Source organism: Qipengyuania intermedia (assembly GCF_019711615.1).
In the GTDB taxonomy this organism is placed as follows: domain Bacteria; phylum Pseudomonadota; class Alphaproteobacteria; order Sphingomonadales; family Sphingomonadaceae; genus Qipengyuania; species Qipengyuania intermedia.
On the sequence record NZ_JAIGNS010000001.1, the window covers coordinates 341,826 to 396,267 of the forward strand.

59 protein-coding genes and 1 tRNA gene (2 of these 60 only partly in view) are annotated in these 54,442 nt (G+C 63.4%); 36 read left to right on the forward strand and 24 right to left on the reverse strand.

Annotation, left to right across the window (positions count from 1 at the left end; all coding sequences use genetic code 11):
• Together K3179_RS01650 and K3179_RS01655 are read right to left on the reverse strand one after the other, a co-directional pair.
• On the reverse strand, positions 1-670 hold the 5' portion of the coding sequence (locus K3179_RS01650; protein WP_221562189.1) for an NAD(P) transhydrogenase subunit alpha. It extends 455 nt beyond the left edge of the window; the window shows 670 of its 1,125 coding nt (coding positions 1-670); the start codon lies at positions 668-670; the stop codon falls past the left edge of the window.
• An 11-nt stretch (positions 671-681) separates the two neighbouring features.
• Positions 682-807, reverse strand: a complete 126-nt coding sequence (locus K3179_RS01655; protein ID WP_221562190.1) for an aa3-type cytochrome c oxidase subunit IV — start codon at positions 805-807, stop codon at positions 682-684.
• A 184-nt stretch (positions 808-991) separates the two neighbouring features.
• On the opposite strand from K3179_RS01655, the gene K3179_RS01660 reads away from it, so the two are divergent.
• The 3 genes from K3179_RS01660 (at position 992) to K3179_RS01670 (ending at position 3,992) form a co-directional block, all read left to right on the forward strand.
• The gene (locus tag K3179_RS01660) at positions 992-2,407 is read left to right on the forward strand and encodes a sigma-54-dependent transcriptional regulator (protein WP_221562191.1); all 1,416 of its coding nucleotides are present in this window, start codon (positions 992-994) and stop codon (positions 2,405-2,407) included.
• 47 nt (positions 2,408-2,454) lie between these two features.
• Positions 2,455-3,024, forward strand: coding sequence for a hypothetical protein (locus tag K3179_RS01665; RefSeq protein ID WP_221562192.1), 570 nt, complete (start codon positions 2,455-2,457; stop codon positions 3,022-3,024).
• A 185-nt stretch (positions 3,025-3,209) separates the two neighbouring features.
• Positions 3,210-3,992 carry an SDR family oxidoreductase gene (locus K3179_RS01670; RefSeq protein WP_221562193.1) on the forward strand — a complete coding sequence of 261 codons (783 nt, stop codon included), beginning with the start codon at positions 3,210-3,212 and terminating at the stop codon, positions 3,990-3,992.
• On the opposite strand, the gene folP is transcribed toward K3179_RS01670, so the two are convergent.
• The 3 genes from folP to K3179_RS01685 all read right to left on the reverse strand — a co-directional run bounded on the left by folP (position 3,989) and on the right by K3179_RS01685 (position 7,125).
• Positions 3,989-5,104, reverse strand: a complete 1,116-nt coding sequence (folP, locus tag K3179_RS01675; RefSeq protein WP_221562194.1) for a dihydropteroate synthase — start codon at positions 5,102-5,104, stop codon at positions 3,989-3,991. The genes K3179_RS01670 and folP overlap by 4 nt on opposite strands.
• Positions 5,105-5,243: 139 nt before the next feature.
• Entirely contained in the window at positions 5,244-6,218 is a 975-nt protein-coding gene (locus K3179_RS01680; protein ID WP_221562195.1) for an HWE histidine kinase domain-containing protein, read from the reverse strand.
• Positions 6,219-6,345: 127 nt separating this feature from the next.
• Positions 6,346-7,125 carry an outer membrane beta-barrel protein gene (locus K3179_RS01685; protein ID WP_221562196.1) on the reverse strand — a complete coding sequence of 260 codons (780 nt, stop codon included), beginning with the start codon at positions 7,123-7,125 and terminating at the stop codon, positions 6,346-6,348.
• Between the two features lie 343 nt (positions 7,126-7,468).
• Between K3179_RS01685 and K3179_RS01690 the strand changes: the two genes are divergently transcribed.
• A complete protein-coding gene (locus tag K3179_RS01690; protein ID WP_247712764.1) occupies positions 7,469-8,140 on the forward strand; it encodes a ferredoxin reductase domain-containing protein in 672 nt (223 codons plus the stop codon).
• Positions 8,141-8,170: 30 nt separating this feature from the next.
• On the opposite strand, the gene K3179_RS01695 is transcribed toward K3179_RS01690, so the two are convergent.
• From K3179_RS01695 to K3179_RS01705, 3 genes are all read right to left on the reverse strand, one after another.
• Positions 8,171-9,319, reverse strand: coding sequence for a site-specific DNA-methyltransferase (locus tag K3179_RS01695; RefSeq protein WP_221562198.1), 1,149 nt, complete (start codon positions 9,317-9,319; stop codon positions 8,171-8,173).
• A 211-nt stretch (positions 9,320-9,530) separates the two neighbouring features.
• A complete protein-coding gene (locus tag K3179_RS01700; protein WP_221562199.1) occupies positions 9,531-10,451 on the reverse strand; it encodes an oxidoreductase in 921 nt (306 codons plus the stop codon).
• The gene (locus tag K3179_RS01705; RefSeq protein WP_221562984.1) at positions 10,448-11,074 is read right to left on the reverse strand and encodes a ribonuclease HII; all 627 of its coding nucleotides are present in this window, start codon (positions 11,072-11,074) and stop codon (positions 10,448-10,450) included. The genes K3179_RS01700 and K3179_RS01705 overlap by 4 nt, the downstream gene beginning before the upstream one ends.
• Between K3179_RS01705 and K3179_RS01710 the strand changes: the two genes are divergently transcribed.
• From K3179_RS01710 to K3179_RS01735, 6 genes are all read left to right on the forward strand, one after another.
• The gene (locus tag K3179_RS01710; RefSeq protein WP_221562200.1) at positions 11,073-12,257 is read left to right on the forward strand and encodes a PQQ-dependent sugar dehydrogenase; all 1,185 of its coding nucleotides are present in this window, start codon (positions 11,073-11,075) and stop codon (positions 12,255-12,257) included. The two genes, K3179_RS01705 and K3179_RS01710, sit on opposite strands and share 2 nt — an antisense overlap.
• 50 nt (positions 12,258-12,307) lie before the next feature.
• Positions 12,308-12,829 (forward strand): GNAT family N-acetyltransferase, encoded by a 522-nt coding sequence (locus tag K3179_RS01715; RefSeq protein ID WP_221562201.1) that lies wholly within the window; start codon positions 12,308-12,310, stop codon positions 12,827-12,829.
• A 38-nt stretch (positions 12,830-12,867) separates the two neighbouring features.
• Positions 12,868-13,416 (forward strand): DUF1285 domain-containing protein, encoded by a 549-nt coding sequence (locus K3179_RS01720; protein WP_221562202.1) that lies wholly within the window; start codon positions 12,868-12,870, stop codon positions 13,414-13,416.
• A complete protein-coding gene (locus K3179_RS01725; RefSeq protein WP_221562203.1) occupies positions 13,413-14,006 on the forward strand; it encodes a CoA pyrophosphatase in 594 nt (197 codons plus the stop codon). Before K3179_RS01720 ends, K3179_RS01725 begins: the two co-directional genes overlap by 4 nt.
• A gap of 19 nt (positions 14,007-14,025) precedes the next feature.
• Positions 14,026-15,210, forward strand: coding sequence for a CCA tRNA nucleotidyltransferase (locus K3179_RS01730; protein WP_221562204.1), 1,185 nt, complete (start codon positions 14,026-14,028; stop codon positions 15,208-15,210).
• 275 nt (positions 15,211-15,485) lie between these two features.
• Positions 15,486-16,016, forward strand: coding sequence for a hypothetical protein (locus tag K3179_RS01735; protein WP_221562205.1), 531 nt, complete (start codon positions 15,486-15,488; stop codon positions 16,014-16,016).
• Positions 16,017-16,092: 76 nt separating this feature from the next.
• On the opposite strand, the gene parC is transcribed toward K3179_RS01735, so the two are convergent.
• Positions 16,093-18,390: a DNA topoisomerase IV subunit A gene (gene parC / locus K3179_RS01740; RefSeq protein WP_221562206.1), complete on the reverse strand. Its 2,298-nt coding sequence runs from the start codon at positions 18,388-18,390 to the stop codon at positions 16,093-16,095.
• Between the two features lie 98 nt (positions 18,391-18,488).
• Here parC and K3179_RS01745 point away from each other — a divergent pair, with 98 nt between their 5' ends.
• On the forward strand, positions 18,489-19,046 hold the full coding sequence (locus K3179_RS01745) for a DJ-1/PfpI/YhbO family deglycase/protease (protein ID WP_221562207.1): 558 nt from the start codon (positions 18,489-18,491) through the stop codon (positions 19,044-19,046).
• Between the two features lie 101 nt (positions 19,047-19,147).
• Entirely contained in the window at positions 19,148-20,836 is a 1,689-nt protein-coding gene (locus K3179_RS01750) for a mechanosensitive ion channel family protein (RefSeq protein WP_221562208.1), read from the forward strand.
• Here K3179_RS01750 and K3179_RS01755 read toward each other — a convergent pair.
• From K3179_RS01755 to K3179_RS01765, 3 genes are all read right to left on the reverse strand, one after another.
• On the reverse strand, positions 20,833-21,162 hold the full coding sequence (locus K3179_RS01755) for a 2Fe-2S iron-sulfur cluster-binding protein (RefSeq protein WP_221562209.1): 330 nt from the start codon (positions 21,160-21,162) through the stop codon (positions 20,833-20,835). The two genes, K3179_RS01750 and K3179_RS01755, sit on opposite strands and share 4 nt — an antisense overlap.
• Positions 21,159-22,265, reverse strand: a complete 1,107-nt coding sequence (locus tag K3179_RS01760) for a cysteine desulfurase family protein (RefSeq protein ID WP_221562210.1) — start codon at positions 22,263-22,265, stop codon at positions 21,159-21,161. Before K3179_RS01760 ends, K3179_RS01755 begins: the two co-directional genes overlap by 4 nt.
• A gap of 217 nt (positions 22,266-22,482) precedes the next feature.
• Positions 22,483-23,529: a cysteine desulfurase family protein gene (locus K3179_RS01765; protein ID WP_221562985.1), complete on the reverse strand. Its 1,047-nt coding sequence runs from the start codon at positions 23,527-23,529 to the stop codon at positions 22,483-22,485.
• Positions 23,530-23,655: 126 nt separating this feature from the next.
• On the opposite strand from K3179_RS01765, the gene K3179_RS01770 reads away from it, so the two are divergent.
• On the forward strand, positions 23,656-24,312 hold the full coding sequence (locus K3179_RS01770) for an alpha/beta hydrolase (RefSeq protein WP_221562211.1): 657 nt from the start codon (positions 23,656-23,658) through the stop codon (positions 24,310-24,312).
• A 163-nt stretch (positions 24,313-24,475) separates the two neighbouring features.
• Positions 24,476-25,147, forward strand: a complete 672-nt coding sequence (locus K3179_RS01775) for an energy transducer TonB (RefSeq protein ID WP_221562212.1) — start codon at positions 24,476-24,478, stop codon at positions 25,145-25,147.
• A 19-nt stretch (positions 25,148-25,166) separates the two neighbouring features.
• Here the strand turns inward: K3179_RS01775 and K3179_RS01780 are convergent, their stop codons facing one another.
• Entirely contained in the window at positions 25,167-25,376 is a 210-nt protein-coding gene (locus tag K3179_RS01780; protein ID WP_221562213.1) for a hypothetical protein, read from the reverse strand.
• A 119-nt stretch (positions 25,377-25,495) separates the two neighbouring features.
• Between K3179_RS01780 and K3179_RS01785 the strand changes: the two genes are divergently transcribed.
• From K3179_RS01785 to K3179_RS01795, 3 genes are read left to right on the forward strand one after another with little or no spacing between them, the layout of a single operon-like run.
• The gene (locus tag K3179_RS01785; protein WP_221562214.1) at positions 25,496-25,867 is read left to right on the forward strand and encodes a DUF3597 domain-containing protein; all 372 of its coding nucleotides are present in this window, start codon (positions 25,496-25,498) and stop codon (positions 25,865-25,867) included.
• A 38-nt stretch (positions 25,868-25,905) separates the two neighbouring features.
• Positions 25,906-27,759, forward strand: coding sequence for a DUF885 domain-containing protein (locus K3179_RS01790; protein ID WP_221562215.1), 1,854 nt, complete (start codon positions 25,906-25,908; stop codon positions 27,757-27,759).
• A gap of 23 nt (positions 27,760-27,782) precedes the next feature.
• Positions 27,783-29,414: an FAD-dependent oxidoreductase gene (locus K3179_RS01795; RefSeq protein WP_221562216.1), complete on the forward strand. Its 1,632-nt coding sequence runs from the start codon at positions 27,783-27,785 to the stop codon at positions 29,412-29,414.
• Positions 29,415-29,535: 121 nt separating this feature from the next.
• On the opposite strand, the gene K3179_RS01800 is transcribed toward K3179_RS01795, so the two are convergent.
• Complete coding sequence (locus tag K3179_RS01800) at positions 29,536-31,176, reverse strand: phosphoenolpyruvate carboxykinase (RefSeq protein ID WP_221562217.1); 1,641 nt, start codon at positions 31,174-31,176, stop codon at positions 29,536-29,538.
• Positions 31,177-31,308: 132 nt separating this feature from the next.
• On the opposite strand from K3179_RS01800, the gene K3179_RS01805 reads away from it, so the two are divergent.
• The 8 genes from K3179_RS01805 to K3179_RS01840 all read left to right on the forward strand — a co-directional run bounded on the left by K3179_RS01805 (position 31,309) and on the right by K3179_RS01840 (position 38,379).
• Positions 31,309-32,073 (forward strand): response regulator transcription factor, encoded by a 765-nt coding sequence (locus tag K3179_RS01805; RefSeq protein WP_100260752.1) that lies wholly within the window; start codon positions 31,309-31,311, stop codon positions 32,071-32,073.
• Positions 32,066-33,631 carry a sensor histidine kinase gene (locus K3179_RS01810; RefSeq protein WP_221562218.1) on the forward strand — a complete coding sequence of 522 codons (1,566 nt, stop codon included), beginning with the start codon at positions 32,066-32,068 and terminating at the stop codon, positions 33,629-33,631. Before K3179_RS01805 ends, K3179_RS01810 begins: the two co-directional genes overlap by 8 nt.
• A complete protein-coding gene (locus K3179_RS01815; RefSeq protein WP_345721786.1) occupies positions 33,628-34,086 on the forward strand; it encodes an HPr kinase/phosphorylase in 459 nt (152 codons plus the stop codon). The genes K3179_RS01810 and K3179_RS01815 overlap by 4 nt, the downstream gene beginning before the upstream one ends.
• Positions 34,083-34,979, forward strand: coding sequence for an RNase adapter RapZ (gene rapZ, locus K3179_RS01820; protein ID WP_221562219.1), 897 nt, complete (start codon positions 34,083-34,085; stop codon positions 34,977-34,979). The genes K3179_RS01815 and rapZ overlap by 4 nt, the downstream gene beginning before the upstream one ends.
• Positions 34,980-35,048: 69 nt before the next feature.
• Positions 35,049-35,474, forward strand: coding sequence for a PTS sugar transporter subunit IIA (locus K3179_RS01825; protein WP_221562220.1), 426 nt, complete (start codon positions 35,049-35,051; stop codon positions 35,472-35,474).
• Positions 35,471-35,749, forward strand: a complete 279-nt coding sequence (locus K3179_RS01830; protein WP_221562221.1) for an HPr family phosphocarrier protein — start codon at positions 35,471-35,473, stop codon at positions 35,747-35,749. Before K3179_RS01825 ends, K3179_RS01830 begins: the two co-directional genes overlap by 4 nt.
• Position 35,750: 1 nt before the next feature.
• On the forward strand, positions 35,751-36,581 hold the full coding sequence (locus tag K3179_RS01835) for a TrmH family RNA methyltransferase (protein WP_221562222.1): 831 nt from the start codon (positions 35,751-35,753) through the stop codon (positions 36,579-36,581).
• 46 nt (positions 36,582-36,627) lie between these two features.
• Positions 36,628-38,379 (forward strand): amidohydrolase, encoded by a 1,752-nt coding sequence (locus tag K3179_RS01840; RefSeq protein ID WP_221562223.1) that lies wholly within the window; start codon positions 36,628-36,630, stop codon positions 38,377-38,379.
• 3 nt (positions 38,380-38,382) lie between these two features.
• On the opposite strand, the gene K3179_RS01845 is transcribed toward K3179_RS01840, so the two are convergent.
• The 5 genes from K3179_RS01845 to recR form a co-directional block, all read right to left on the reverse strand.
• Complete coding sequence (locus K3179_RS01845; protein ID WP_221562224.1) at positions 38,383-39,855, reverse strand: DNA recombination protein RmuC; 1,473 nt, start codon at positions 39,853-39,855, stop codon at positions 38,383-38,385.
• A gap of 62 nt (positions 39,856-39,917) precedes the next feature.
• Complete coding sequence (locus K3179_RS01850) at positions 39,918-40,115, reverse strand: hypothetical protein (protein ID WP_090482032.1); 198 nt, start codon at positions 40,113-40,115, stop codon at positions 39,918-39,920.
• A complete protein-coding gene (locus K3179_RS01855) occupies positions 40,102-40,668 on the reverse strand; it encodes a peptide deformylase (RefSeq protein WP_090482029.1) in 567 nt (188 codons plus the stop codon). Before K3179_RS01855 ends, K3179_RS01850 begins: the two co-directional genes overlap by 14 nt.
• A 52-nt stretch (positions 40,669-40,720) precedes the next feature.
• Positions 40,721-40,960 carry a hypothetical protein gene (locus tag K3179_RS01860; protein WP_221562225.1) on the reverse strand — a complete coding sequence of 80 codons (240 nt, stop codon included), beginning with the start codon at positions 40,958-40,960 and terminating at the stop codon, positions 40,721-40,723.
• Between the two features lie 3 nt (positions 40,961-40,963).
• A complete protein-coding gene (gene recR, locus K3179_RS01865; RefSeq protein ID WP_221562226.1) occupies positions 40,964-41,560 on the reverse strand; it encodes a recombination mediator RecR in 597 nt (198 codons plus the stop codon).
• A 52-nt stretch (positions 41,561-41,612) separates the two neighbouring features.
• On the opposite strand from recR, the gene fmt reads away from it, so the two are divergent.
• From fmt to K3179_RS01880, 3 genes are all read left to right on the forward strand, one after another.
• A complete protein-coding gene (gene fmt, locus K3179_RS01870) occupies positions 41,613-42,521 on the forward strand; it encodes a methionyl-tRNA formyltransferase (protein ID WP_221562227.1) in 909 nt (302 codons plus the stop codon).
• Positions 42,518-43,267: a tRNA pseudouridine(38-40) synthase TruA gene (truA, locus tag K3179_RS01875; RefSeq protein WP_221562228.1), complete on the forward strand. Its 750-nt coding sequence runs from the start codon at positions 42,518-42,520 to the stop codon at positions 43,265-43,267. The genes fmt and truA overlap by 4 nt, the downstream gene beginning before the upstream one ends.
• A gap of 82 nt (positions 43,268-43,349) precedes the next feature.
• Complete coding sequence (locus K3179_RS01880) at positions 43,350-44,459, forward strand: zinc-binding dehydrogenase (RefSeq protein WP_221562229.1); 1,110 nt, start codon at positions 43,350-43,352, stop codon at positions 44,457-44,459.
• 3 nt (positions 44,460-44,462) lie between these two features.
• On the opposite strand, the gene K3179_RS01885 is transcribed toward K3179_RS01880, so the two are convergent.
• Positions 44,463-45,440: an asparaginase gene (locus K3179_RS01885; RefSeq protein WP_221562230.1), complete on the reverse strand. Its 978-nt coding sequence runs from the start codon at positions 45,438-45,440 to the stop codon at positions 44,463-44,465.
• 116 nt (positions 45,441-45,556) lie between these two features.
• On the opposite strand from K3179_RS01885, the gene K3179_RS01890 reads away from it, so the two are divergent.
• The 3 genes from K3179_RS01890 to K3179_RS01900 all read left to right on the forward strand — a co-directional run bounded on the left by K3179_RS01890 (position 45,557) and on the right by K3179_RS01900 (position 47,367).
• Positions 45,557-46,315, forward strand: a complete 759-nt coding sequence (locus K3179_RS01890; RefSeq protein WP_247712766.1) for a Crp/Fnr family transcriptional regulator — start codon at positions 45,557-45,559, stop codon at positions 46,313-46,315.
• 146 nt (positions 46,316-46,461) lie between these two features.
• Positions 46,462-47,235 (forward strand): Crp/Fnr family transcriptional regulator, encoded by a 774-nt coding sequence (locus K3179_RS01895; RefSeq protein WP_221562231.1) that lies wholly within the window; start codon positions 46,462-46,464, stop codon positions 47,233-47,235.
• Between the two features lie 56 nt (positions 47,236-47,291).
• Positions 47,292-47,367, forward strand: a tRNA-Val gene (locus tag K3179_RS01900).
• Here the strand turns inward: K3179_RS01900 and K3179_RS01905 are convergent.
• A complete protein-coding gene (locus tag K3179_RS01905) occupies positions 47,368-47,925 on the reverse strand; it encodes a TlpA family protein disulfide reductase (RefSeq protein WP_221562232.1) in 558 nt (185 codons plus the stop codon).
• Positions 47,926-47,941: 16 nt separating this feature from the next.
• Between K3179_RS01905 and argH the strand changes: the two genes are divergently transcribed.
• The 4 genes from argH to K3179_RS01925 all read left to right on the forward strand — a co-directional run bounded on the left by argH (position 47,942) and on the right by K3179_RS01925 (position 51,647).
• Positions 47,942-49,315 carry an argininosuccinate lyase gene (argH, locus tag K3179_RS01910; protein WP_221562988.1) on the forward strand — a complete coding sequence of 458 codons (1,374 nt, stop codon included), beginning with the start codon at positions 47,942-47,944 and terminating at the stop codon, positions 49,313-49,315.
• Positions 49,315-49,551, forward strand: a complete 237-nt coding sequence (locus K3179_RS01915; protein WP_090482005.1) for a hypothetical protein — start codon at positions 49,315-49,317, stop codon at positions 49,549-49,551. Before argH ends, K3179_RS01915 begins: the two co-directional genes overlap by 1 nt.
• Before the next feature lie 63 nt (positions 49,552-49,614).
• Positions 49,615-50,874, forward strand: coding sequence for a diaminopimelate decarboxylase (gene lysA, locus K3179_RS01920; RefSeq protein ID WP_221562233.1), 1,260 nt, complete (start codon positions 49,615-49,617; stop codon positions 50,872-50,874).
• Positions 50,874-51,647, forward strand: a complete 774-nt coding sequence (locus K3179_RS01925) for a precorrin-2 dehydrogenase/sirohydrochlorin ferrochelatase family protein (protein ID WP_221562234.1) — start codon at positions 50,874-50,876, stop codon at positions 51,645-51,647. The genes lysA and K3179_RS01925 overlap by 1 nt, the downstream gene beginning before the upstream one ends.
• Here K3179_RS01925 and K3179_RS01930 read toward each other — a convergent pair.
• Positions 51,644-52,615: a helix-turn-helix domain-containing protein gene (locus K3179_RS01930; RefSeq protein WP_221562235.1), complete on the reverse strand. Its 972-nt coding sequence runs from the start codon at positions 52,613-52,615 to the stop codon at positions 51,644-51,646. The genes K3179_RS01925 and K3179_RS01930 overlap by 4 nt on opposite strands.
• 66 nt (positions 52,616-52,681) lie before the next feature.
• Positions 52,682-53,194: a L,D-transpeptidase family protein gene (locus K3179_RS01935; protein WP_221562236.1), complete on the reverse strand. Its 513-nt coding sequence runs from the start codon at positions 53,192-53,194 to the stop codon at positions 52,682-52,684.
• A gap of 57 nt (positions 53,195-53,251) precedes the next feature.
• Between K3179_RS01935 and K3179_RS01940 the strand changes: the two genes are divergently transcribed.
• Positions 53,252-53,806: a hypothetical protein gene (locus K3179_RS01940; protein WP_221562237.1), complete on the forward strand. Its 555-nt coding sequence runs from the start codon at positions 53,252-53,254 to the stop codon at positions 53,804-53,806.
• Here K3179_RS01940 and K3179_RS01945 read toward each other — a convergent pair.
• On the reverse strand, positions 53,781-54,442 hold the 3' portion of the coding sequence (locus tag K3179_RS01945; protein WP_160594392.1) for an adenylosuccinate synthase. Its footprint extends 628 nt past the window's final position; only the last 662 of its 1,290 coding nucleotides appear in the window; its start codon lies off the right edge, out of view; the stop codon is at positions 53,781-53,783. The genes K3179_RS01940 and K3179_RS01945 overlap by 26 nt on opposite strands.

Consider the following 54,442-nt stretch of genomic DNA (forward strand, 5'->3'; position numbering starts at 1 on the left):
CGCCCTCGATGCCAGCAACGTCCTCGACGAAAACTGGCTTCGCGCCGAGCGACATGATCTGCTCTTTCGTGGCGCTACGAACATCGGTGGCCGAGACCTGCGCACCAAGCCGCTTGGCCGTGGCGATCGCCTGGAGCCCGGCGACACCGACGCCCATCACGAACACCTTGGCCGCTTGCACCGTGCCGGCGGCAGTCATCATCATCGGGAAAGCGCGGCCATAGACATTCGCCGCAGTCAGCACCGCCTTGTAGCCTGACAAATTGGACTGGCTTGAGAGGACGTCCATACTTTGCGCACGCGTAATGCGCGGCATGAATTCCATCGACAGCGCTTCCAGCCCCGCCTTGGCATAGGCTTCGACGCGCGCTTTCTCGCGGAAAGGATCGAATGTCGCGGCCACCCACGCACCCGGCTTCGCACCCGCAAGCAGCGCCACGTCGGGCGCCTGCACCCCGAGCACGATGTCGGCGCCATCCACGACCTTTGCTGCCGCGGCCACTTCGGCCCCGGCGTCGCGATAGGCTTCGTCGGTGATGGAAGCGCTTACCCCTGCGCCTTCCTCGACCGCGACATCAGCGCCCAGTGCGATGAACTTCTTTGCCGTTTCCGGCGTCAATGCGACGCGGCTTTCGCCGGCGTCTCTCTCAGCCAGAACAGTGATCCGCATCTAGTGCGCGCTCAACCGGAGATCAGGATGACGACGATCGCAGTGATGATCGCAATTACGGGAATTGCCCACTTAAGCATTCCGATGAAAGAGCCATAGGTCTTGCTATGCGCTTTCATGTCGTTGCCCGGTTTCATACTCAGTCCCTCAAATGTTAACTCATTCCCCGAACCCCTAGAACGCCGATTAATCTTCGACAAGTGCCTGAATTCCCCGATCCACCGCCGATTTTCAGGCTTAATCGCCCCTTTACCCATTTGCGATAGACCCTTTGGCTACGAGCACGCGATCATGCGGGCTCCCGAAGGAGTATGCGGGACAATGGCGAGTCAGGAAGGCCGTCTTCTCATGCTGATCGACGACGAGCCGGCACAAAGCCGCCTCGTGACCGCCCTCGCCGCGCGCGAAGGTTGGCGCACGCTCGTGGTCGAGAGCTGCGACGAAGCGCAGCAAACGCTGGCATCGAAGGAAGGCGCCCAGATCGGCGCGGTCCTGCTCGACCAGTGGGTGCCCGGCGACAGCGCCTGCGATTTCATCCGTATTCTCAAGGCTAACCACCCCAAGATCCCCGTCATGATGCTGACGGCGAGCACTTCGCCCTTGCTGGCCGTCGAGGCGATGCGCGCGGGCGCTACCGATTACCTGATCAAGCCGATCGCGCCCGAACGTTTCCTCTCGGCCCTGCGCAGCGCCACGCGCCGCGAAGCGCCGAAGGACGAATTGCAGCCCATGACGGAGAAGCTCTCCGAAGTGCTGGATTTCGATGCCATGGTCGGCACCGCCGCCCCGTTCCGCACCGCGCTTGCCAAGGCAGCGACCGCCGCGCGCGGTCATGGTCATGTCCTTGTCGAAGGCGAGACGGGCACGGGCAAGGAAATGCTGCTGCGCGCAATGCACCAGGCATCGACCCGTTCGAAGGCAGCCGTTCGCCTCGTCAATTGCGCGGGCATGCCGGGCAATTCGCTGGAATCGCTCCTGTTCGGACATGAAAAGGGCGCCTTCCCCGGCGCGTTCGACAAACAGATCGGCCTGATCCAGCATTGCGACGGCGGAACGCTCATGCTCGACGAGATCGACCGGATCGATCCTGCGATCCAGGAGCGGCTGGCCGAAACGCTGGAAACCGGCATCGTGCGCCCGACCGGCGCGTCGCACGGTTTCAAGGTCGACGTCCGCGTGTTCGGCGCGAGCGACGTTCCGCTAGACATATTGATCGAGAACGGTGAATTTTCCGAAGCTTTGCGCGACAAGCTGTCCGCGACCAGCATCTATCTGCCGCCGCTGCGAGACCGGCTGGGGGACATTCCCGCCCTCACCCGCTATTTCCTCTCGCGCATAGCCGAGCAGCCAGGGCTCAAGCACCACTCGATTGCCGATAGCGGCCTTTCGCTGCTCGAAGCCTACGACTGGCCAGGCAATGTCCGCCAGCTGCAGGCCGTGCTCTTCCGCGCGTCGGTCTTCTGCGATGGCGAAGCGCTGACCGCCGAAAGCTTCCCGCAACTCGCCGAACTGCTCGGCGACGGACACCGCGGTGAAAGCCGCGCGCGCGGGCTTGGCGTCCTGCTTTATCAGGACGACGGAAACCTGCGTCCGCTGGAAGAAATCGAGGCCGACATCATCCGCCTGGCGATCGGACACTACCGCGGCCGCATGACCGAAGTCGCGCGCCGTCTCGGGATCGGCCGCTCGACCCTCTATCGCAAGCTTTCCGACCTCGGCATCGACAACGCCGCGTGACGGGAGGCCCGAAGAAACCCATCGACGACCCCTTGGTTAGGGGCGTCATGCTGGCGGCTGGCGCCGCGTGGCTGGGCTCGATGGCCATCACCCTAGTTAATCCCCGGCGGCGCAGGCAGTTCTTCGCCAACGTCGCAAAAAGCCAAAAGGAAAGCGCCGTTCGCGAAGCCGAACGCGTGAAACGCGCCCGCGCCGAAGATCTCGCACGAAAAGCTCGAAGGGCAGAAGAGAAGGCCGAAAATCAGCGTCGTTACGATGCCGAGTTTATCGACCGGACGCTGAGGGTGACCAAGCCCTATCCAGACGCGCTAAAAGTCACCCGAACTGGAGGCTGGGGCGGTGCCGTCGGCTTTCATAACCGCAGTGAGATTGCAGACGCTTCAATAGATGCGTTCTGGAGCCACTGGGACGCTCGGGGCAACTTCAAGGCGCGGATCGGCAAAGAGTTCGTCGCAGGGGAATTCTACGACCGAGACGGGTACGGCATCGCGCCGGGCGGCGAATTCGTTGGGGCAGCGAACGATTTCCTGACCGAGGAACAGGTCGCTGTTATCCTCCGGTTGCTAGGTGGCGAGGGCGGCCCGGACGAAGTGACATTTCATCGGATCAGACGGTAGTCTTTTCCCGAGGCAAGCTGCGAACTTCGAAACCGAGAATCGACAAGGCTGCGTGATCTGCTAGAAAGCGGGTCGAACCGAACGGGAGTAATTCAGGTGAACAAGGGACACCGCTGAGGCGGAACGACTGTCCACGTGGCTGCAATCGCGGCCCGAATTGCATCTGAATTTCCCGGGGTAACACCATGCAAAAACTGAATGAGAAACTGTGCGTCGTCACCGGCGGCGCACGCGGTATCGGCAAGGCTGTCTGTGCAGCTTTTAAGGCCGAAGGGGCGCGCGTCGTCCTGACCGATATCGACGAAGCAGAAGGCACGAAGACCGCCGAAGAACTGGGTTGCGAGTTCGCCCGGCTCGACGTGGCGAGCGAGGCGGACTGGGACGCTCTTGCCCAAGCGTTTCCGTCTATCGACGTGTTGGTCAACAACGCCGGGATCACCGGCTTCGAGGACGGACCTGCCGCGCACGATCCGGAGAACGCCAGCCTCGCCGAATGGAACCGCGTACATGCGGTAAACACGGACGGCTGCTTCCTTGGTTGTCGCTATGCCCTCCGTGCGATGAAGGCGAAAGGTGCAGGATCGATCATCAATATGTCCTCGCGCTCCGGCCTAGTCGGCATTCCGGGTGCCGCCGCCTATGCGGCGAGCAAGGCGGCGATGCGTAACCATTCAAAGTCCGTGGCGCTCTACGCTGCGCAGAACGGCTGGGCGATCCGCTGCAACTCGATCCATCCTGCCGCCATCCTCACCGACATCTGGGAACCGATGCTGGGCGAAGGCCCGGATCGCGATGCCAAGATGGCCGCCTTGGTCGCCGATACGCCCCTGAAGCGCTTCGGCACGGTCGAGGAGGTCGCCGCGCTCTGCGTCTACCTCGCCAGCGACGAGAGCGGATATATGACCGGCAGCGAGCTCACGCTCGACGGAGGTCTACTGGCGGGCTCGGCAGCTTCTCCGGGAAGCTAGCCGGGCAGATCGCTGAAGTCGGTCAGCGCCGCGTCCCTGAGACCGCGCCAGACGTTACGCGCCTGGACGGTTTCTGGGACGTCATGCACCCGCACCACCTGCGCCCCGCCATGCATGGCCTCGAGTGCCAACGCAACGCTACCCCCGAGCCGCTCCTCCACCGGCGCCTCCCTGCTCAGCGCACCGATCATGCGCTTGCGGCTCGCCCCGAACAGGAGCGGGTGGCCCAGCGCGTGAAACATAGGCAGGGCGTTGATCAGGGCGAGATTGTCGGCCAGCGATTTGCCGAACCCGATCCCGACATCGAGCATGATGTTCTTCGCTTCGATCCCCGCCTCAAGAGCGGCGTCGCGGCGTGCGCGCAGGGTATCGAAGACATCAAATACGACCGCGTCATAGTCGCCGTTCGCATGGAGATCTTCGCCCCCCGCTCCCGGTGCATGCATCAGTACAACGGGGCAACCAGCGGCAGCGACCACTTCTGCGCTGCGCGGATCGTTCTTGAGACCCGAGACGTCGTTCACAAGGTGCGCGCCCGCTTCGAGTGCCGCCTCCATGACCGCCGCCTTGCGCGTATCGATGCTGATCGCGGCCCCCATTGCGGAGCATGCCTCGATCGCCGGCACCACGCGCGCGATCTCGTCGCCTTCCCACAATGGCTGCGCACCCGGCCGCGTGCTTTCGCCGCCGATATCGATGATCGCCGCCCCGGCCTCGAGCATGGCGGCAGCAACTTCGCGCTGGACGTCGGGCTTGTCCATGAACTCGCCGCCGTCGCTGAAGCTGTCGGGCGTCACATTGAGGATGCCCATGATTTGTGGCTGGTCCAGCGCTACCGCGCGGCTGCCCATCTGCAAGGGCGGATGGGCGAGAGTGAGGTTGGCCCACTGCGCCTCTGCCTCCGCTCCGACCTCGTCGGGCAAGGCGCCAAGCACATCGTCGATCGTGTCGACCGAGGCGAGGAGCCTTTCGACGACCTCCCCGTCGCGCCGCAGGATCACGGCGAAGCGGCTAGCGTAGACCATCGTCCCGGCAAGCCGGATGGCATTGCCATGTTCCGATTGGGGACCGGGGGCGAAGCCGACAGGGCGGATATAGACGCGATCACTCATCGTTCAGTCTTCTAGCAGCGAAGCTGAAGGATGGAACACATGGAACACGGTCTGGGGAGAGAAATCCGCATCCAAATGAATTCGTCGATTTTCGGCTCATGCCCCCCGAATAATGCGGGTCACCGTAGTAGGACAGTCTTCAGACGGGAGTGTGCAGGCAGATGTCGCATTCCACGCCAGCTGCAGGAAACCGCAGGTCGACCCTGCCGGCCGATCCGATCGCATCTGCTATCAGCCGGGAGCCGAAACCATCCTCGTGGACAGCCTCGACCCTGGGACCGCCTTCCTCGCGCCATGCAATGTCGAGCGCGTCTTCATTTGCGGAAATGCTGACAAAAACCCTGCCTTCCGAGTTCGAAAGTGCGCCGTATTTCAGCGCATTGGTGACCAGCTCGTGGAAGACGAGAGCGAGCCCCTGCCCGGCGGCACCGGAAAGCTCCTTGTCGCCACCCACCTCGATTTCAACCCTGTTCTCAAGGCTCGGAAACGCTGCCAGCTCCGCTTCCAGTATCGCGCGCGAAGTGAGGGTTTCGGAAGCATCGCTGACCATCAGGCGATGACTTCGAGCGAGAGCTTCGACGCGCCCCTCCAGCGATTTTGCAAATCCTGCGATGTCGTCCGCCTTGCGCGACGACAGTCGCACGATCGACTTGATCACCGCCAGCATGTTGCGAACCCGATGATTGAGCTCTTCGGTCAGGAGCGTGAGCCGGTTTTCGCGCTGCTTGGTATCAGTGATGTCGATTACATGACCGATCAGCTTGGCCACCTTGCCATCCGGTCCCATCAGCGGTCGGCCCGAGGCGCTGATCCAGCGTAACTCCCCGTCATTCTTCCGAATGGCACAGTCGAAGGACCAGACTTCGCCCTTATCGATAGCAGCCTGTTGCAGGTCGTGGACCAACTGACGTTGCTCGGGGACGACATGTTCGATGAACTTGTCATAAGTCCATTCGTCCAGCCGTTCGTCATATCCGAAAATCGCGTCGTGATGCGCGTTGCGCAGTGCGAGACCGCTGCTCACGTCCAATTCCCAGATGCCGATATGGCCGGTCTGAAGGATCAGCCGCAGGTGGTCGGCGCTAAGCTCTTCGAATGGCTTGAGGTCGGGCATCTGGTCGTCAAAGTTATCATATGTGAATAGGCTGTCACGCGAAATCGGGCGATGTGATTAAGGCCCCTCGTGGACGAAGAACGGGCGCCCCTTCACAGGAGCGCCCGTGCCAAATTCTTGTCCGAGATCAACCGCCGAAGTTGAAGCGCACGCCGAGCGACACGATCGACTGCTGCGTTTCCACTTCAAGCGTAGCCGGAAGCAGGTTCAGTTCGACTTCCGGATCGTTGAAGCTGTCGCGATAGGTGTACTGGGCGAAGATATCGAGGCCTTCGCTCACTTCGAAACCGGCACCAGCCATCAACTGGTAGCCGAAGCTGCCGTCGCTATCGTCAGCTACGTCCACGCCCGAAGGCTGGTAGTTCACATCGGTCCACTGATAGCCGAGGCCCGCGCCGACGAACGGCTTGAAGGTCGCGTCCGGTCCGCCGATGTCATAATAGACGTTGCCGAACAGGCCGAAGTTCGAGACATCGCCCTGCCCGTCAGCAATGACCGCGCCGACGGTCGGGTTGGCATCGTCTGCAGCACCGCGCGTCAGCACGGCGACGTCGACGGCGTCGATATTGCCACCACCGACGGTGAGGCCGCTATGGGTCTCAACGTCGTAGGAATTGTAGAACAGCTGGCCTTCGAAACGCAGGCCCGATTCCGTGGCATAACCGATAGCGCCGCTCGCTTCGAAGCCATTGTCGAATTCGGTATTCCAGCCCACGCTGGTGCCCGCCGGAATGGCACCGAAATCGTCGGTTGCGGCGATATCGGCGGTGGTTGCACCGCTGTTGTCGGAATCGGAAGGAAGGACGTAACCGCCCGTCACGCTGACATAGGTGCCCTGCGCAGCGGCTGCGCCGGGAATGGAAATCAGGCCGGTGGCTGCGGCGGTGGTGAGAATGATCTTTTTCAAGGTTCTGCTCCGTAGTCTGGTCAGCGCTCGTTGCGCATCGACCGGCAAAACGAGACTTCGGCGGCAGGGTTCCTACGCATTTCCGGGAACCTGTTGCATATCCGCACAGTCGCGACGAATGGTGCAGGATTGGCGGTTATCCGCCATTTTCGGCAAGCCTTGCTTCCTTTGAAAAGCTCGACCTCTCCGTTGGCGAAAGACAATTTCCGTTCACCGCAGCACGCTATTCGTGGCGGACATGGGCACCGACAACTGCGGTCGTCGGGGAACTGCCCGATACGCTCGCCCATTGCTTGGTTTGCAAACCGTCCGGGCTGCACCCGGACAGCAACGAGAGATTCCCATGTCCCACGAATTGACGCTGCGAAGCATCCGCCCGGTTACCCACGACGTCCACGAGTTGACGTTCGAGAGGCCCGAAGGCTTCAATTTCCGACCCGGTCAGGCCACCGATCTGGCGCTGGACCGCGACGGATGGCGGGACGAGAAACGCCCGTTCACTTTCACCTCCTTACCCGGCGCGGAACACCTTCAGTTCACGATCAAGTCCTATCCGTCGCATGACGGCGTCACCGAGCAGATCGGCATGATGGAAGCAGGCGACGGCGTCATCATCGAAGACCCGTGGGGTGCAATCGAGGACAAGGGGCCCGGTGTCATAATCGCAGGGGGGGCGGGATTGACACCGTTCCTCGCCATCCTGCGTGCGCGGCAAAAGAGCCATGGTTCACTGGAAGGCTATCGCCTGATCTTCTCCAACAGCAAGGAGAAGGACATCATCCTGCGCGAAGAGCTGGAACGGATGCCGGGCCTCGAGCTGGACCTGGTGCTCAGCGATGAAAACGTTGACGGCCTTATTCATGGCCAGGTCGATGGCGACTTCCTCGACGACGCCGGGCTCGATTTCGGCAGCACCTTCTACCTTTGCGGTCCGCCGCCGATGGAGGACGACGTGTCGAGTGCGCTAAAGGCCAGAGGCGTCACCGAGGATCGCCTGGTCCGCGAAGAGGAATAGGATCGCCCTCCGCCTCGGTGAAAGAATGGCTCAGTCCTCGACCGCCAGCAGGTACAATTGGCGTGCGGCATCGATGGGTTTAACATCCTTGCCGCTCGGGCCGTCGACTTCGTAGTGCCAGAAGGTCCAGCCGTTGCAGCTGGGCGCGCCCTGCAATTCTTTGCCGAGACCGTGGATGCTACCCGTCTGCTTCCCGCAAGCCAGTGAGCCGTCAGCACGGACGGTCGCCTTCCAGCGCCGCTTCTTGTCGAACAATTCGGCGCCGGGCTTGAGATAGCCATTCTCGACCAGCGCGCCGAAAGCCACCTTGGGTGCGCTGCGGCCAGCCTGCATCGTGGTCAGTGCGCTTTCGTCGAGCGGCAGTTCCTTCTCGATCCGCTTGATCGCGGCGTTGCGATAGACGCCTTCGCGCTCGCAGCCGATCCACTGACGGCCGAGACGCTTGGCCACCGCGCCGGTCGTGCCGGTGCCGAAGAAGGGGTCGAGAACGACGTCGCCCTTCTCCGTGGTCGATAGCAATACGCGGTAAAGCAGGCTCTCGGGTTTCTGCGTCGGGTGAACCTTGGTGCCGCCTTCCTTCAGGCGTTCTGCGCCGTTGCAGATCGGCAGGACCCAGTCGCTGCGCATCTGGAGCTCGTCGTTGAGCGTCTTCATCGCGCGGTAGTTGAAGTGGTACTTCGCCTTCTCCCCCTGCGAACACCACAGCAGCGTCTCGTGCGCATTGGTGAAGCGCGTGCCGCGGAAATTCGGCATCGGGTTGGACTTGCGCCAGACGATGTCGTTGAGGATCCAGAAGCCCAGATCCTGCAGGATCGCGCCGACGCGGTAGATGTTATGATAGCTTCCGATGACCCACAGCGCGCCATCGGGCTTGAGGATGCGTTTCGCCTCGGTCAGCCAGGCGCGGGTGAAATCGTCATAGGCCTTGAAGGTATCGAACTTGTCCCAGTCGTCGGTCACCGCATCGACATGGCTGCCGTCTGGACGATTTAGATCGCCGCCCAGCTGGAGATTGTACGGCGGATCGGCGAACACGAGGTCTATGCTGGCCGTCGGTATGGAGCGCATGGCTTCCACGCAATCGCCATCGAGGATCTTGCCCACGGGCAGTTCGAGCGGGAGTTCCACCGCCTTTCCGGTGCGCTGCACGCGCGATTTCGTGGTCTCGATGACCCCCATGTGACCGTCCCCTTTGGCTTAGTTATCCACAGGGTGAGTCCAAACCGAGTCCGCGTCAAGCAGCTTCTGGGTTGCATATCGCGTCGATACACAACTCCTGAGGGAGAACGAAAGGAGTCCCCCACAAGATGTTGAGTCCGCACGGATTCGGCGGACTCAAGATGATGCGGTGTGGCCCGGAAGACTCTTTTCGTCGGTGTTTTTGGCTGGATTAGCTCTCGGCGGGCGCAAGACCCGGATCGACGCCTGTCAGGTCGATCGATTTCTCCCACAGGCGTGCGGCGAGCAGCGGATCGCGAGCCGTGCGCGTCGCATAGGCCTTGCCCGATGCCTTGCCGCTCATTTCGCGGAAACCCCAGCTTCCGAAATAGTCGCCACCTTCGGCGTCAGGATCGGTCGACGCCTGCAAAGCCGGGATGGCCCCGTCCTTCGCGGAGTTCAGCGCGAGCCCGATGACGGGGCCAAAAACGCTGCCGAGCAGGCCGAGATGCCGTGTCAGCTCCGTCTGCGCGACGCCCGGGTGGCAGGCGATCGATACGACCGGCGAATTTGCAGCGCGCAGCCTCCGGTCCAGTTCGAGCGCGAAGAGAAGGTTGGCCAGCTTGCTCTGGCCATAGAACTTCGTGCGCGAATAGCCGCGGCGCGCATCGAGGTTGTCGAAATCGATCTTGGCGCCCTTATGCGCGATGGATGACTGCGACACGACCCGCGCACCGCCGTCCTGCGCCAACTTGTCGAGCAACAGGCCGGTGAATGCGAAATGTCCTAGGTGGTTCACGGCAAACTGCGATTCCGCGCCGCCTATCGAGTGTGATAGCGGCGGCACCATGATCCCGGCGTTATTCACCAGAATGTCGATCTTCTTCTCGCCCTTGGCTTCTTCGGCGGCATCGCGGATCGAGGCGAGATTGCCCAGATCGAGGTGCAGGTAATCGAGATTGGCCTGCTCCGGCCCGCTCGCGATATCATCCATCGCCGCCTTTGCCTTGTCCCCATCGCGGCAGGCGAGGATCACCCGCGCGCCCTTGCGCGAGAGTCCGCGGGCGATTTCCAATCCTATGCCGGTATTGGAGCCGGTGACGATGGCGGTCTTGCCGCTCTGGTCGGGAATATCGGAATAGGCAAAGGTCACGCGAACATCTCCATCTGCGATACCGGCGCGAAGCTGCGGCGGTGCAGCGGGCTCGGTCCGTGTGTTCGCAATGCTTCGAGATGCTGGGGCGTTCCATACCCGGCGTTGCGCTCCCACCCGTAGTGCGGGAAACGCGCTGCCGCATCGCGCATCACGCGGTCGCGATATTCCTTGGCCAGGATCGAAGCGGCACCAATCGCCTTTTCCTTCCCATCCCCGCCCACGATTGCACGCGCAGGCCAGCGCCACGTGTCGCAGCGGCCATGCGGCGTCTGGTTGCCGTCGATCAGCACCGCTTCAGGGTCCTCTCCCAAAGCGTCCACCAGACGGGAGACGGCGAGCGTCATAGCCAGCATCGTCGCCTGGAAGATATTGATGCGGTCGATCTCTTCCACGTCGACAATTCCCAGGCCCCAGGCACAATTCTCCAATATTTGCGGCTCGAGCGCGGAACGGCGGGCGGCGCTGAGCTTTTTGGAGTCGTCGAGGCCTTCGGGGCACGGGTTGCATAACACTACGGCGGCAGCGACAACCGGACCGGCAAGCGGTCCGCGCCCGGCCTCGTCCACGCCGATAATCAGCGGGGCCTGACCTAGACCTTGTTCGGGAGAAAAAGAGATCATGAAACGCCTATCCGTCATTGCCGCCACCCTATCCCCGCTGCTGATGGCCGCAAGCTGCGGAGGCGGGTACTCCACCGATGGAGGCAGCTCGGCGACATCGACGCCGACCCCGGTGGCAGGCGAATTTGCAGGCGAGTTCGCGATCACCGAACACGGATCGTTCGCCGATCCATGGGCTTCGGCCTTCCTTCCCGGTACCCGGATGATCTTCATCACCGAACAGGCAGGCAGCATCAAGTTCAAGGATCTTGCGAGCGGAAGAATGGGCACTGTCACCGGAGTGCCCGAGGTCGATTATGGCGGCCAGGGCGGCTTGGGCGAAATCGCTTTCCTACCCAGCGAGGCGGATAAGGGCCTCGACGATCGCACGATCTACCTAAGCTGGGCAGAAGCCGGTCAGGGCGACACGCGCGGCGCGGTCGTCGGTCGGGGGACACTGGTGTGCAAAGAGGCCGACGAATGCAGGATCGAAGGCCTTAATGTGATCTGGCGCCAGGCGCCCAAGGTGACGGGGCGCGGCCACTATTCGCACCGCATCGCTTTCAGCCCGGACGAACGGTATCTCTTCATCACGAGCGGCGACCGCCAGAAAATGGAGCCGGCGCAAGATACCTCCAACACTCTTGGCACAGTAGTGCGCCTCAACCTCGACGGCACGCCTGCGGCCGACAATCCGCTGGCCGAACAGGGCAGCCCCAGTGACCAGATCTGGTCGTGGGGCCATCGCAACCTTCTCGGCATCGATTTTGATGCGAGCGGTCGCTTGTGGGAGATCGAGCATGGTCCGGCAGGCGGCGACGAGCTGAACCTGGTCAAGCGCGGCGCCAATTACGGATGGCCGCTTCGATCGAATGGCGATCACTACGATGGCGAAAACATTCCGGACCACACGGCCGACGACGGATTTGAGAAATTCGCGATCAACTGGACGCCGGTCATCGCGCCCGGAAACATGGTCTTCTACCGCGGTGACCTGTTTCCCGGCTTCAAGGGCGATGCGATGATTTCCGGCCTGAAGACGGAGGCTTTGATCCGCGTCGAAATAGACGGCGAAAACGCACGCGAAGTCGCGCGCTATGACATGGGCAGCCGCATCCGTTCGGTCATCGAAGGCCCGGATGGCGCGCTCTGGGTCCTCGAAGACGGGGAAACGGGCCGCCTGCTGGAACTTCGCCCCGAATAAGCGAAACTTGGTCGACTTGATGGCGGCGCGGCACTAATCGCCGCGCCGCTATGGCGACAATCGTTCCCCTTTCCGCAATCGACCCTGCGCTGGTCGAGCAATTGCTCGACGCGGCATTCGGGCAGCAGCGGCACGCGCGCACCGCCTACCGGATCCGCGAAGGGGTCGATGCGCTGGACGCGCTGAGCTTCGCCGCGCTCGACGAAGACGAATACCTCGCCGGAACCATCCAGCTGTGGCCTGTCGCCCTCGTAGATCCCGAGGGCAGGCCTCACCCGATGATCATGGTCGGCCCGGTTGCGGTTATGCCCGGACGGCAGGGCGAAGGCTTCGGCAAGGCGCTGATGGCGGCGAGTCTGGGTGCGATCGAAAGCGGGTTCGAAACGGGCGCCATGCCCCTGCCGCAGGTCATGATCGGCGACCCGGAATACTATGCGCGATGGGACTTCACCGCGCAGCATACGAGCGGTTGGCACTGCCCCGGCCCCTTCGAAAAGGAGCGGCTGCTGGTGCGTACCAGCAATCCCGGCGTGCTCCCGAACGAAGGCATGCTTGGACCGTGGCCCGCATAGAGTTGCGCTGAGCCGCGAGCCGCCCCAAATAGCGGGGCATGGTATATACCCCTCCCCCGGAACTTGCCGGACTATCGCTCGCCCAGATTGCCGAACAGGTCGAGGCGCGCAAGCTGCCTCCCGTAGAGCAATGGACGCCCGAACAGACCGGCGAAAGCCATATGCAAATCCAGGAGGATGGGACCTGGCTGCACGAAGGTAGCCCCATCTCCCGCCCGGCGATGGTCCGGGCGTTCGCAGGATTATTGAGGCGCGAAGACGATGGCGGGTACTGGCTTGTCACCCCGTTCCAGAAGCTATCCATCGAGGTCGAGGACGCCTGCTTCATCGCCACCGACGTCAGCGAGACGGAAGGCAACCTCGCCTTTCGCATCAACACCGATGAGCTGGTGGTCGCGGGGCCGGACAATCCCATCCGCGCGGATGGCGATGCCGAGAAACCGCGCCTTTATGTCCATGTCAGGCGCGGCTGCGAGGCACGCCTCAATCGCTCGACTTACGAACAGCTCGCCCAGATTGCGCTGGAGAACGGCGAGGACTGGAGTGTCACCAGCGGCGGAGAGCGGTTCTCGCTACTGCCTGCATGAGCGAACTGTTCGATCGCCTCACCCACTTGTTCGAGCAGGGGCACGCCGCGCCCTCGCCCGACCTGCTGAGCGACGAACGTTTCGCCGATCTCGACCGCACGGCCGATGCCGCCGTCCTGATCGCGGTGACGGATCGCAAAGACCCGACTGTCCTCTTGACCCAGCGACCACGCACCATGCGCGACCATCCGGGACAAGTCGCCTTTCCGGGCGGGAAGCTGGATGACGGAGAGTGCGCGGTCGACGCTGCGCTGCGCGAAGCATGGGAGGAACTGGGCATCGAGCGTGAACACGTGCGCGTGATTGGCACGACGGACCGCTATCAGACCGGCACCGGTTTCGACATCACGCCCGTTCTTGCCACGGTCCCCCACGACCTGCCGATCCGTCCCGACCCGCGCGAGGTGGAAAGCTGGTTCGAAGCGCCGCTATCGCTCCTCATGCGTCCCGAGAACTGGCAGGAAAACGAGGTGTTCTGGAAAGGCGCGATGCGCCGCTATTACGAGATGGACCATGAAGGCTATCGCATCTGGGGCGTGACCGCCGCGATCTGCATCAACCTCTCGCGGCGACTGGCGTGGACAGGCTGAGCGTTCTAAAGGCGCTGCCATGACCCGCCTGCCCGACACCGACTGGACCAAACGCGCCGACCTTGCCTCCCTCGTGGATGCGCTGGGCGCGGACAACACGCGTTATGTCGGCGGTGCGGTGCGCGACACTCTGCTGGGCAAGGCAATCCACGATATCGACCTTGCCACGACGCTGGTTCCCCATGCCGTGATCGACCGCTGCAAGGAGGCGGGCATTCGTACGGTTCCGACCGGCATCGACCATGGAACGGTTACGGCGGTCCTGCCGGAAGGTCCGGTGGAGATAACAACCCTGCGCCGCGATATCTCGACCGATGGCCGCCGAGCCACGGTCGCTTTCGCCGAGGAATGGCGCGAAGATGCGGCGCGGCGCGATTTCACTATCAACGCGCTCTATGCCCACCCGGAAACGCTCGAGATCGACGATTACTTCGGCGGGTTGGCGGATTTGGAGGACCGCCGGGTCCGCTTCATCGGTGATGCGCGCGAACGTATCCGGGAAGATCACCTGCGCATCCTGCGCTATTTCCGTTTCCAGGCGCGGTTCGGCGATGCTCCCGAAGACGAAGCGATCGCTGCAAGCTCGGAACTGGCACATACTCTCAAGGGCCTCAGCCGCGAACGGGTCGCGATGGAATTGCTCGGCATCCTTTCCCTGCCCGACCCGCGCGGGTCGATATCGCTCATGGCAGAGCACGGCGTCCTTGAAGTTATTCTGCCGGAGGCACGCGAGCGCGAGCAAAAGATCTTCGCCGCTCTCGTCGCCCATGAAGCGTTACTCGGTCTCGACGGCGATCCCGTGCGCCGACTCGCTGCTCTTCTGCCACCCATCCCCTCAATTGCGGAAGCCGTCGCGGCGAGGCTGCGTCTGTCGCGGGCACAGCGGGCGCGTCTCTCCTGCATTGCCGGGCGCAAGGATTCCGACGCCGCGGCCCCTCGTGCGCTTGCATACGCGGAAGGTATCGAAAGTGCGCGCGACCGGCTCCTGGTAGCAGGCGGCGACATAGCTGCGCTGTCGAACTGGGAAGTGCCGCAACTGCCGCTCAAAGGCGGAGAGATCGTCGCGCGCGGGATTGATGCGGGTCCCGAGGTTGCGCGGATATTGAGGGCGGTCGAGGCCCGCTGGGTCGCGGAAGAGTTTCCCGACGCCGGGCGTGTGGCGGAATTGTTGAATGAAGAGCTTTCCGGTCATTCGCGGCCCTGATTGCTGCGCCGCAGCACAAAGATGCCTCGACTTGTCGCGCAGCAGGCTCGCTTCGCCCATAGCTTCAGCTTCGCTTAAGCTGCAATGCAACATAACGGCCTCACACGGTTGCCTCCCGGCGGTCGTTTTGTCATAGAGCGCCCGCTTCCCGGAGGGGGCATGCGGCACCGGCGTGAGGCTCTGTTCTCCGCAGCCGCTCAATTTTTCGCAGGACCCTTAGCGCACGCAGATGCGCATAGGGAACGCATAATCTGAACAAGTCTAGGAGTTCATTCATGAAAATCGCAAAGCTGGCTATTGCTGCCGTCGCTCTTGCCGCCACCCCCGCGCTTGCCAACGAGCAGGTCGCTGCAGGCGCAACCGTGACCGGCCCCGAAGGCAATGCAGTCGGAACCATCGTTTCGGTCGAGAACGGCCAGGCCGTACTCGACACCGGCAAGCACAAGGTTCCGCTGGGCGTCGAGATGTACGGCCAGGGCGAAGCAGGCCCGACCATCACCGTCACCAAGGCCCAGCTCGACGGCATGATCGACGCACAGCTCGCAGAAGCGGCTGCCAAGCGCGATGCAGCCCTTGTGGTCGGCGCAGAAGCTATGGACGCTTCCCACGCACCGCTCGGTACCGTCCTCGAAATCAACGGCGACAACATCGTCCTCGCCCGTGGCGGTGACGAAACGAACAAGGTCACCCTGCTGCGTACTCACTTCGACGCGACGGACCATGGCCTTATGGCTCGCCTGACGAACGCGCAGATCGATGCTGCCATGGCTCAGGCGGCTCCGGCTGCCGGAAGCGCGGGCGAATAAGCCTTTTACCAGTTCCCTGAGCCCAGCTTCAGGGTCGCAAGGGGCCGGGAGTGCGCAAGCGCTTCCGGCCTTTTCGCTATCCGAAGCGATTATCGCGCGGGAAGCCTTGCGGCGGCAGGCGCCCTGCACCGCCACGCGCGACCTTCCACTGCCACATATCGCCTTCGGTCCGGGTCCGGTCGCCCTTGCCGCCCATCGTCCAGCTAAGCCCCTCCTCGAGCTTGAACGTGGTTGCATCCGACAGTCCGCCATCGCGATAGCTTTGCAGCTTCACGCCCTGCCCCTTTGCAAGGCGCGGCAATTCTTCGAGGTTGAAAACCACCAGCTTGCGGTTGTCGCCGACCACCGCGACATGGTCGTGCCCCTGCTCGATGGCGCGCGCGACGACCAGCTTCGCATCGCCCTTGAGATTGACGACCTGGCGACCCTTTCGGGTTTCGGCCAGCATCGCGTCGGTGGTGGCGGCAAAGCCCTTTCCGGTATCGGCGGCCAGAAGCACTTCCTGCCCCTCGCGATGGACGATGACCGCCGCGATCTGCGTACTCGCCTCGATGTCGAGGGTGTTGCGCACCGGTTCACCGAACCCGCGCGCGCCGGGGAGCTTGTCCGCGCCCAGCGTGAAGACCCGTCCGTCGGCCCCGACCAGCAACAGCTTGTCGGTCGTCTGCGCGTGGAGGACGAAGGCCGGACCATCGCCTTCCTTGTACTTGAATTCCTGGTCCAGCGGCAGGTGACCCTTGGCACCGCGCACCCAGCCTTTTTGCGAAAGAATGACCGTTACCGGCTCCTTCTCGATCATCGCGTCCATGCTGAATTCGACTGCCGGGGCAGCCTCTTCGATGGTCGTTCGGCGGCGGCCAAGATCGGTTTCGGGCCCGTATTCTTTGCGCAACGTGTTGAGGTCGCGCTTCAGGCGCGTGCGTTGGCGAGCCGGGGAGCCGAGCAGTTTCTCGAGCTCGTCCTGTTCTTTCAGCAGCTCGTCTTTCTCATTGCGCAGCTGCATCTCTTCCAGCTTGCGCAAGGAGCGCAGGCGCATGTTGAGGATCGCTTCGGCCTGCCGGTCGGTAAGCTTGAACTCCTCCATCATCACCGGCTTCGGCTCGTCCTCGGTCCGGATAATCTCGATCACGCGGTCGAGGTTGAGGAAAGCGATGATATAGCCTTCGACAAGCTCCAGCCGCTTGGCGATCTGGTCGAGGCGGTGCTGGCTGCGGCGCTGGAGGATGTCGATCTGGCTGGCGATCCAGTTTTCGAGCAGTTCCTTCAGCCCCATGACCATCGGTGTGCGGCTGGCATCCAGCACGTTGAGGTTGAGACCGAAGCGGGTCTCCATGTCGGTTAGCTTGTAGATGCTCTCCTTGAGCAACTCGGGATCCACGTTGCGGCTGCGCGGCACGAGCACGATGCGGATCGCTTCGTCGCTTTCGTCGCGCACGTCTTCGAGGATCGGCAGCTTCTTGTCGGCGATCGCCTGTGCGATCTGTTCGATCAGCTTGCCCTTGGCGACCTGGTAGGGGATTTCGGAAATAACCAGCTGCCACTGGCCGCCGCCCAGCCGCTCGATCCCCGCATCGCGATCTTCCACCTTCTCGGCTTCTTCGGCGTGGAAGCGGCCACGCACCCGGAAGGAACCGCGTCCCGTCTCGTAGGCATGACTGATTGTGCCCGCACTTTCAGGCACAACCCCGCCGGTCGCGAAGTCAGGTCCCTTGAACAGTTCCATCAGCCGCGCGTGATCGACATGCGGGTTGTCGATCACCTCGAGCGTGGCATCGACGATCTCGGCGACGTTATGGCTCGGGATATTGGTCGCCATGCCCACCGCAATCCCGCTCGCTCCATTGGCGAGCAGGTTGGGGAACAGGCCCGGCATGATTTCCGGCTCTTCTTCCTCGTTATTGTAGGTCGGGATAAAGTCGACCGTGCCCGCGTCCAGCCCTTCCATCAGGCGCATCGCGGTCTTCGTCAGGCGCGCTTCGGTGTAACGGTAGGCCGCTGCATTATCGCCGTCGATATTGCCGAAGTTTCCCTGCCCTTCGACGAGTGGATAGCGCAGCGCGAAATCCTGCGCGAGGCGAACCATCGCGTCATAAGCGGCGGTATCGCCATGCGGGTGGTACTTACCGATGACCTCGCCGACCACGCGGGCCGATTTCTTGAACCCGCTGGCGGGATCGAGCTTGAGCTGGCGCATGGTCCACAGCAAGCGGCGGTGAACCGGCTTCAATCCGTCGCGAAGGTCGGGCAGCGAACGCGCGGTAATCGTGCTCAGCGCATAGACGAGATAGCGTTCCGACAGGGCGGAATCGAAAGGTGCATCCACGATCGCATCGAACGGATCGACGCCGGAATCATCGAGATCGGTAGTGGCCATACGCCCTGCCCTACCAGAGCCACGGCTCGCCTGTCAGCACGGAACGGAGCACTGTCCCCACACGTTGCATGGGTAACACGAAATCAAGGAGTTACCCTATGACAAAGCGGATCATGATCCTCGCCACCAACGGCTTTGAACAGTCGGAACTGATGAAGCCCAAGGCCAATCTGGAAGACGCCGGTTTCGAAACCACCGTAGTGAGTCTCGAAAAGGGCGAAATCAAGGGTTGGGACCAGAAGGATTGGGGCGACAGCGTTGCCGTAGAGAAGACGGTCGATGAAATTTCCGACTGTTCGGGCTACGACGCGCTGCTCCTCCCCGGTGGTCAGATGAATCCCGATATTCTGCGGATGAACGAGCGTGCGATTGCCATCGTTCGCGAATTCGACATGGCCGGCAAGCCGATCGCCGCGATCTGCCACGCACCGTGGCTGCTCGCCGAAGCCGATCTCATCAAGGGCAAGACGGTCACCGCATGGCCATCGATCCGGACCGACCTGAAGAATGCAGGCGCAAATGTGGTCGATAAGGAAGCGGTCGTTGATGGCAACCTAATCACCAGCCGTAACCCTGACGACATTCCGGCATTCAGCAAGGCCCTCATCGAAATGCTCGGTAAAAAGGTCGAGAAGCGCGAACTCGAAAGCGCCTAACCGGTAATTCACTCTCGAGGAGAGAGGATGACCCCGCCGCAGCGATGCGGCGGGGTTTTTCGTTTTCGGACCCATGGCGGCGCGCAAGCATTGGGGAAGGCATGGGGAAACATTCACCGCTTCGCTTGCTCCTGATCCTGTTGCTTGCCGCCATCGGTTTGTCCGCGGCTCCCGTCATCGCGCAAGGCATCGCAGTGGCGGAGGATAGCGAGCCTTACGTCTACGAGGTCGAGCAACTCGAATTCGAGGCCGGGCCGACCGCGCCGCTCGATCTCGACACCCCGATGGGGCTGATGGAAAGCTTCCTAGCGGCAGGCGAAGCGGGCGACTGGGAAAGCGCCGCTGCCGGTCTCGACATGGCCAATATCGCCGACGGCGACCCGCAGGATCTGGCGGCGAAGCTGTATGATCTCGTCCATCGCTCCATCCCGGTGGACTGGACCGCCCTGCCCGACCGCCCCGACGCGGTCGATACCGCGACCAGCAGCGAAGACCCGATGGCAGGCGTGCCGCGCCGTTCGATCACCATCGGCAGGCTGGCGCTGGACAACCGGTCGGTCCCCATCCGCATCGCCCGCGTCCAGGCCCCCGATGGGGAGCCGCTCTGGGTCTTCAGCCGCCAGACCGTCGACAATGTCCCCGCGCTCTATGAAGTCTACGGCCCGACGGCGTTCGAGGAGATGCTGCCCGCGCCGTTGCGCAAGCAGGCGTTCTGGACGCTTGCCTGGTGGGAAGTCATCGCCCTCCCCATCATCCTGCTCGTCGGGGCACTGGCCGCTGCGCTGGCCTATTTCGCCCTGAACAAATGGCGCAAGCGACTGGACGAGGACACCAAGCGGCACGGTGTCGTGAGCGCTGTTCACCTGCCGGCAACGCTGCTGGCCTTCGCCGGGACCATAGCGCTCGTCAGGGAGACTTTCTTCCGGCTCTCCGGCCCGGTTCGCGACCTGCTCGACCCGCTCCAGCTCATCCTGATCGTCGCCGCCATCCTCGGCATCGCGCTATCCGTGATCGAGGCCCTCTTCGACTTCGCCACCGATCGCCGGACGACAAAACTCGAGGCGCCGGAAAACAACGAAGACCGCAACTTCTACACCAAGCTCAGCGCAATCCGGCGGATCATCACCGCTACGCTTTTGCTGGCAGGCGCAGGCTTTCTGCTGGTCGCCAGCAATATCTCCACCACCCTCGGCTTCTCCATCATCGCGTCGGCCGGCGTGCTCGGCCTCGTCCTCGTCTTCGCCGCGCGCAAGGTACTGGGCGACATCATGGCGAGCGTCCAGATCGCTTTCGCCCAGACCGCGCGGATCGGCGATGCTGTCCATTACGACGGCCAGTGGTGCTACGTCGAAAAGATCGGCTTCACCCATTTGCGCCTGCGCACCTGGGACGAGCGCCGCGTCATCGCCCCGGTCAGCGCCTTCACCAGCGAAAGCTTCGAGAACTGGACCAAGAAGGACGCCAGCCTGATGATGCATGTCGAGCTGGAACTCGACAATCGCGCCGATGTCGAGGCGTTGCGCGAACCCTTCTCCCAATTCATCGAGAACGACGACGACGTCATCGATCCCGACGATGCCGTTTGCGAAGTCATCGACCAGAATGCCAAGGCGATGGTCGTGCGCTTCATGGTCCGCGCCGTCGATCCCAAGGTCGGCTGGGCGATGCATTGCCGCCTTCGCGAACACATGCTGGCAGCCGCTTCGAAGATGGACGCGGCGGCAGGCAACGAACCCGTCCCCGCCTACATCCCGCGCGAACGCGAGGTGCGCATGGACGAGGCGGGTTAGCCCCTGCTCATATCGTGGCTTTCGGCAGGGATCGCCACGCTCAGCCCGTCGAGGCCGTCAGCCAGCACGATCTGGCACGAAAGCCGGCTGGTCCGGCGCACGCCTGCCGCAAGGTCGAGCATGTCTTCCTCTTCCTCGCTCGCTTCGGGAAGCCGGTCGAACCATTCCGCATCGACAACGACATGGCAGGTCGAGCAGGCCATTTGACCCTCGCACGTACCTTCCAGCGGCATGCCCGCCGCCTGAGCCACGCGCAGCAGGCTGTCGCCCGCACTGCCCTCGGCTTCCACCCGCTTGCCTTCGGTGGTGTGAAAAACGACCTTCATAGCGATCCCTGCGCCTGTGCTGCCTCGTTGATGATGCGGCCTGCCTCCTCGATTTCCTCGAGCGTGGTGTAGCGCCCGAAACCGAGGCGGATGGACGCCTTGGCGAGCTTCTTCGGCAGGCCGATCGCTTCGAGCACGTGGCTCGTGCGCCCCGACCCGCTGGCGCAGGCGGACCCTGCCGAAAACATCACGTTGCGGCATTCGCTCATCAGCCGGCCCACATCGAGGCCTCCGCCATTGGGGCCGCGCGGGCGGATGTTGAGATTGCCATGATAGCGCGCTTCGGCACTGCCGTTGAGTTCCCACTTGTCGAAGATCTCGGTCGCCCGCTTCCAGAGCTTCTGCACGTGTTCGGCATCCTGCTCCATGCGGTCCTTGGCCTCGGCTGCGGCAGCGCCCATTCCCGCGATCAGCGCGGGCGAGAGCGTGCCGGAGCGAAGGCCGAATTCCTGCCCGCCGCCGGTCTGGACTTCATGCAGGTCGACCCCGTCGCGCACCCACAAGGCACCCACACCCTTCGGCCCGTGGAACTTGTGCGCGCTGATCGCGATCATGTCCGCGCCGGTAACCTCGATCTTGCCATAGGCCTGCACCGCATCGCACAGGTAGAGCGCGTTGTTTTCCTTCGCCTTGCGGTGCCATTCGACCGTGGGCTGGATCACGCCGATCTCGTTGTTGACCTGCATCAGGCAGACCAGCCGCGTGTCCTGCGGCAGGTCCTGCTTGGTGTTGCACTGTCCGTCCTTGGCGACATTCAGCACATGGCACTTGCCCGCATCCTTTGCAGTGTCGAGCACGGCGGAATGTTCGATGGCGGACACGCTGACGGTCCCGCCGCCCCCGTCCCTCGCCCGCGTACCGCGAATGGCGAGGTTGAGCGCCTCGGTCGCGCCGGAGGTGAAGATCACCTTCCCGCCCGCAGGGAACAGCGCCGCCACCTGGTCGCGCGCGAATTCGATCGCGGCCTTGGCCTCGCGGCCGATCTTGTGCGGGCTGTGCGGATTGCCGAAGCCGGTGCCGCCCGGCCCGTCGAGCCAGCGCATCATGGCATCGCGCGCTTCGGGGGCGAGCGGGGTCGTGGCCTGGTAATCGAGGTAGATCATGCCGCTACCCGTGCCGGGCAAAGGCGACGAAGTTTACACACTGTCACCCGCCCGGAATGCCTCGATACGCCCGGAATTGCGGGATTTTTCGCACGAGCCACCAGGGTGACACCTTGCTGCCTTGCGCGCAGGATAACTGAATTCGTCATGGATCGGATCGTGGCCCGTCGTTCCGGAGTAGGAAAGGGATTGGCGGCGCAGGCAGTCGCGATGAACGTCATGCCTTCGCCAATTCAAGCCATACCTCGCAGAAGCGTTCCACTTCTTCGCGCGTGGTGTTCCAGCCGAAACTGGCGCGGATGGTGCGGTCGGCCACTTCGGGTTCGACTTGCATCGCTTGCAGCACGTGGCTGGTCTTCATCGTGCCGGAAGAACAGGCAGACCCTTGCGACACCGAAATCCCCGCCATGTCGAAGCGCATGACCTGCGCGCTGCCGCTCATCTTCGGCGTGGCGATTGCGCGGATATAGGGCGTCGGGTCGGAAAGACGGTCGGACAGGAACTTGCCGCCGCTTTCGCGGCAGTGGGCAACGATTGCATCGAGCGGATCGAGCACGAAGGGATCGAGATAGGGAGAGTGCGCAGCTTCCAGCGCTGCCGCCATGCCCGCCGCAGCGGGAAGGTTCTCCGTACCGCGCCGATAGCCACGCTCCTGCCCCCCTGCCGGTTCGAGCATGGCGAAATCCTTCACCAGCAATGCACCTATCCCGATCGGCCCGCCGAACTTGTGCGCGGAGACGATTGCCATGTCGCACGGCGGAAGCGCGAGCTTGCCCGCACTCTGGGCGCAATCGGCAAGCAGGAGGCCGCCCGCCTGCTGCACGATGCCGGAAATCGCGGCGAGATCCTGATGATTACCCGTTTCGGAATTGATATGCTGGACCGCGACGAGCGGGCGCTCCCGCTGGACCGCTTCGGTCAGGATTTCGAGATCGAGCGCGCCGTCGGGCCGGACCGGCAGGCGCTCCGCATCGGGAGCCGCTTTCAGGATGGCATCGTGTTCGACCGCCGAGAGCAGCCGCGCGCCTGCCTTGGCATGGCCAAGGGCCAGTGCCGCCGCCTCGCTCGCCCCGGAGGTGAAGATCACTTCCCCCTTCCAGGCGAGCGCCTGTTTCACCCGTTCGCGGGCATCTTCCAGCGCGGCGCGGGCCTTGCGTCCCTCGGCATGCGGACTGCTCGGATTGGCCCAGAGGTCGAAGCCTTCCTCCATCGCGGCGCGCGCTTCGGGGCGCAGCGGCGTGGTGGCGGCATGATCGAGATAAATTCGTGTCTTGACGGGACGTGCTCAATATAATTGCGATTTCGCAGCGAAACCCTATATAGCGCGCATCCTCGCGCAAGCCATATCCGGCCCGCGCCATCGAAAATTTCCGACAGGGTATACCTCCCCATGCCGACCGTGATCTTTCCCGGCCCCGAAGGCCGCCTCGAAGGCCGTTTCTCCCCCGCACCGCGTCCGCGCGCACCCGTGGCGATGATTCTCCACCCCCACCCGCAGGGCGGTGGCACCATGAACGAGCAGATCACGCAGCGGCTCTACAAGACCTTCGTCAATCGCGGCTTTGCCACGCTGCGCTTCAATTTCCGCGGCGTCGGCCGCAGCCAGGGCAGCTTCGACAACGGCATCGGCGAATTGTCCGATGCGGCGAGCGCGCTCGACTGGGTCCAGCAGGTCCATCCCGATGCGTCCGTCACCTGGGTTGCAGGCGTCAGCTTCGGCTCGCTGATCGGCATGCAGCTGCTCATGCGCCGCCCGGAAATCCGCGGCTGGATCAGCGTCGGTGCCCCTGCCAGCATGTACGATTTCTCGTTCCTGGCACCCTGCCCCGCTAGCGGCATCTTCATCCACGGCGCGCAGGACACGGTGGTCCAGCCGGGCGCAGTCACCAAGCTCGTCGAAAAGCTGCGCACGCAAAAGCACATCACCGTGCACCACGAAGAAATCCCGCGTGCGAACCACTTCTTCGAGAACGAGCAGGAAGAGCTGATGAAGTCGGTCGACAATTACCTCGACTTCCGCCTCGATCCGAGCTGCCCGATCAAGTGATCCGGTAACGGGCGCCGCCGGTCTGGCGCCCGCAACCACCTGAAATTCCGCCGTTTCGGCACTCGTGAGCGGTCCCTCGCTTCGGGCCGTGTTGCCTTGCGCCTTGCATTCTTTTTGTAATGTTGTAACATTGCAGTCTAGAGTCGCAAGGAGAGGAAAGACTATGGCCTATGCAGATACCAGGAGGGCATCGCCGGCCGGCATGGTTGCCGCCATCGGCGTGCAGGCTGCCATCGGTTTCGCCGTCATCACCGGCCTGACCGTGACGGCAGGGATCGTGGAGAAGCCAGAAATACTCGACACCTGGGACATCAAGGACGAACCGCCGCCCCCGGCCCCGCCTCCGCCCGAACCGGCCACCGATGCCGTGCCGGAAGTCGCCACCACGCCGCCCATCACCGTGCCGCAGCCGGACCTGTCGCTCTCGGATATCAAGCCGGTCATCCCGACGACCGACCTGATCCTGCCGCCGCAGCCCATGCCGAAGCCCGGCCCGACCAGGCTTGATCCGGTGCCCTCGCCCACGCCCAGCGGTTTCGATCCGGTCGGCGCCAAGCCGCGCAACGACCCGGGCCGTTGGCTGAGCGATCGCGACTACAAATCGAGCTGGGCGCGCCGGGATTTGACCGGCACCGCGACCTTCAAGCTCGATATCTCGGCGACGGGCAATGTCACGGGCTGCCAGGTGACCCGCTCGACCGGTCATTCCGAACTCGATGCCGCGACATGCGTGCTGGTCCAGAAACGCGCGAAGTTCGAGCCCGCCCGCGGTCGCTCGGGCGAGCCGGTGGCGGGAAGCTACACCGGCTCCGTCCTCTGGCAGCTACCCGACTGAGCCTCCCGATCGGGCAGCGTCAGCGAGAGCCCCGTTCGACCTTGTCGAGCGGGGCTTCTCCGTCTGCGGCGGGCACTGTCCAGATCATCACGTTGACGACGGCGATGATTGCCAGCAGCACCATCAGGCCTGCATTCTTCACATTGCCGGTCCGCTTCCACAGCATCCACGCGCCGAAAAGCAGGAGCGCGGCAGCCAGGACGGTGAGCGATAGGACGGTGTCGAGCATCGTTTCCTCGTAATTGCGCCGGGTCGGCCCCGATCGGCCAGCGGAACATCGGCGGGTATCTGCCGTTTGGCAAATACACAGTCGGACCGGCTGCGACATAATAAAAAAGGGATTTCACGATGGGTATTTTCAGCAAGATCAAGGACGCGATTTTCGGCAAGGATGCCAAGGCCAAGGAAGCGCCGCCCGCCTCCACTCCCGTCAATGCCCCGGCCACCGCTCCGCGCGACCAGACCGTGCCCATCGTCAATGTCGAAAACAGCCTCGATTCCATGCCCGGTGCCGATCGCCTCAACTGGCGCACCAGCATCGTCGACCTGATGAAGCTGATCAACGTCGATTCCAGTTACGAAAACCGCAAGGCGCTCGCACAGGAACTCGGCCGCGCCGATTACAGTGGCACGGCGGACGACAACATCTGGCTGCACCGCCGCACGATGCAGGAATTGTCGGCCAATGGCGGCCGCGTCCCGTCCGAATTCCTAGATTGATTTGACAAGGTGAGCGCGGCGGCCCCAAACCGCCGCGCATGACAACCCAAACCTTTGAAACCACACGCCGCCGGTTCATCGCAGGGCTTGGCGCGACCAGCGCTCTCACCCTCGGCGGATGCGCCGCCATCCCCCGACCCGAAGGCATTGCGACGGCGCAAGCCATCGGCGCCGAACGCCTGCTTGAAGTCGTCGGCTACAACCTTCTCGCCCACGAGCCGGAGCGCGCGACCGGACTTGGCGTAGACACCGGCCAGTACGCACATCTTCGCGGAAAGCTGGAAGACCAGTCGCCTGCGGGCCAGGAGGCCTATGCAGACACTCTCAGGCAGGACCTCGAACGCGTCCGCGCCTTCCCGCGCGAAGGCCTCGATAGCGAAAACCTCACCAATCTCGAGGTCGTCGAAAGCGCTTACGAACTCGCGCTCGACGGCTTTGCCCTGCCCTATGGCGACACGCCCGTCGGCAATTGGCGGACAGCGCCCTATGTCGTGATCCAGAACGTGGGCGAATATCTTGCCCTGCCGCGCTTCATGCAGTCGAGCCACAATGTCGAGGACGGCGACGATGCCGACGCCTATATCGAGCGCATGGAGCAGATGCCGTCGGTCTTCGACGGCGAACTCGCCCGCATTCGCGCGGCGCGCGGGATGGGTGTCGTTCCGCCCGCCTTCCTGCTCGACAAGGCGATCGGCCAGATGGAACAGACCATCGCCAGCGCCGGGAAGGGCGAGCTTTTCGCAGACGATCTGCGCGCCAAGCTCAACGCCAAGGGCATGCCCGAAAGCCACGCCAACCGCGCGCTGACACTGGAAACCGGTCCGATTGCCGAGGCGCTCCAACGCCAGCTTGCCGAACTGCGCGCCGAACGCGCCATCGCCAGCGATGCGCCGGGCATTTCCGCCCGCCCCCGCGGCGAGGAATTTTACGCCTGGGCCCTGCGTTCGAGCACGACCACGACGCTCACCCCCGATGAGGTGCACAACCAGGGCCTCGAAGAACTCGATGCGCTGCATGCGCGCATGGACCCGATCCTGCGCGAGATCGGCTATACCAGCGGTTCGGTGGGCGAGCGGATGCAGGAACTGGGCAACGACCCACGCTACAAATTCGCAGAAGGCGATCCCGGCCGCGAAGAGATCATGGAATTCATCTGGGACCGGGTGAACTGGATCAAGGGCCAGATGCCGCGCGCCTTCAACACGCTTGTCGATCCCAATATGGAAGTGAAGCGCATCCCGCCCGCCGAAGAAGTCGGCGCGCCGGGCGCCTATGGCGGCGCGGGCAGCAAGGACGGCTCCATCCCGGGCCGCTTCTGGATCAATCTGCGAGACACCGATTTGCACCGCAAATACGACCTCGCCGACCTCACCTATCACGAGACGATCCCCGGCCACGTCTGGGAAGGCGAATATTCCAATCGCCTGCCGCTCATCCGCTCGATCCTCGCCTTCAACCCGTTCAGCGAAGGCTGGGCGCTCTATGGTGAACAGCTGGCCGATGAACTGGGCGCCTACGACGAATTCACCGTGGGACGCCTCGGCTACCTCCAAAGCCTCGCCTTCCGCGCCTGCCGCATGGTGGTCGACACGGGCCTTCACGCCAAGGGCTGGAGCCGCGAGCGCGCCGTCCAGTTTTTCGTCGAACGCAACGGCAGCAAGCGCGGCGAAGTGGAGAGCGAAGTCGACCGCTATTGCAGCTGGCCCGGACAGGCGACCGGCTACAAGCTCGGCCATAGCCGCATCGTCGACCAGCGTTCGCGCGCAGAGCGTGAACTCGGGAGCCGATACGATTTCAAGGCGTTCAACGATGCAGTGGTCCTCGGCGGCAATGTGCCGATGGATGTGCTGGAGCGGAATGTGGAGCGCTATATCGCATCTGCTTCCGCCTAGGGCTCGATTGAGCGGGAGGCCTGATGGAACAGATCGGCGAAAACCTGGAGACGATGCCGCGCGTTCCACTGGCCGACGAACACGTCGCCTGCCTGCGCGAACTCGGTACCGAGCGGACCTACGACAAGGGCGCCATGGTGGCCGAGGCAGGCGATGCCATGGACCGTTTCGTCTATGTGCTCGACGGGGAAATCGAGGTCGTCGACCCGTTCTCCGGGGAACGGTTGATGGACAGCTCGCTCGGCCCGACGCAGTTCATGGGCGAGATATCCTTCCTCAATGCAGGATCGCATACCCTGCCCATGCGCGCCGCCAAGGATACCCGCACGCTCGAGGTGCCGCGTGAGGACATGCTCGACCTCATGTCGCGCATCCCGGAACTATCGGACCACGTACTGAGCGTATTCGCCGCGCGCAGGCGCAAGCAATTCGAAGGCAATAACAGCGCGATCAAGCTGATCGGCGCCGACCAGGACAGCGCGGTCCAATCGGTCGAGCGCTTCCTGAGCCGCAACCGCGTGCCTTTCCAGACGCTGGACCTCGACGGAGACGACGACGAGGCGCTCGCAGCGTGTCGCCTCGTCGAACACCGCCCGGCGGTTATCCTCGGCCAGGACCGCGTGATCGACGATCCCAGCCCGCGCAAGATGGCCCAGTACCTCGGCCTCGACATGGATGTCTGCCGCGAGACGGTTTACGACCTGCTGATCGTCGGCGCCGGGCCTGCGGGCGTGGCAGCCGCGGTCTATGCCGGAAGCGAAGGGCTGCAGGCGCTCGTGGTTGAGGACACCGCCATTGGCGGGCAGGCAGGCACCAGTAGCCGGATCGAAAACTACATGGGTTTCCCGACCGGCATCAGCGGCGCCGATCTCGTCTATCGCGGACAGATCCAGGCGATGAAATTCGGCACGCGCTTTGCCATGCCGCGCCAGGTCTGCGGGCTGGTCCGGCGAGAGGACGGCACCTTTTGCGCCGATCTCGACGATGGCGACCAGGTGTGCGCGAAAACGGTGCTGGTTGCGACCGGCGTGCAGTATCGCCGCCTTCCCCTCGACCGGCTGGCCGAATTCGAGAGCAAGGGCATCTTTTACGCCGCCACCGACATGGAAGCGCGGTTCTGTTCGAAAACCGAGGCGGTCGTCATCGGTGGCGGCAATTCGGCGGGTCAGGCGGCCATGTACCTCAGCCGCACCGCACGCCACGTCCACATTGTCGTGCGCGGCGACAACCTTGCCGAAAGCATGTCAAAATACCTGACCGACAGGCTGGTTGCCGACCCGTCGATCACGATCCACTACCGCACCGAGGCAAGCGCACTGCATGGCGACGATCACCTCGAAGGGGTGACGCTGAGCGGTCCCGATGGCGACGAGGAAATCGCGACGAGAGCCTTGTTCATCATGATCGGTGCCGCGCCCAACACGCAGTGGCTCTCCGATCTCGCACAGACCGACGAGCAGGGTTTCGTCCTCACCGGCGGCGATGCCGGGCGCGAGTCCCCTTACGAGACTAGCGCCGACGGGATCTACGCCGTGGGCGATGTACGCGCCGGTTCCGTGAAACGGGTCGCCAGTGCGGTCGGCGAAGGCTCGGTCGTGGTCAGCCGCATCTGGAACTATATCGACGCCCTGTCGAGGGAACGGCTCGCCGGATAAGTCGAGCCCGGCGATTGCCTCACCGTGCTCACACGCAACCGGAAGGCAGCGCCGGATACGAAAACCCCCGGGTCGCGCTTGATCGCGGCCCGGGGGCTCTCCTCTCCAACTATGTGAACCGTCAGGCGGCAGCAGGTGCCGCGTCGCGCACGCCCTGGTCGACATGGGCCGCAAAGGGCTCGAAATTGTCGACGAAGAGCTGCACCAGCTTGTGCGCGGTGCGGTCGTATTCGTCCTTGTCGTCCCAGGTTGAACGCGGATCGAGGATCTGGCTGTCGACGCCCGGGACCGCGATCGGCACTTCGAAGCCGAAGTTCGGGTCCTTGCGGAATTCCGCTTCGTTGAGGCTGCCGTCGAGTGCGGCATTCAACAGAGCGCGGGTCGCCTTGATGGGCATGCGGTTGCCGGTGCCGTACTTGCCGCCGGTCCAGCCCGTGTTGACGAGCCAGCACTGCGCGCCGCCTTCGGCGATGCGCTTCTTCAGCAGGTTGCCGTAGACCGACGGATGGCGCGGCATGAACGGAGCGCCAAAGCAGGTCGAGAACGTCGCTTCGGGCTCGGTCACGCCGATTTCGGTGCCGGCCACCTTTGCGGTGTAGCCCGACAGGAAATGATACATCGCCTGGTCGGGCGTAAGACGGGCGATCGGAGGCAGGACGCCGAAGGCATCGGCCGTCAGCATGATCACGTTCGAGGGCGGCGGGCCCATGTTGTCTTCCGAGGTGTTCGGGATCGACGAAAGCGGATAGGCGCCGCGGGTGTTCTCCGCGAGGCTGTTGTCGTCGAGGTCGATTTCGCCGTTATCGTCCATCACCACGTTTTCGAGGACGGTGCCCTCCATGCGTGTGGTGGCGTAGATTTCGGGTTCCGCTTCGGGGTTGAGGCGGATCATCTTGGCGTAGCAGCCGCCTTCGAAGTTGAAGACCGCCGTGTCCGACCAGCCATGTTCGTCATCGCCGATCAGCGTGCGGCTGGCATCGGCCGAAAGCGTGGTCTTGCCGGTACCGGACAGGCCGAAGAACACCGCGCTCTTGCCGTCGGGGCCGATGTTGGCCGAGCAGTGCATCGGCATCACGCCCTTGGGCGGCAGCAGGTAGTTGAGGATGCCGAAGACGCTCTTCTTCATTTCGCCGGCATATTTGGTGCCGCCGATGAGGATCAGCTTTTCTTCCAGGTTGACCGCGATCACCGTCTCGCTGCGGCAGCCATGACGCTCCGGATCGGCCTTGAAGGTCGGCAGGTCGATGATCGTGTATTCGGGGACGAAACCGTCGAGTTCGGCTTCGGTCGGGCGCACCAGCAGCGTGCGGATGAACTGGTTATGCCAGGCAAGTTCGTTGATGACGCGCACGTTGACGCGGTATTCCGGCTGCGAACCGCCGAACAAATCGGCCACGAACAGCTCTTCCTTATCGGCCAGCGCCGCCATGAAATCCTGTTTCAGGGCAGCGAAATGTTCCGGCTTCATCGATGCGTTGTTGTCCCACCAGACCGTGTCTTCGGTTTCGGCGTTGCGGACGATGAACTTGTCCTTCGCGCTGCGGCCGGTGTGCTTTCCGGTCTGGACGACCAGCGGGCCATGCTTTGCGCGGCGGCCTTCGCCCCGTTCGAGCGCGGCTGCGGTCAGTTCTTCGGAGGTGAGATTGGGATGGATCGTCGCATCGATCTCGAAGCCCTGCGAGGCAAGCGAGGTGGAAAGCGGAAAGGTCACTGAAATCTCCAGCGCTGGTGAGCGGAATGTGTCCGGGAATCGCTGGCGCATACGAATGCGCCGCCCTTACCGATCCTTTAGTCCCGCCCCGCCGCAACGTCAAACGACCATCAGCCGGGAATACCCAGAACGTGTGCGGCGTGCGTTGTCTTGCGCAAGGAAAAGCGTTACCCGACACAAACCATGGAAAACCAAGGCGAACAGGCCACCGCCCCGCAGGGCGCCACACCGCAGGCGGACGACCGCACGACCATTGCGCTGGTCGATGACGACCGCAACATCCTGACAACAGTTTCTATCGCGCTGCAGGCAGAAGGTTTTGCCACGCGCGTCTATTCCGACGGGGAGGCCGCGCTGACGGCGCTGCTCGACAATCCGCCGGATCTCGCGATTTTCGACATCAAGATGCCGAAGATGGACGGCATGGAACTGCTGCGCCGGCTGCGCGAAAATTCCGCCCTTCCCGTCATTTTCCTGACCAGCAAGGACGACGAGCAGGACGAGGAAGCAGGGCTACAGATGGGTGCGGATGATTACATCGCCAAACCCTTCTCGCTCCGCCTGCTGCTGGCGCGCATCCGCGCGATCCTGCGGCGCTCGGACGCGCGGCGCCCCCTGCCGCTGGAAGTCGGGGAAAAAGCCGCCGAGATCATCGAGCGTGGCCGCCTGCGCATGGACCCCGCCCGCCATCACGTCACGTGGGACGGCAAGCCGGTGTCGCTGACCGTAACGGAATTCCTCCTGCTGGAAGCACTCGCGCTGCATCCGGGCGTCATCAAGAGTCGCAACCAGCTGATGGATGCCGCTTACCCCGACGACACCTATGTCGATGATCGGACGGTCGACAGCCATATCAAACGCATGCGGCGCAAGTTCCGCAGCGTGGACAATGACTTCTCCTCGATCGAAACGCTTTACGGCGCCGGCTACAGCTTCAGCGATGGCTGAGAAAGGCAGCGTCCTCCAGGGCGATCCGCGGCTTGAGAAATTGCGTTGGTCGCGCCGCCTTTCGCTCACCAGCCGCATCCTGTTCGTGAACGTCCTGCCGCTGGTGCTCCTTGGCGGCGGCGTCCTCTATCTCGACAGCTATCGCAAGCAATTGCTGGACGAGCGCTTCAAGCTCGCCCTGGTCGAAGCGCAGATCACGGCAGAGGCGCTGGCAGGCGCCACGGTCCAGCGCCAGGAAGCTCTGCTCATCCAGATCGGCAAGGAACAGCGCCTGCGCCTCAGGGTCTACGGGCCCGCGGGCGAACTGGAATCGGACAGCTTCGCGCTCGCCCCGCCCAGCTTCGACCTGCCCGAACCGGCAGAGGTCGACCAGCGCGACATCGCCTACCGGATGGACCGCTGGTTCGACCGCATCGTGGGCGCACCTGCCCTGCCCGATTACGTCGAACCAGAAAGCGACGAAGCTTCCGCCTGGCCCGAACTGGTCCGCGCCCGCGAGGAGAGCCTGACACAGATCGTCCTGCGCGACGCGCCCGACGGCACCCACGTAATCAATGCCGCCGCGCCCGTCGGGCTGGATGGCGACACCTTGCTGCTGACCCGCAACCCGGTCGACATTACCGAAAGCGTGCGTTCGGCCCGTACCACGGTCGCACTGATCGTGCTGCTGTTCCTGCTGGTTTCGACCCTGCTGTCCTTCTTCCTTGCGCAGACGATCGTGCGTCCCTTGCGCGAACTCGTGCAGGCCGCAGTGCGCGTGCGCCAGGGTCGCGAGCGTGCGGTCGAAGTGCCCCGCCTGCCCCAGCGCCGCGACGAGATCGGCATGCTCGCCCGCTCCATTTCGGACATGACATCCGCCCTCAGGCACCGGATCGATGCGGTGGAAAGCTTCGCTGCCGATGTGGCGCATGAGATCAAGAACCCGCTGGCGAGCCTGCGCAGCGCGACCGAAAGCCTCGCCAGGGTCGACGACCCCGAATTGCGCGCCCAGTTACTGGACATCGCGACACACGACGTGCGCCGGATCGACCGGCTCGTCACCGAGATTTCCGACGCCAGCCGCATCGACGCGGAATTGTCGCGCGCCGAATTCGAACGCGTCGATCTCGATACGCTCGTGCGCAATATCGTCGCCAGCCGCGAGGAGCGCGGGGAGAACGAGGGCCGCAAGGTCGAGATCCACGCCGGCCACGGCCCCTATGCCATCATGGGCGTCGCCATGCGGCTCGAACGGGTGATCGACAATCTGCTCGACAATGCGGTGTCGTTTTCGCCCGAAGATGCCCCGATCACGGTCAGCCTTTCCCGCCGCGACGGGATCGTCGATCTTGCCGTGGAGGACTGCGGCCCCGGCATCCCCGAAGCCAAGCGCGAGAAAGTCTTCCACCGCTTCCATTCCGACCGCCCGGAAGGCGAGGATTTCGGCAACCACTCCGGTCTCGGCCTTGCCATCGCGCGCACCATTGCCGAAGCGCATGACGGCACGCTGCACGCAGAAATGCGGCCCGGCGGCGTCGAAGGCGCCTGCCTCGTGCTCAGCCTGCCCGCCGCACGGTGAGCGAAACGCTGTTCAATGTGAGCTGTGTGGCCCTAGGCGGTCGCGCAATCCTGATCGGCGGAGCGCCGGGCAGCGGGAAAACGTCGCTGGCGCTTGCTCTTATCGATCGCGGGGCACAGCTGATAGGCGACGACGGCGTAACGATGCGCGTTACGGACGGTAGAGTGATTGCCAGCCCTCCTTCGCAAACCGTCGGGAAGATCGAGATCCGCAACGTGGGCATCGTCGACCTGCCCGCTACCAGCGCCCCGCTCGCCCTGGTACTGGAACTGAAAGAAGACGCGCCGCGCTATCCGCTCGAAGAGAAACATCGCGAGATCCTTGGCGTGCCGGTCCCGCTCATCGAATTCCGGCCGGGAGACGCCATCCAGGCCCTGCGCGCGCAATACGCGTTGGATAAACACGGGCTGAGGGTTCCATCCCTGTCTCCAGCCGGTGCTAAGAAGGCGCCATGAGCGGCGACTCGCACAAGCAACGCGTACTCCTTGTCACCGGCCTTTCCGGTGCGGGGAAGAGTACCGCCTTGCAGGTCCTCGAAGACCTGGGTTGGGAAGCGATCGACAACTTCCCCATCCGTCTCCTGTCCGGCCTTGTGGGGACCGAGAGCGATCATCCCTCACCGATCGCCATCGGCTTCGATTCGCGGACCCGCGGCTTCGTGCCGTCCGAAACCATCGAACAGTGCCGGGCGCTGTCGCAGCGCGAAGACATCGAGCTGATGACCCTGTTCATCGACTGCTCCACTGCCGAACTGGAGCGGCGTTACAACGAGACCCGGCGTCCCCATCCCATGGCGCGCGGGCGGCCTGTCGCCGGCGGCATCGCTGCCGAGCGCGAGCTGCTGGAACCGCTCAGGCGCTGGGCCGACAGCGTGATCGACACGACCGGCTTTTCGACCAACCAGTTGCAGCAGCTGGTGCGCGAACGCTTCGCCGACAGCGAGGCGCGCGACATGACGGTCACCGTGTCGAGCTTCGGTTTCGCGCGCGGCATGCCCCCGCTCGCCGACCTCGTTTTCGACATGCGTTTCCTCGACAATCCACACTGGATCGAGGGCTTGCGCGAACAGACCGGGCTGGACGAAGACGTCGCGGCGCATATCTCTTCCGACCCGGCCTTCGGACCGTCTTTTGCGCGTATTTCAGACACTTTGCGCGAATTGCTGCCGCGCTATGCGGCGCAGGGGCGCAGCTACCTCAATATCGCCTTCGGGTGCACCGGCGGGCGCCACCGCTCGGTCTATAGCGCCGAACGCGCAGCCGAGGTCTTGCGCGAGGAAGGATTTTCGCCCACGGTCATTCACCGAAATCTGGGAAGCCGCCCCGCCGATCCGCTCGAGCGCCGCTGATTCCCTCGCCGCACAATGGTCGACAGACAAAGCTAACACCTTCGGAAAGCACAGCACGGCTCACTTCCCATGATCGGAATGATTCTCGTTACCCACGGCAAACTGGCCGAGCATTTTATCGATGCGATGGAACATGTCGTTGGCCGGCAGGAAGGTGTCGCCACCATCTGCATCGGTCCGAACGACGATATGGAACGCAGGCGGAAGGACATCGCCGACGCGATCGAGAAGGTCGATGAAGGCGATGGCGCGATCATCCTGACCGACCTGTTCGGCGGCACTCCGTCCAACCTCGCGATCTCGCTGCTCGATACCGGCAGGATCGAAGTCATTGCCGGGATCAACCTGCCGATGCTGATCCGCCTTGCCGGAGCCCGCAAGTCGATGAACGTCGTCGATGCGGTCAACGCCGCGCAGACCGCGGGCCGCAATTACATCACCGTGGCCAGCGAATTCCTCGGGCAGGAAATCGACAGCGAACGGAAGGCAAGTTGAGCGAACTTCGCAAGACCCTCACCGTCGTCAACCAGCGCGGCCTGCATGCACGCGCCAGCGCCAAATTCGTCGGCGCGGTCGCGGAAGTGCCCGAAGGCTGTTCGGTGCGCGTCGCCAAGGGCGGCAACGAAGCAGCCGGCGGCAGCATCCTCGGCCTGATGATGCTCGGCGCGGCCAAGGGCGACACGATCGAACTTATCGTTGCGGGAAACGGTGCCGACGCTGTCATGGCCGACCTGTCAGCCATGATCGAGGACGGTTTCGGAGAACCCTGACATGATGGGCGAGCGCAGCGACGCGCGCCGGATCATCACCGGCTTTTCCAATCCCACGGTCAAGGCGCTGCGGGCCTTGCGCGAAAAGAAGCACCGCAAGGCAGCCGGCAAGTTCCTGGCCGAGGGCCTCCGCCTGCTCACCGATGCGCGCGAGAGTGGTCACGTCCCCGAGACGCTGGTCCTGTCCGACAAGCGCGACCCGCATCCGCTGCTGTCAGAACTGGAACGTGCGGTAGAGGCATCGGGAGGCGAGATCATCGAAACCTCGCCCGATATCCTCGTCAAGATAACGGGGAAGGATAACCCGCAGGCGGTCGCGGGCGTCTTTGCCGAGTTCGACACCTCGCTTGCCGCACTCGACCGCACTTGCGCCGATATCTGGCTCGTGGCGCAGGCGCTGCGCGATCCGGGAAATCTTGGCACCATGCTCCGTACTGCCGATGCCATAGGCGCAGGGGGCGTGATCCTCATCGACGACTGTGCCGACCCCTTCGGCGTGGAGACGGTGCGAGCCAGCATGGGCGCGATCTTCACGCGCCGCGTTGCGCGAGCCGAATGGGCCGATTTCGAACAATGGCTGCGTGCTGGCGAAGGCCAGCTGGTCGCCGCCTCGCTGCGCGATGCACAGCCCTATCGCTCCGCCCCCTATGCCGCGCCCTGCTTCGTCATGGTCGGCAACGAGAGCCGGGGCCTGCCCGAGGAATACGAGATGGCCTGCGACCTTCGCGTGACCATGCCGATGAAAGGCCGCGCCGACAGCCTCAACGCAGCCGTCGCAGCCGCAGTGCTCGGCTACGAGGTGCTGGCCGCACTCGACAGCGGAAGCGCTTGATCCCGCGTCCGAATTGCTGCCTAAACGCGGCAAGGGAGAGGACGGGATGATGAAAAGCTTGAGGTTGGCCGGATTAGCTGGAGCCTTGCTCCTGTCAGCCTGCGTCACTGGCCCCGTCGCAGTGGCAGAAACCGATCCGGCCGATCTGATCCTTACCAACGCGCGGGTCTACACGCTCGCCTGGGGCGACCCCGACCGGGAGGGCAATCCTGCCGCCGACGCGCCTTTCGATGGCTCGAACTGGCGTCCCGATGCCGAAGCGGTCGCGATCAACGATGGCGCAATCGTGTTTGCCGGAAGCGCGCAGGACGCTCTTGCGTGGCAGGGTGCCGAAACGCGTATAGTCGATCTTCACGGCGCGACCGTCCTGCCGGGTCTTGTCGACACCCATACCCATGTGGTCGAATTCGGCGCGAAGCTCGACGCCGTGGATCTCACCGATGTCGCGACCGAAGCCGAAGCCGTCGCACTGGTTGCCGAGCGGGCCAAGACGCTGCCTGCCGGAGAATGGATTATCGGCGCAGGCTGGGACGAAGGCGCCTGGGCCAATGCCTATCCCGACAAGGCTTTGCTCAGCGCGGCCGTGCCCGATCATCCCGTCGTCATGCGCAGCCTGCATGGCTTCGGGCTGTGGGCGAACCAGGCGGCTCTCGATGCGGGAGGGATCACGGCGCAGAGCGCAGTGCCGGATGGCGGTGAGATGCGGCTCGGCGACGATGGTGCGCCCAGCGGCCTTTTCCTCAACCGTGCGACGACCATGCTGGACGGGGCGATCCCCACAGCGTCGCTCGAAACCCGCATGCGGCAGACGCGCAAGGGCCTGATGCAGATGGCGCGCGACGGCTATGTCACGATCCATGAAGCAGGCGCTGATACTCACGCGATGGAGACCTTCGCCGCGCTGGAGGCGAACGACAATCTGCCGATCCGCGTCTACGCAATGCTCTCGCTGCGAGACGAGCCGCTGATGCGCCGCTGGATCGCGAGGGGACCGGACAGCGACACCGGTTCCATGCTCGTGACGCGGTCAGTGAAGGCCTATTACGACGGGGCGCTGGGCTCGCGAGGGGCGCGCCTGCTGGAAGATTACGCGGACCGTCCCGGCCATCGGGGCGTCAGCGGGAGCGGCTACGGCTTCGATCGCGAATTGAACGAAGCGGCGATGAAAGCGGGCTTCCAGACCGGCATCCACGCCATCGGTGACGCGGGCAACCGCGAGGCGCTGGACATTCTCGAAAGCGTCTTTGCGGAAGCACCCGCTGCACGGGCCAACCGGCACCGTATCGAACACGCACAGGTGATCGCCCCCGAAGACATGGACCGCTTTGCCGAACTTGGTGTCATCGCGTCGATGGAACCGCCCCACGCGGTAGAGGACAAGACCTGGGCCGAAGACAGGCTCGGGTCGGAGCGTATTCGCGGCGCCTATGCCTGGCGCACCTTGCTGCGAAACGGCGCACGCATGACCTTCAACGCCGACAATCCGGGCAGCGATCACAGCATTTTCTACGGTCTCCACGCTGCCATGACGCGGCGCGACAAGGACCTGCAGCCCGACGGCGGATGGTATCCCGAAGAGGCGGTGACCATTGAGGAAGCCATCCGCGCCTACACCTCGTGGTCGGCCTATGCGGGCTTCCGCGAGGACGAGACGGGCATGATCGCGCCGGGCCGTTGGGCCGATCTGACAGTCATGGACATCGACCCCTTCACCCTCGCCCGGAGCGATCCTGCGGGGCTGCTGGACGGAAAGATCGTGATGACCATCGTCGATGGCCGGATCGTCTACGAGCGATAGCGCCTATTCCGCCGCTTCGCGGCCGTCCTCGATCTGCGCGGCGTCTTCCGTGTCTGGAAAGTTAGCAAGCATGCGGGGGGTATGACCAATCGGAAGTGCCTCACTCAGATCCTTTGCACTTGTATCAACATTGAGCTCCTCGAACCGCTCTCCGGTGCGACGCAGGTTAGTGTCGAAACTTCCGATTAGTTTGTCGAAGTGTTGGTTTGTAGAACTGAGGCTCTTTCTCATCGCGGCCAAGTGCCCGGCAACGACCCCAAGCCTGTCGTAAAGCTCTTTGCCGAGTTGAGCTATCTCTTTGGCATCCGCCTGTACCCCAGCCTGGCGCCAAACTGTCGAAACGGTCAGAGCAATAGACATGAAATTGAGGGGGCTAGAAAGGACGATCTGCCGTTTCAGAGCGTAATCTAGAAGACCGTTGTCCTGAGTGAGGGCAGCATAAAGTACGTGCTCCCCGGGAATGAACATGACCACGAAGTCGGCAGATCCTTCGACATGATCTTGATATCTTTTGGCCGACAGTTCGTCGATGTGTCCTCGTAGCTCGCGCGCGTGAGTTTTCAGCAGCGCTTGTCGCTCCTCGTCACTCTCAGCTTCGTTGGCTGCGCGATAAGTGTTGAAGACATTCTTGACGTCGACAACCAAGCGGCGACCGCCCGGAATATTTATAACCGCATCTGGCCTTAGCAAGTTTCCGTTTTCGTCGCGCACAGTCGTCTGAAAATTGAAATCCGCCTTGTCATAAAGACCACAACTCTCGAGAAGATTTTCAAGCTGGAGCTCCCCCCAATCGCCTCGCGCTTTGGTTGCACCTTTCAGAGTTGTCGTGATCGCGTTTGCGCCCTCGATGACCCTGTTTTGCCCCTCACTTACTTGTCGGATCACCCCCTTGAGTTGCTCAAAATCACTCGAGCGGGTTTTTTCTAGTTCTTCGACCCTTTTGCGATAGCGCTCCAAGGTGTCGCCAACAGGCCCAACCTTCTTTTCAAGTTCGGCTAAACTCTCTTTGTTCAGCGATGCGAGATGAGACTGAGCACCTTCGAGAAATTTCGAGCGTGCGCCGTCGAGTAACTTCTCTCCTATCTCACCAAACTTCGCTTGAAGTTTATCCTCGGCTTCCTGAAGTCTTTGCATTTCACGAGCGAATTGCTTCTCTCGTTCTGCATAGCGCTCATTCAGGGCCTCCTCTCGAGCTTCCGCAGAACTCTCCAACGAAGCCAGCTTATTGGCCAGCTGCTCTCGTTGATGGCGCAAAGCCTCGAGCTCTTGTGCACGCTCATCGGACAATGCTGCTCTCTCCGAAACAGCGGCTAAGTCGCGCGTCATTTCCTTGATCTTATCTTCTGATGCGCGGGCTTCGCCATCGCGCTCCGCATAGCGCGCCTTCCATTCCGCCACCGGGCGCGAGCCGAAAAACCAGCCGGCAAGCCCTCCGACAAGGAGGCCGCCGAACAATGCGATAAGTATGAAAATCATCGGGTCCATCCCGCGACATTAGGCGGAACGGAGAGAGAACGCCAGAGGGTGCGGAAAGCTATCTACCGCTGGCGTTTCACCACGAGGTTGTAGAGGAAATAGAACCCCACCGTAAAGGCAAGGAAATAGGCGGCGAAGCGGATTGCGAGCTCGTCGAAACCCGCACCGTCGCTGAGATAGCGCCAGGTGCAGCTGATCAGGGCGAACAGCAATCCGGCCAGTGCCGCCTGCGACCAGCTAATCCGGTCAGGCTGCCTCACGCAGCTTCTTCAGCTTCTTCAGGGCCATGTTGCGCTTGAGGCGCGAAAGGTGGTCGATGAAGAGAATGCCTTCCAAATGGTCCATCTCGTGCTGGATGCAGGTGGCCATCAGGCCTTCCATCTCTTCTTCGTGCACATTGCCGTCGAGGTCCTGGTAGCGCACGCGGCAAGTGGCCGGGCGATCCACATCGGCGAAGATGTCGGGGACCGAAAGGCAGCCTTCCTGATAGCTCGCCAGCTCGTCCGCCGGATCGAGGATTTCGGGGTTCACGAAAACCCGCGGTTCCTTCTTCGTCGGATAATGGTGGTGGTGATGGCCGCCGTGATCGCACTCTTCCGGCTCTGCATCGGTGTCTTCCGGCTGGAGATCGATGACGAGCAGGCGCTTGGGCACGCCGACCTGGATCGCGGCGAGGCCGATGCCGGGCGCGGCATACATGGTTTCGAACATGTCCTCGACCAGCGTTTTCAGCTCGTCGTCGAACTCGGTTACGGGTTCGGACACGGTCTTGAGCCGGGGATCCGGCACTTCGAGAATTTCACGGATAGCCATGAGGGGTCAGATAGGCGCTGGCAGCCGATTCTTCAACGCGATTGCTGCGATGTCAGTTATCGGGCTGCTGACGCTTGTCGAACCACGTCATCGAGCGCTTGCCGCAGGCTGGACAGCGGACCAGTGCGTGCCGATCGGACGTGGCCTTGTAGATGATGGCCCCGATATCCCAGGCATCGTACTGATGTTGGCATTTCTTGCAGGTCGCCTGGTACTGGCGGGTTTCCGCCTCCCAGAGCGCCGCAGTCTCTTCGCTGACGATCGCGGTCATCATTCTCTGGATCAGACCCATGGCCTATGCCAGCGGCCGCCGCGCACGCAGCGCCTGCGCCAGCGTGCCCTCGTCGAGATAGTCCAGTTCGCCGCCCACCGGCAGGCCATGCGCCAGCTGGGTGATGCGGATCGGGAAATCCTCCAGCCGTTCCGCAATGTAATGCGCAGTGGTCTGGCCTTCGAGCGTTGCGTTCATGGCGAGGACCACTTCGTCCACCCCGCCCGCCTCGACGCGCGAGAGCAGGCTGGCGATATTGAGGTCTTCCGGCCGAATCCCGTCGAGCGCCGACAGCTTGCCGCCGAGCACGTGGTACTTGCCGGTGAACAGCTTCGCCCGGTCGAGCGCCCACAGATCCGCCACGTCCTCCACCACGCACAGCCCCTTGCCGTCGCGGCGCGGGTCGGCGCAGATGCCGCAGGGGTTGGTGGTGTCGACATTGCCGCAGGTGTCGCATTCGACAAGCGCCTCGCCCACGGTGGCGAGCGCTTCGAGCAGCGCGGGCAGCGCGCTTTCGCGGCGCTTGACCAGCCACAGCACCGCCCGCCGCGCGCTGCGCGGGCCGAGGCCGGGAAGGCGCGCCAGCGCGGAAGCCAGAGTCTCGATCTCTTGCGATGCCATAGATGCACAGATAGGGGCGCAGGCGCGACCAAGAAAGGCCATAGAACACGTCATGCGCATAATCTTCATGGGAAGCCCGGATTTCGCCGTGCCCACGCTGCAGGCGCTGGTCGATGCGGCGCATGAGGTCGTGTGCGTCTACACCCAGCCGCCCCGCCCCGGCGGTCGTCGCGGCAAGGAGCTGACCAAGACCGCCGTGCACGAACGGGCAGACAGGCTGGGGATCGAGGTGCGCCATCCCAAATCGCTCAAATCGATTGAAGAGCAGGAAGCTTTCGCCGCGCTCGATGCCGATATCGCGGTCGTGGCGGCCTATGGCCTGCTCCTGCCGCAGGCTATCCTCGATGCGCCGGAACACGGCTGCCTCAACGTCCATGCTTCCATCCTGCCGCACTGGCGCGGCGCGGCGCCGATCCACCGTTCGATCATGGCGGGAGACGAGGTTACGGGCGTCACCATCATGCAGATGGAAGCGGGCCTCGATACCGGCCCCATGCTGGCCACCGTACGCACCCCGATCGAGGACAAGACCACGGGCGAACTGACCGAGGAACTGGCCGAACTGGGCGCGCAGCTGATGGTCGGCACGCTGATCGATCTCGACGCGCTGCACGCGGTCGAACAGGACGATGCCGAAGCGACCTATGCCGCCAAGATCGACAAGGCCGAGGCGCGGCTGGACTGGGCCCGTCCGGCAAAAGAGGTCGTGCGTCATGTGCATGGCCTCTCGCCCTTCCCCGGCGCGTGGTTCGAACATGACGGCCAGCGGGTGAAACTGCTGCGTGCAGAGACATGCGAGGGGTCGGGTGACGCGGGAGAGGTGCTGGACGACCGCCTCGCTATCGCGTGCGGTGAAGGCGCGATCCGGCCGCTCGAACTGCAGCGGGCTGGCAAACCGCGCATGGACCTCGACACTTTCCTGCGCGGGAATGCGATCAAGAAAGGCGCGCGCCTTTCGTGACCCGTTTCGCGCTCACCCTGGAATTCGACGGCACGCCGTTCTTCGGCCTGCAACGCCAGCCCCATGGGCCGAGCGTGCAACAGGCCGTTGAAGAAGCGGCTTTTGCGGTGACCGGCGAGGAAGTGCGGCTGGCCAGCGCCGGACGTACAGACACGGGCGTGCACGCGCTGGCGATGCGCAGCCATCTCGACATCGAGAAGGATATCGAACCCTTCCGCCTGATGGAGGCGCTCAACGCAAAGCTGCGCCCCGATCCGGTGGCAGTGACGCATTGCGAGATCGTGCCGGACGATTGGCACGCGCGCTTCACCTGCACCGGGCGCAGCTATGTCTACAGGATCGCCAATCGCCGCGCGCCGCTGACGCTGGAGAAGAACCGCGCCTGGCAGGTGCCCCAGCCGCTCGACGAGGCGGCCATGCACCAAGCCGCGCAGGCTTTGGTCGGCAACCATGACTTCACCACCTTCCGGTCCGCCCATTGCCAGTCGGCCAGTCCGCAAAAGACGCTCGACCGCCTCGATGTCGAACGCGAGGGGGATCACGTCCTGATCCACGCGGCGGCGCGCAGTTTCCTGCATCACCAGGTGCGCTCCATGGTCGGCTGCCTCGCGCTCGTCGGCATGGGCCGCTGGGCCGTCGGCGACGTGAAAAAAGCCCTAGAGGCGCGCGACCGGCAGGAACTGGGCCTCAACGCGCCGCCTCATGGCCTCTATTTCGTTGCGGCGACCTATCCGGACGACAACTGACGTAACGGCACCCTAGCCAAGCCCGATTTCGAGGCGTAGCGAGGCCGCAAACAGGTTTCGTAACGCAACGAAAGGGAAATGGATGACCACCGGCAAACAGCTTTTCACCACTCTGGAATCCGACGGTACGCTGACCGTCGAGATCGCCGAAAGCACCGTCCCCGAACCGACCGGCAACCAGGTCCTGGTCAAGATGGAAGCGGCCCCGATCAATCCGTCGGACCTCGCCATCCTCACCGGTGCTGCCGATTTCGAGAATGCCGAATATTCGCCCGGCAAGGTCGTCGCGAAGATGCCCGAGCCGTTCAATTCGGGTCAGAAGGCTCGTCACGGCCAGCGCCTTCCCGCAGGTAACGAAGGTGCCGGAACCGTCGTCGCCACCGGCGACAGCGACATGGCCAAGGCGCTGATGGGCCAGCGCGTCGCCTGCGTGCCGGGCAATGCCTACAGCCAGTACGCCATCGCGGACGCCGCCATGTGTCTGCCGCTCGGCGATCACAGCGCGGAAGCGGGCGCGTCCAGCTTCGTAAACCCGATGACCGCGCTCGGCTTTGCGGAAAACGCCAAGATGGACGGCCAGAAGGCGATCCTGCACACGGTCGGCGCATCGAACCTTGGCCAAATGCTGGTCAAGATCTGCCAGGAAGACGGCCTCGGCCTCGTCAATATCGTGCGCAAGCAGGATCAGGTCGACCTGCTCAAGGGGCTCGGCGCCAGCCATGTCGTCAATTCTTCCGACGATGATTTCATGGCCAACCTCAAGGCTGCCATCGACGATACCGACGCTTTTTACGGCTTCGACCCCATCGGCGGTGGCCAGATGGTCGACACCTGCTTCAAGGCGATGGAACAGGTCGCCGTGGCCAAGATGACCGAATATTCGCGCTATGGTTCGAATCAGCAGAAGCGGATGTTCATCTATGGCCGCCTCGACTTCGGGCCGACCACGCTGACGCCGTCCTACGGCTTCGGCTGGACGCTGTCGGGCTGGCTGCTGACGCCATTCCTCCAGACCGCGGGCATGGAAACGGTGATGCGGATGAGGAAGCGCGTGCTCGACAATCTCACCACCACTTTCGCCAGCAGCTACAAGACCAAGGTCGACCTCGAAGGCATGCTGACCAAGGAAGCGATCCTCGACTACCGGCAGATGAAGACGGGCGAGAAATACCTCGTCCTGCCCAACGGCTGAGGCTTACCGCCCGTCGAAGGCGCGCTGGATGGCGGCGGGATCGCTGATCCTGCTTGCCAACAGCAATTGCAGCAGGATGCGCGCCTTCTGCGGGTTGAGCGCGCGGGCGGCGACGAAGCCGTTCGGCGTGTCCTCGGCCTCGCGGTCGACCAGCCCTTCATCGGTCCGGCTCGCACGAACCACGGCGATGCCGCCCTGAGCCAGCAGCGCCAGTTCCTGCCGCACGCGCTCGGGCATATTGCCCTCGCCCACGCCTGCAACGACGATACCGCGCGTTTCTTCGCCAACGAGGCGAAGCACTTCTTCGGCGCACAATCCGGCATGGGCATAGGCGATCACCACCTGCGGCAGGTCGTCGCACCACGCAAATGCGGCCGCCTCGTCTTCGCGCCACGGAGCGCCGAACCATTCGAGCGAGGCGGGCGTAACGAGCCCGACGGATTCGCGCGGAAAACCGCGGAATGCATCGGTCCCTCGCGTGCGGACCTTGCGCACGTCACGCGCGCCGAACACGCGGTCGCCCATCACCACCAGCACACCGCGACCCGCGGCATCCGGATCGCTCGCGACACGCACGGCATTGGCGAAATTGCGCAGTCCGTCATAGCCCACCGCATCCGCTGGGCGCATGGCGCCCACGACCACCACGGGCTTCGTCGCCGGCAAGGTCAGGTCGAGCAGGAACGCCGTTTCTTCGAGCGTGTCGGTGCCGTGCGTCACGACCACCCCGTCGCAAGCATCGTCGGCAAGGCTTTCCGATATCGCAGCGTGGAGCGGGTTCCACACCGTCGGTCCGATATCGCCTGAATCGATATTGGCGATCTGGCGACCCGACAGTTCAGCTTCCAGTCCGAGGCCGCCCACTTTCTCCAGGTAATCATCGATCCCGATTTCGCCCGAGCGATAATCGCTCGCGATCGCCGAACCGGCGATGCCGGCGATAGTGCCACCGGTTGCAAGGACTTGGAGTCTGGTCGTCATGAGCGCCGCGATAGCGAGAAAGATTTCTCAGGTCACGGGACCAATCATCTGTTACGATCCCCTCCGAATCTGAAGCGCCCGCAATCCGGGCATCGATACGGAGGGAAGCGATAGCCTTGTCCTCTGAACTGAAGCGTTTCCCGATGACCGGCCTGTTCTTGGAGGGCCGGTTGCGTCACGACCTGTCGGAAGAAGAGAGGGTCGAATTGGAATCGCTGGTTTCCCGTGTGGAAATTCATCCCGATGGCCACCGCCTGATCTCTCGCGGCGATATCTGCGATCATTCGACCATGCTGATCGACGGCTTCATGCTGCGAACCCTGGATTCGGGGGATCGGCGCTATGGTGTCAGTTTCCACGTCCCTGGCGATTTCGTGGACTTGCACTGTTTCGCGCTCAAGCGATTGGATCATAACATTGAATGCGTCGGGCAGGCCAAAGTCGGGCTGGTCCCGCACGAACGCATTGCCGAAGTGATGAAAGAGAAGCCGCATCTGGCCCGCTTGTTCTGGTTCTCCACCCTGCTCGATGCAGCCATGCATCGCGAATGGATCATGAAGCTCGAACAGCTCAAGGTGCCGCAGCGCATCGCGCATATCTTTGCCGAGGTCTGGTGCAGGCTCGACATGGTTGGCCTTGCCTTTGAAGACGGCTTCGATACCCCGCTCACCCAGGCAGACCTGGCCGACATGTGCGGCGCCACTCCAATCCACGTCAATCGCGCGATCGGCGAATTGCGCAAGAGCGGGATCGCCGATTTCAATCGCGGAGAGGTGCGCATCTGCAATCGCGAGAAACTGGAAAATTTCGCGCATTTCGAGAAAGACTATCTCTATGGCGACGGCGCATTGTCATTGCGGCAGGATGGGCTCTGAAGGCCCGATGAGATCCGCTGTACGCGGCGGGCTATAACATATGACAACCTGCGGGCTATCAAAAATGCGCTCTGAACGCAGAAACGAACAGAAAGCTAACATGCGTCAATAGACCTCGGGCGAGCGGCTTGCTTTATCGGCACACAATGGACGCAATTCGTGGTGACATACGGTCTTCCGATTTCCCGCTGACCGGCGAATTTCTCGCCGGACGATTGAGGGAACATCTCGATCAGGATGACCTGAATTACATCGAAGACCTTATCGAAACCGTGGAAGAACACGGCGACGGTACACGCCTGCTCGAAACAGGCGACGTCACGAACAAAAGCACGATGCTGATCGAAGGCTATGTGTTTCGCACGATCGAGTCCGGCGACCGTCGCTACATTGTCGGCATCCAGGTGCCGGGAGATTTCGTCGACCTGCACGGGTTCGCGTTGAAGCGCCTTGATCACAGCATTGTTGCGGCAGGCCCGGTCAAGATCGGCAGCGTCAGCCACGAGAGCCTGCGCACGGTCATGCAGGATCGCCCGAATATCGCACGTGCCATGTGGTTTGCCACGCTGCTCGACGCCTCGATCCATCGCAAGTGGATCCAGATCCTCGAACAGCTGGATGCGCCGAAACGTATCGCCCATCTCTACGCAGAACTGCATACGAGGCTGGAGCTCATCGGGCGCACCGTCCCACGCGCATTGCGCACGCCGTTCACCCAGCTGGACCTGGCCGATATGTGCGGGGTCAGCGCAATCCATGCCAATCGCGCTGTCGGCAAATTGCGCGAATTGGGTGTTGCCGAAATCCGGCGGGGCGACCTTTACACCGACGACTGGGACCGCCTGAAACGTTATGCGCGCTTCAATGCCGACTACCTCTACGGCGACGGCGCGCTGAAGCTGGACGAAGGCTGGAACTGAAGCTCGCGCTTGACCCGGCGCGAAACGGCGCTACATGCGCGCTTCACCCCACAAGGGGGCGCTTAGCTCAGTTGGTAGAGCATCTCGTTTACACCGAGAGGGTCGGCGGTTCGAGCCCGTCAGCGCCCACCATTATTCCCCCACAACCTCTCTCACGGCAGCGCGCGCTTCCTCGCTCGCCCAGTCGTAGTCGCCCACGACGCGCCACACCTCCAGCCCCTGCGCATCGTAGAGGATCGTGGTCGGCAGCGGCGTGTTGTCGTAATGCAGGCCGAGCTCGTTCTGCGGGTCCATCCATGGCTCCAGATAAGCGAACTCGTTCGCCGCGAAATAGGGCGCTACCTTTTCCGCGCCGCCCGCATCCTGGCTCACGGTAATGACGTGCAACTGCTCGTCGAAATCGCCGGCAAGCGCATCGAGGAGCGGCATCTCCTTCTTGCACGGCGCGCACCACGTCGCCCACAGGTTCAGCAGCACCGGCGTGCCCTGCAATGCGCCCAGATTGATCTGCCGCCCGTCCGGATCGCTTACATTGATGGCGGGCATCAGGCTGTCGGCATAGGTGCGGTCGATCTCGCCGGTTGTGATCTGCGAAGCACCGCTTTCTTGCGCCTCATCGGGCGCGCTCCTATCGCAGGCGGACACAACAAGACCCAGGGTGACGATTAGCGTGAGCGATAAGCGGGACAATCAAGGCTCCAATGCAATGTGGGGCGGCAGGTTCGCCGAAGGGCCTAGCGCGATCATGCGCGAAATCAACGCCTCGATCCCCTTCGACAAGGCCCTGTGGCGCGAGGACATCGCCGGCAGCCGCGCCCATGTCGCCATGCTGGCCAGGCAGGGCATCGTCAGCGAGGCGGATGCCGCGGCGATCGACAAAGGCCTGTCGCAGATCGCCGAGGAATATGAAGCGGACGGCGTCCCCGAGGACTGGGACCTCGAGGACATCCACATGACCGTCGAGGCGCGGCTGACCGAAATCGTCGGTCCGGTCGCGGGGCGCCTGCACACTGCGCGCAGCCGCAACGACCAGGTGGCGACCGATTTTCGCATGTGGGTGCGCAGCGCCAATCGCCGCGCGATCGCAGGGATAGACGCGGTGCTCCACGCACTGGTCGCCCGCGCCGACGAGCATGCCGACACGATCATGCCGGGCTTCACCCATTTGCAGACCGCGCAGCCCGTGACGCTCGGCCATCACCTGCTCGCCTATTTCGAGATGCTGGTGCGCGACCGCTCGCGCTTTTCAGCCGCGCTGGAGCGGATGGACGAATGCCCGCTCGGTTCGGCGGCGCTTGCCGGAACCGGCTTCGATCTCGACCGCGAGATGACTGCAAAGGCGCTGGATTTCGCCAGGCCCACCCGCAACAGCCTCGATGCGGTGTCGGATCGCGATTTCGCGCTCGATTACCTCATGGCCGCAAGCCAGTGCGCCTTGCACCTTTCGCGCCTGGCGGAAGAGTTCATCATCTGGGCCAGCCAGCCCTTCGGCTTCGTGAAACTGCCCGACACGCTGTCGACCGGCAGCTCGATCATGCCGCAAAAGCGCAATCCCGACGCCGCCGAGCTAGTGCGCGGCCATGCGGGGCGCGTCATAGGGTGCACCACCGCGCTGATGGTGACGATGAAGGGCCTGCCGCTGGCCTATTCCAAGGATATGCAGGACGACAAGCCGCCGGTCTTCGAGGCTGCGGGCCTGATGGACCTTTCGCTCGCCGCAATGGCCGGAATGGTGGCCGACAGCGGCTTCGACAAGGTCCGGATGCGCAAGGCCGCAGAGGCAGGTCACGCCACGGCGACCGACCTCGCCGACTGGCTCGTGCGGCAGGCGGACATTCCTTTCCGCGAGGCGCATCACATCACCGGCGCTGCCGTAAAGCTGGCCGACGAGAAGGGCGTCGCCCTCGACGGCCTTGCCATCGATGACCTCAAGGCCATCGACAGCCGGATCGACGAGCGCGTTTTCGACGCGCTTTCGGTCGATGCTTCGGTCGCCGCGCGCGCTTCCTATGGCGGGACCGCGCCGGAGCGGGTAAGGCAGCAGGTAGAAGATGCCCGCAAGCGGCTGGAGAAGTTCTGATGCGCCTTGGCGCCTTGATTATTGCCCTCACCCTGCTGTCCGCCTGCGGGCAGAAGGCTCAGCTGAAACCCCTTGCAGGAGAGACGCTGCCGCCTGCGCCCTTCGGAGCCGAAGTGCAACCGGATGCCGACGACCTGCTCCAGGTCGCTCCCCAGGCCGCGCCCGAACGCAGCACCGAATTGCGCACGCGGTCCGAAGAACGCGAGGACGATCCCTTCGACCTTCCGCCCGAGTAGGTTGCAGCGCGACAAGTAAGGCTTGCTAGACTTGGCCACGGCCATTCGGCAAACGCGCTGGCCATGGACCATTTCCAGATCCGCGATGGCGTCCTCCATGCAGAGGACGTGCCGCTTACCCAGATCGCAGAAGCGGTCGGCACGCCCGTCTACGTCTATTCGCGCGCCACGCTCGAACGCCACGCCCGCGTCTATCGCGAAGGGCTATCCGCGCTCGACAATCCGCACATCGCTTTTGCGGTCAAATCCAACCCAAACCTCGCAGTGCTGCGCGTGCTCGCCAACATGGGCTATGGCGCCGACGTCGTCTCGGGTGGAGAGCTGACCCGCGCCCTGGCCGCCGGGATGAAGCCCGAAGACATCGTGTTCTCCGGCGTCGGCAAGACCCATGACGAACTGCAGCAGGGCCTCGAACACGGCATCGGCCAGTTCAACATCGAGAGCGAGGAAGAGGGCTACGAACTGGCGGCGATCGCCCGCCGCTTCGGCAAGACGGCCGCCTGCGCCCTGCGCGTCAATCCCGATGTCGATGCACGCACGCACGAGAAAATCTCGACCGGCAAGCGCGAGAACAAGTTCGGCGTGCCGATCGACCGAGCGGTCGAAATCTATGCGGCGCTTTCGAAGGAAGACGGCTTGGATATGCGCGGCGTGGCCGTTCACATCGGCAGCCAGCTCGCCGACCTAGAACCGCTGGAAACCGCTTTCGGCAAGGTCGGACAGCTGATTGCCGACTTACGCGCGCAGGGGTGCAAGGTCACCCATGCCGACCTCGGCGGCGGGCTTGGCGTGCCGTACAAGAGCGGCGAGGAATATCCCTCGCCTGCCGCCTATGGCGAAATGGTTGCGCGGGTATCCAAGGGTTGGGACGTGCGCTTGATGTTCGAACCTGGCCGCGTGATTGCCGGGAATGCCGGTGTCCTCCTCACCCGGGTGGTGCGCGTAAAGCGCGGGATCGAGCGGCCGTTCGTCGTCGTCGACGCGGCGATGAACGATCTTGCCCGGCCCGCCATGTACGGCGCCTGGCATGATTTCGAGGCGGTGGAGCCTACCGGCGAGCGCATGACCGCGCACATCGTCGGCCCGATCTGCGAGACCGGTGATACCTTTGCGATGGACCGCGAATGCGATGCGCTGATCGCCGGAGAATTGGCGGTTTTCCGTACCGCAGGGGCTTATGGCGCGACCATGGCGTCGAGCTACAATTCGCGCGGTTTCGTTGCCGAGGTGCTGGTCGACGGGGACCGTTTCGCGACCGTCGCCGACCGGATTGCGGCAGGGGCGATCATGGACGCGGAACGCGTTCCGGAGTGGCTCGACTGATGTTGCATTCGCTCCCGCTATTCCATCGCATTTCCGGCCAGCGGGTCGTGGTGGTGGGCAGCGGCGAAATGGCGGAGGCGAAGGCGCGGCTTGTTGGGCGTGCCGGGGGCATTCCATGCGCGGAGACCGAGGCCCATCACGCCAAACTCGCCTTTGTAGCGTTGGAAGATGAGCGCGCGGCAGAGGCGGCGGCGCTGCGGCTGAAACGGCTCGGCCTGCTGGTAAACGTCGCAGATAGACCGGACCTGTGCGACTTTACATTGCCCAGCCTGCTGGAGCGCGATCCGGTGTTGGTCGCGGTGAGCACGGGCGGAGCATCGGCCGGACTGGCGAAGCACCTGCGCCTGCGGCTGGAAGCGATCCTGCCGCAAAATCTTGGCGGATTGGCCGAGGCATTATCCAACGCGCGAGACAAAATCCGGGCGAAATTCCCCTCCGGCGACGACCGGCGCCGTGCGCTAGATGGTGCGCTTTCTCAGGGCGGCGCGCTCGATGTAATGGCCGCGAAGAGTGTAGAGGATGTAGACCGCTGGATAGAGGATGGCGGCGACCCTGTAGCGGACGATGTCCTCGAGATCGCGCTGACAAGCGATGATCCAGACGACCTGACCATCCGCCAGGCGCGCGCGCTGGGTGAAGCCGACCACGTGCTTCACGACAGCAGCGTTCCGGAAGCGATCTTGATCCGCGCGCGAGCCGATGCGGCGCGTCATCTCCTGCCGTGCGAGGATCCACCGACAAGCGGCCGCCGGGTCATGATCAGGAAGGGCTAGGCCACCGCCGCGATCTGGTGGTTCGAGCCGATGCCGGCTTCACGGAAATAGCGTGCCATCGCATCGGCCGTGCTGTCGGCCAGCGCGATATGCGCACGGCGACGGTCGGCGGGGTCGGGAATGCGCAGCAGCAAGCCGCTGTCGACCATTTGCGTGATCCAGCGCAGCGCCGTGGTGGCAGGAACGCCCGCCGCGATGCAGAGCGAAGTAACGCTGACGCGTTCATGCCCGGCGCGCGCGGCCGCGAGATCGAGCAATATGTCCCATGCCGGATCGGCAAAGAGGTCCGCATCGAAGAACTTGGCGCGCATCTGGCGGCGGCGGATAACCGCGCGGATAGCAGCCGCCTCGGGCAGGCTCGCTCCATTGCCCGCCCCGGCTGCGGTATCCTGTCCGCGCCATGCCTGTGCCGCCGCTTCCAGCCGGAAGGCGCCCCCGCCTTCCCGCTGTCCGGGAGACAGGCGTTCGATCCGTTCTGCCATCTTGCCGACCTGTTCGGTCAGGCGAAGCAGCATCAGCCGATCTTCTTCCGCCAGTTCGCGCAATCTCAGGTTCGGCACATCGGCCAGCACACGGCCCACCGCGATGATCCGCTCCGCACGTCCAGGTTCGACCAGGATCTGCGCGCCCGACATGGAAAAACAGCCGAACACCGCATCGAGCGCATCCATGCCGGTCGAGATCACCATTTGCGCACCCGATTTCCCGGCGCGCATATCGAGCCGCGCGAGCAGCGCCATCGTTTCCGCATCGGCCACAAGGCAATCGACCAGCACAAGGTCACCCAGCGCCGCGATCGACCCGCTGGCAAATTCGTCCAGGCGGCAGCATTCCAGCACGCGAAAGCCCGCTGCAACCGCATCGTCGCGCATCTGCGCGCGCACGGCATCACGGTCCGCCAATATGGTCACGCCAAGCTGGCATCCGGCCCCGTCATACACCGGCTCGCAACTGAAATCGGCCTGCATGGAATTACCTCTCACGAGTCTCTGTAGGAGAACTTTGTGAGAACAAACAGTGATCGTGTCAAGAATTCAGGGGCGTATTTCGATCGGCGTCCCGTCCGGGATCAGCGACCACAGCTCCGCGATCTCGCGGTTGGAAAGGGCAATGCAGCCATCTGTCCAGTCGCCCGGAACGCGCGCATCGAAAGGCATACCGTTGGGCTGGCCGTGCAGGAAGATGAGCCCGCCGGGCGAGCGCCCCCGCGCCTTCGCATAGGCTTTGTCGGCGGCGTTGGGATAGTCGATATAGAGGCTGAGGTAATAGCTCGATTGCTCGTTGCCATAGGTGATGGTGTAGCGGCCTTCGGGCGTGCGCTCGTCCCCTTCGAAGCGTTTATGGCCGACCGGCTCATCGCCATATTGCAGGCCGTCATAAGTGCGGATGATCTTGCCCCCTTGGTAGACCCAAAGCGTGCGATCGGACTTGTCGACCAGCACGAAATCCGCCCGCTCGCCCTCCTGTGCCTGTTGCGCACGCGCCTCGGGCACGGCTTGCGAGCAGGCTGTCGCCAAGAGGCAGGCAAAGAGAAAAAGGAACCGCATCGCATTCAGGCTATCGATTTTTCTTTCCGCCGCCAACGGAAGAGCGGATAATATGCCATGGACTTGTTCGAATTGCGCCATGTCGCAACCGTATTCGGCGTCGCCGCCATCATGATCGGGTGGAACCTCATCAGTCGTCGCCTGCCGGGACATTACGGCAAGGCGGTGGACGGCGCGGTCGAGATCGTGCCGACGGTGGGGATGTGGCTGTCGGCCGTGCTGATGCCGATCGGTTCGCTCGCGCTCCTCGCTCTTGGCGCGGTGGTCCTCTACGGCCTGCCCGAATATCGCTCGCCGATTGTCATTGTCGCGATGCTCATGTGGGCGTGCAGTTTCGCTTTCGGACTATCGTCAATTGCGAAGATCATCGCCGTCCGCAGGCACCGCATCCGCTACGACAGTTTCGGCCTGAGCTACATCCCGTCGCGCGGGGGCAAGCGGACGTACCTGGCGTTCGACGACGTGGACCGTGTCGAGATTCGCTGGCTGGGCGCGGACCGCATCCGTTCGGGCGAGATCGCCATTCCCTTTGCCGAAGACGCGGGTGGAAGCCGGCAATTGGCCAGCCTCCTCGATCAGCGGTTGCTCAGTCGAGAAATGGATCGCGCATAAGGATCGTATCGTCGCGTTCGGGGCTGGTGGACACCAGCGCCACGGGCGTTTCAATCAGTTCCTGCACACGCTGGATGTATTTCACCGCATTGGCTGGCAGGTCGGCGAAGCTGCGCGCCCCGGCGGTCGATTCCTTCCAGCCGTCCATCGTCTCGTAGATTGGCTCCACTTCCGCCTGGTCGGCCGCGTGGCTCGGGAAATAGTCATAGACATTGCCGCGCAGGCGATAGCCGGTGCAGATCTTCACCTCGTCCAGCCCGTCGAGCACGTCGATCTTGGTGAGCGCGATGCCGGTGACGCCGCTAATCGAACAGCTCTGGCGCACGATCACCGCATCGAACCATCCGACCCGCCGCTGGCGGCCGGTGACGGTGCCGAATTCATGGCCGCGCTCGCCGATGCCCTTGCCGACATCGTCTTCGAGTTCGGTCGGGAAAGGACCGCTGCCGACGCGCGTGGTGTAGGCTTTCACGATGCCGAGCACATAGCCGGTCGAATTGGGGCCGAGGCCGCTGCCTGCCGCCGCCGTGCCGCTGACCGTGTTGGAGCTGGTGACGAAGGGATAGGTGCCGTGATCGATGTCGAGCAGGACCCCCTGCGCGCCTTCGAACAGGATTTTAGCGCCAGCCTTGCGCA

What these genes read in the sequence shown, in the direction of transcription:
- K3179_RS01840 (WP_221562223.1), top strand. Translation starts at nt 36,628, where the DNA reads ATGATGAAAAGCTTGAGGTTGGCCGGATTAGCTGGAGCCTTGCTCCTG.
- K3179_RS01720 (WP_221562202.1), top strand. Translation starts at nt 12,868, where the DNA reads ATGGTATATACCCCTCCCCCGGAACTTGCCGGACTATCGCTCGCCCAG.
- K3179_RS01860 (WP_221562225.1), bottom strand. Translation starts at nt 40,960, where the DNA reads ATGGGTCTGATCCAGAGAATGATGACCGCGATCGTCAGCGAAGAGACT.
- K3179_RS01795 (WP_221562216.1), top strand. Translation starts at nt 27,783, where the DNA reads ATGGAACAGATCGGCGAAAACCTGGAGACGATGCCGCGCGTTCCACTG.
- K3179_RS01790 (WP_221562215.1), top strand. Translation starts at nt 25,906, where the DNA reads ATGACAACCCAAACCTTTGAAACCACACGCCGCCGGTTCATCGCAGGG.
- K3179_RS01660 (WP_221562191.1), top strand. Translation starts at nt 992, where the DNA reads ATGGCGAGTCAGGAAGGCCGTCTTCTCATGCTGATCGACGACGAGCCG.
- recR (WP_221562226.1), bottom strand. Translation starts at nt 41,560, where the DNA reads ATGGCATCGCAAGAGATCGAGACTCTGGCTTCCGCGCTGGCGCGCCTT.
- fmt (WP_221562227.1), top strand. Translation starts at nt 41,613, where the DNA reads ATGCGCATAATCTTCATGGGAAGCCCGGATTTCGCCGTGCCCACGCTG.
- K3179_RS01730 (WP_221562204.1), top strand. Translation starts at nt 14,026, where the DNA reads ATGACCCGCCTGCCCGACACCGACTGGACCAAACGCGCCGACCTTGCC.
- K3179_RS01885 (WP_221562230.1), bottom strand. Translation starts at nt 45,440, where the DNA reads ATGACGACCAGACTCCAAGTCCTTGCAACCGGTGGCACTATCGCCGGC.
- K3179_RS01810 (WP_221562218.1), top strand. Translation starts at nt 32,066, where the DNA reads ATGGCTGAGAAAGGCAGCGTCCTCCAGGGCGATCCGCGGCTTGAGAAA.
- K3179_RS01835 (WP_221562222.1), top strand. Translation starts at nt 35,751, where the DNA reads ATGATGGGCGAGCGCAGCGACGCGCGCCGGATCATCACCGGCTTTTCC.
- K3179_RS01775 (WP_221562212.1), top strand. Translation starts at nt 24,476, where the DNA reads ATGGCCTATGCAGATACCAGGAGGGCATCGCCGGCCGGCATGGTTGCC.
- K3179_RS01760 (WP_221562210.1), bottom strand. Translation starts at nt 22,265, where the DNA reads ATGATCTACCTCGATTACCAGGCCACGACCCCGCTCGCCCCCGAAGCG.
- K3179_RS01715 (WP_221562201.1), top strand. Translation starts at nt 12,308, where the DNA reads ATGGCGACAATCGTTCCCCTTTCCGCAATCGACCCTGCGCTGGTCGAG.
- K3179_RS01710 (WP_221562200.1), top strand. Translation starts at nt 11,073, where the DNA reads ATGAAACGCCTATCCGTCATTGCCGCCACCCTATCCCCGCTGCTGATG.
- K3179_RS01665 (WP_221562192.1), top strand. Translation starts at nt 2,455, where the DNA reads ATGCTGGCGGCTGGCGCCGCGTGGCTGGGCTCGATGGCCATCACCCTA.
- K3179_RS01855 (WP_090482029.1), bottom strand. Translation starts at nt 40,668, where the DNA reads ATGGCTATCCGTGAAATTCTCGAAGTGCCGGATCCCCGGCTCAAGACC.
- K3179_RS01670 (WP_221562193.1), top strand. Translation starts at nt 3,210, where the DNA reads ATGCAAAAACTGAATGAGAAACTGTGCGTCGTCACCGGCGGCGCACGC.
- K3179_RS01805 (WP_100260752.1), top strand. Translation starts at nt 31,309, where the DNA reads ATGGAAAACCAAGGCGAACAGGCCACCGCCCCGCAGGGCGCCACACCG.
- K3179_RS01725 (WP_221562203.1), top strand. Translation starts at nt 13,413, where the DNA reads ATGAGCGAACTGTTCGATCGCCTCACCCACTTGTTCGAGCAGGGGCAC.
- folP (WP_221562194.1), bottom strand. Translation starts at nt 5,104, where the DNA reads ATGAGTGATCGCGTCTATATCCGCCCTGTCGGCTTCGCCCCCGGTCCC.
- K3179_RS01935 (WP_221562236.1), bottom strand. Translation starts at nt 53,194, where the DNA reads ATGCGGTTCCTTTTTCTCTTTGCCTGCCTCTTGGCGACAGCCTGCTCG.
- K3179_RS01825 (WP_221562220.1), top strand. Translation starts at nt 35,049, where the DNA reads ATGATCGGAATGATTCTCGTTACCCACGGCAAACTGGCCGAGCATTTT.
- parC (WP_221562206.1), bottom strand. Translation starts at nt 18,390, where the DNA reads ATGGCCACTACCGATCTCGATGATTCCGGCGTCGATCCGTTCGATGCG.
- K3179_RS01695 (WP_221562198.1), bottom strand. Translation starts at nt 9,319, where the DNA reads ATGGGGGTCATCGAGACCACGAAATCGCGCGTGCAGCGCACCGGAAAG.
- K3179_RS01735 (WP_221562205.1), top strand. Translation starts at nt 15,486, where the DNA reads ATGAAAATCGCAAAGCTGGCTATTGCTGCCGTCGCTCTTGCCGCCACC.
- K3179_RS01800 (WP_221562217.1), bottom strand. Translation starts at nt 31,176, where the DNA reads ATGCGCCAGCGATTCCCGGACACATTCCGCTCACCAGCGCTGGAGATT.
- K3179_RS01925 (WP_221562234.1), top strand. Translation starts at nt 50,874, where the DNA reads ATGTTGCATTCGCTCCCGCTATTCCATCGCATTTCCGGCCAGCGGGTC.
- rapZ (WP_221562219.1), top strand. Translation starts at nt 34,083, where the DNA reads ATGAGCGGCGACTCGCACAAGCAACGCGTACTCCTTGTCACCGGCCTT.
- argH (WP_221562988.1), top strand. Translation starts at nt 47,942, where the DNA reads ATGTGGGGCGGCAGGTTCGCCGAAGGGCCTAGCGCGATCATGCGCGAA.
- K3179_RS01680 (WP_221562195.1), bottom strand. Translation starts at nt 6,218, where the DNA reads ATGCCCGACCTCAAGCCATTCGAAGAGCTTAGCGCCGACCACCTGCGG.
- lysA (WP_221562233.1), top strand. Translation starts at nt 49,615, where the DNA reads ATGGACCATTTCCAGATCCGCGATGGCGTCCTCCATGCAGAGGACGTG.
- K3179_RS01690 (WP_247712764.1), top strand. Translation starts at nt 7,469, where the DNA reads ATGTCCCACGAATTGACGCTGCGAAGCATCCGCCCGGTTACCCACGAC.
- K3179_RS01785 (WP_221562214.1), top strand. Translation starts at nt 25,496, where the DNA reads ATGGGTATTTTCAGCAAGATCAAGGACGCGATTTTCGGCAAGGATGCC.
- K3179_RS01940 (WP_221562237.1), top strand. Translation starts at nt 53,252, where the DNA reads ATGGACTTGTTCGAATTGCGCCATGTCGCAACCGTATTCGGCGTCGCC.
- K3179_RS01880 (WP_221562229.1), top strand. Translation starts at nt 43,350, where the DNA reads ATGACCACCGGCAAACAGCTTTTCACCACTCTGGAATCCGACGGTACG.
- K3179_RS01755 (WP_221562209.1), bottom strand. Translation starts at nt 21,162, where the DNA reads ATGAAGGTCGTTTTTCACACCACCGAAGGCAAGCGGGTGGAAGCCGAG.
- K3179_RS01745 (WP_221562207.1), top strand. Translation starts at nt 18,489, where the DNA reads ATGACAAAGCGGATCATGATCCTCGCCACCAACGGCTTTGAACAGTCG.
- K3179_RS01930 (WP_221562235.1), bottom strand. Translation starts at nt 52,615, where the DNA reads ATGCAGGCCGATTTCAGTTGCGAGCCGGTGTATGACGGGGCCGGATGC.
- K3179_RS01750 (WP_221562208.1), top strand. Translation starts at nt 19,148, where the DNA reads ATGGGGAAACATTCACCGCTTCGCTTGCTCCTGATCCTGTTGCTTGCC.
- K3179_RS01915 (WP_090482005.1), top strand. Translation starts at nt 49,315, where the DNA reads ATGCGCCTTGGCGCCTTGATTATTGCCCTCACCCTGCTGTCCGCCTGC.
- K3179_RS01895 (WP_221562231.1), top strand. Translation starts at nt 46,462, where the DNA reads ATGGACGCAATTCGTGGTGACATACGGTCTTCCGATTTCCCGCTGACC.
- K3179_RS01705 (WP_221562984.1), bottom strand. Translation starts at nt 11,074, where the DNA reads ATGATCTCTTTTTCTCCCGAACAAGGTCTAGGTCAGGCCCCGCTGATT.
- K3179_RS01770 (WP_221562211.1), top strand. Translation starts at nt 23,656, where the DNA reads ATGCCGACCGTGATCTTTCCCGGCCCCGAAGGCCGCCTCGAAGGCCGT.
- K3179_RS01655 (WP_221562190.1), bottom strand. Translation starts at nt 807, where the DNA reads ATGAAACCGGGCAACGACATGAAAGCGCATAGCAAGACCTATGGCTCT.
- K3179_RS01780 (WP_221562213.1), bottom strand. Translation starts at nt 25,376, where the DNA reads ATGCTCGACACCGTCCTATCGCTCACCGTCCTGGCTGCCGCGCTCCTG.
- K3179_RS01845 (WP_221562224.1), bottom strand. Translation starts at nt 39,855, where the DNA reads ATGATTTTCATACTTATCGCATTGTTCGGCGGCCTCCTTGTCGGAGGG.